The organism is Enterobacter nematophilus (assembly GCF_026344075.1).
GTDB classification, from domain to species: domain Bacteria; phylum Pseudomonadota; class Gammaproteobacteria; order Enterobacterales; family Enterobacteriaceae; genus Enterobacter; species Enterobacter nematophilus.
Genome location: NZ_JAPKNE010000006.1, coordinates 171958 through 228128 on the forward strand (window position 1 = coordinate 171958; position 56171 = coordinate 228128).

General features: G+C 57.1%; 52 protein-coding genes, 1 other RNA gene, 1 pseudogene and 1 other annotated feature (2 of these 55 only partly in view). Of the genes and pseudogenes, 33 read left to right on the forward strand and 21 right to left on the reverse strand.

Annotated features, from left to right (window positions below):
* From ppiD to OSH03_RS16530, 4 genes are all read left to right on the forward strand, one after another.
* Positions 1-1320, forward strand: partial view of a peptidylprolyl isomerase gene (gene ppiD, locus OSH03_RS16515; protein WP_266179601.1) — the 3' portion only. 552 nt of this gene lie to the left of the window's left edge; only the last 1320 of its 1872 coding nucleotides appear in the window; the start codon falls outside the window, past its left edge; it ends in the stop codon at positions 1318-1320.
* A 148-nt stretch (positions 1321-1468) separates the two neighbouring features.
* The gene (locus OSH03_RS16520; protein WP_253540925.1) at positions 1469-1849 is read left to right on the forward strand and encodes a helix-hairpin-helix domain-containing protein; all 381 of its coding nucleotides are present in this window, start codon (positions 1469-1471) and stop codon (positions 1847-1849) included.
* A 97-nt stretch (positions 1850-1946) separates the two neighbouring features.
* Positions 1947-2345 carry a YbgC/FadM family acyl-CoA thioesterase gene (locus OSH03_RS16525; protein ID WP_014830880.1) on the forward strand — a complete coding sequence of 133 codons (399 nt, stop codon included), beginning with the start codon at positions 1947-1949 and terminating at the stop codon, positions 2343-2345.
* Positions 2346-2509: 164 nt separating this feature from the next.
* A complete protein-coding gene (locus tag OSH03_RS16530; protein WP_151413942.1) occupies positions 2510-2839 on the forward strand; it encodes an addiction module antidote protein in 330 nt (109 codons plus the stop codon).
* 2 nt (positions 2840-2841) lie between these two features.
* On the opposite strand, the gene queC is transcribed toward OSH03_RS16530, so the two are convergent.
* Together queC and OSH03_RS16540 are read right to left on the reverse strand one after the other, a co-directional pair.
* Complete coding sequence (gene queC, locus OSH03_RS16535; protein ID WP_151413941.1) at positions 2842-3537, reverse strand: 7-cyano-7-deazaguanine synthase QueC; 696 nt, start codon at positions 3535-3537, stop codon at positions 2842-2844.
* Between the two features lie 66 nt (positions 3538-3603).
* Positions 3604-5304, reverse strand: a complete 1701-nt coding sequence (locus OSH03_RS16540) for an SgrR family transcriptional regulator (protein WP_266179602.1) — start codon at positions 5302-5304, stop codon at positions 3604-3606.
* A gap of 101 nt (positions 5305-5405) precedes the next feature.
* On the opposite strand from OSH03_RS16540, the gene cof reads away from it, so the two are divergent.
* Complete coding sequence (cof, locus tag OSH03_RS16545) at positions 5406-6224, forward strand: HMP-PP phosphatase (protein WP_266179603.1); 819 nt, start codon at positions 5406-5408, stop codon at positions 6222-6224.
* A 41-nt stretch (positions 6225-6265) separates the two neighbouring features.
* Here the strand turns inward: cof and OSH03_RS16550 are convergent, their stop codons facing one another.
* The gene (locus OSH03_RS16550; protein ID WP_061099033.1) at positions 6266-7312 is read right to left on the reverse strand and encodes a PLP-dependent cysteine synthase family protein; all 1047 of its coding nucleotides are present in this window, start codon (positions 7310-7312) and stop codon (positions 6266-6268) included.
* Positions 7313-7427: 115 nt separating this feature from the next.
* Between OSH03_RS16550 and OSH03_RS16555 the strand changes: the two genes are divergently transcribed.
* The 5 genes from OSH03_RS16555 to amtB all read left to right on the forward strand — a co-directional run bounded on the left by OSH03_RS16555 (position 7428) and on the right by amtB (position 13344).
* On the forward strand, positions 7428-7886 hold the full coding sequence (locus OSH03_RS16555; RefSeq protein WP_008503307.1) for an Lrp/AsnC family transcriptional regulator: 459 nt from the start codon (positions 7428-7430) through the stop codon (positions 7884-7886).
* A gap of 30 nt (positions 7887-7916) precedes the next feature.
* Positions 7917-9689 (forward strand): SmdA family multidrug ABC transporter permease/ATP-binding protein, encoded by a 1773-nt coding sequence (locus OSH03_RS16560; RefSeq protein WP_266179604.1) that lies wholly within the window; start codon positions 7917-7919, stop codon positions 9687-9689.
* Positions 9682-11463 (forward strand): SmdB family multidrug efflux ABC transporter permease/ATP-binding protein, encoded by a 1782-nt coding sequence (locus OSH03_RS16565; protein ID WP_266179605.1) that lies wholly within the window; start codon positions 9682-9684, stop codon positions 11461-11463. Before OSH03_RS16560 ends, OSH03_RS16565 begins: the two co-directional genes overlap by 8 nt.
* A gap of 220 nt (positions 11464-11683) precedes the next feature.
* The gene (gene glnK, locus OSH03_RS16570; protein WP_008503304.1) at positions 11684-12022 is read left to right on the forward strand and encodes a P-II family nitrogen regulator; all 339 of its coding nucleotides are present in this window, start codon (positions 11684-11686) and stop codon (positions 12020-12022) included.
* 35 nt (positions 12023-12057) lie between these two features.
* Complete coding sequence (amtB, locus tag OSH03_RS16575) at positions 12058-13344, forward strand: ammonium transporter AmtB (protein WP_221552311.1); 1287 nt, start codon at positions 12058-12060, stop codon at positions 13342-13344.
* 84 nt (positions 13345-13428) lie between these two features.
* Here amtB and tesB read toward each other — a convergent pair whose 3' ends face one another.
* Positions 13429-14289 (reverse strand): acyl-CoA thioesterase II, encoded by an 861-nt coding sequence (gene tesB / locus OSH03_RS16580; protein ID WP_116341587.1) that lies wholly within the window; start codon positions 14287-14289, stop codon positions 13429-13431.
* A gap of 203 nt (positions 14290-14492) precedes the next feature.
* On the opposite strand from tesB, the gene OSH03_RS16585 reads away from it, so the two are divergent.
* Positions 14493-15020, forward strand: coding sequence for a YbaY family lipoprotein (locus tag OSH03_RS16585; RefSeq protein WP_028012173.1), 528 nt, complete (start codon positions 14493-14495; stop codon positions 15018-15020).
* A 33-nt stretch (positions 15021-15053) separates the two neighbouring features.
* On the opposite strand, the pseudogene OSH03_RS16590 reads toward OSH03_RS16585, so the two are convergent.
* A pseudogene (locus OSH03_RS16590) lies at positions 15054-15450 on the reverse strand (MGMT family protein).
* A gap of 84 nt (positions 15451-15534) precedes the next feature.
* On the opposite strand from OSH03_RS16590, the gene ffs reads away from it, so the two are divergent.
* The 3 genes from ffs to OSH03_RS16605 all read left to right on the forward strand — a co-directional run bounded on the left by ffs (position 15535) and on the right by OSH03_RS16605 (position 16353).
* Positions 15535-15631, forward strand: an RNA gene (gene ffs, locus OSH03_RS16595) — signal recognition particle sRNA small type.
* Between the two features lie 258 nt (positions 15632-15889).
* Positions 15890-16141 (forward strand): hypothetical protein, encoded by a 252-nt coding sequence (locus tag OSH03_RS16600; protein ID WP_006176926.1) that lies wholly within the window; start codon positions 15890-15892, stop codon positions 16139-16141.
* The gene (locus tag OSH03_RS16605; protein ID WP_028012176.1) at positions 16138-16353 is read left to right on the forward strand and encodes a hypothetical protein; all 216 of its coding nucleotides are present in this window, start codon (positions 16138-16140) and stop codon (positions 16351-16353) included. The genes OSH03_RS16600 and OSH03_RS16605 overlap by 4 nt, the downstream gene beginning before the upstream one ends.
* Before the next feature lie 80 nt (positions 16354-16433).
* Here OSH03_RS16605 and yczR read toward each other — a convergent pair whose 3' ends face one another.
* The gene (gene yczR / locus OSH03_RS16610; RefSeq protein WP_061099027.1) at positions 16434-17855 is read right to left on the reverse strand and encodes a MocR-like transcription factor YczR; all 1422 of its coding nucleotides are present in this window, start codon (positions 17853-17855) and stop codon (positions 16434-16436) included.
* 86 nt (positions 17856-17941) lie between these two features.
* On the opposite strand from yczR, the gene yczE reads away from it, so the two are divergent.
* From yczE to OSH03_RS16625, 3 genes are all read left to right on the forward strand, one after another.
* Positions 17942-18553: a membrane protein YczE gene (gene yczE / locus OSH03_RS16615; protein ID WP_151413939.1), complete on the forward strand. Its 612-nt coding sequence runs from the start codon at positions 17942-17944 to the stop codon at positions 18551-18553.
* Positions 18554-18629: 76 nt separating this feature from the next.
* On the forward strand, positions 18630-19700 hold the full coding sequence (locus tag OSH03_RS16620) for a LacI family DNA-binding transcriptional regulator (RefSeq protein WP_266179607.1): 1071 nt from the start codon (positions 18630-18632) through the stop codon (positions 19698-19700).
* 102 nt (positions 19701-19802) lie between these two features.
* On the forward strand, positions 19803-22895 hold the full coding sequence (locus OSH03_RS16625; protein ID WP_266179608.1) for a beta-galactosidase: 3093 nt from the start codon (positions 19803-19805) through the stop codon (positions 22893-22895).
* A gap of 33 nt (positions 22896-22928) precedes the next feature.
* Here OSH03_RS16625 and OSH03_RS16630 read toward each other — a convergent pair whose 3' ends face one another.
* Positions 22929-23756, reverse strand: a complete 828-nt coding sequence (locus OSH03_RS16630) for a nickel/cobalt efflux protein RcnA (RefSeq protein WP_061099024.1) — start codon at positions 23754-23756, stop codon at positions 22929-22931.
* A 133-nt stretch (positions 23757-23889) separates the two neighbouring features.
* On the opposite strand from OSH03_RS16630, the gene OSH03_RS16635 reads away from it, so the two are divergent.
* The gene (locus OSH03_RS16635; protein ID WP_116341576.1) at positions 23890-24162 is read left to right on the forward strand and encodes a metal-sensing transcriptional repressor; all 273 of its coding nucleotides are present in this window, start codon (positions 23890-23892) and stop codon (positions 24160-24162) included.
* Here OSH03_RS16635 and OSH03_RS16640 read toward each other — a convergent pair.
* A complete protein-coding gene (locus OSH03_RS16640) occupies positions 24155-25720 on the reverse strand; it encodes an EAL domain-containing protein (protein ID WP_061099022.1) in 1566 nt (521 codons plus the stop codon). The two genes, OSH03_RS16635 and OSH03_RS16640, sit on opposite strands and share 8 nt — an antisense overlap.
* A gap of 224 nt (positions 25721-25944) precedes the next feature.
* Here OSH03_RS16640 and OSH03_RS16645 point away from each other — a divergent pair, with 224 nt between their 5' ends.
* The gene (locus OSH03_RS16645) at positions 25945-26205 is read left to right on the forward strand and encodes a type B 50S ribosomal protein L31 (protein WP_006176933.1); all 261 of its coding nucleotides are present in this window, start codon (positions 25945-25947) and stop codon (positions 26203-26205) included.
* Positions 26206-26207: 2 nt separating this feature from the next.
* Positions 26208-26348, forward strand: a complete 141-nt coding sequence (ykgO, locus tag OSH03_RS16650; RefSeq protein ID WP_003859006.1) for a type B 50S ribosomal protein L36 — start codon at positions 26208-26210, stop codon at positions 26346-26348.
* Here ykgO and OSH03_RS16655 read toward each other — a convergent pair.
* Positions 26345-27055 carry a GNAT family N-acetyltransferase gene (locus tag OSH03_RS16655; protein ID WP_266179609.1) on the reverse strand — a complete coding sequence of 237 codons (711 nt, stop codon included), beginning with the start codon at positions 27053-27055 and terminating at the stop codon, positions 26345-26347. The genes ykgO and OSH03_RS16655 overlap by 4 nt on opposite strands.
* Positions 27056-27156: 101 nt before the next feature.
* Here OSH03_RS16655 and pdxR point away from each other — a divergent pair, with 101 nt between their 5' ends.
* Positions 27157-28617: a MocR-like pyridoxine biosynthesis transcription factor PdxR gene (pdxR, locus tag OSH03_RS16660; RefSeq protein ID WP_266179610.1), complete on the forward strand. Its 1461-nt coding sequence runs from the start codon at positions 27157-27159 to the stop codon at positions 28615-28617.
* Here the strand turns inward: pdxR and OSH03_RS16665 are convergent.
* From OSH03_RS16665 to acrA, 6 genes are all read right to left on the reverse strand, one after another.
* The gene (locus tag OSH03_RS16665) at positions 28589-29056 is read right to left on the reverse strand and encodes a YlaC family protein (RefSeq protein WP_266179611.1); all 468 of its coding nucleotides are present in this window, start codon (positions 29054-29056) and stop codon (positions 28589-28591) included. The two genes, pdxR and OSH03_RS16665, sit on opposite strands and share 29 nt — an antisense overlap.
* Positions 29057-29173: 117 nt before the next feature.
* Complete coding sequence (maa, locus tag OSH03_RS16670; protein ID WP_151413936.1) at positions 29174-29725, reverse strand: maltose O-acetyltransferase; 552 nt, start codon at positions 29723-29725, stop codon at positions 29174-29176.
* Positions 29726-29934: 209 nt separating this feature from the next.
* Positions 29935-30153, reverse strand: coding sequence for an HHA domain-containing protein (locus tag OSH03_RS16675; RefSeq protein ID WP_008499287.1), 219 nt, complete (start codon positions 30151-30153; stop codon positions 29935-29937).
* A gap of 27 nt (positions 30154-30180) precedes the next feature.
* On the reverse strand, positions 30181-30555 hold the full coding sequence (gene tomB, locus OSH03_RS16680; RefSeq protein ID WP_008499288.1) for an Hha toxicity modulator TomB: 375 nt from the start codon (positions 30553-30555) through the stop codon (positions 30181-30183).
* A gap of 511 nt (positions 30556-31066) precedes the next feature.
* A complete protein-coding gene (gene acrB / locus OSH03_RS16685) occupies positions 31067-34213 on the reverse strand; it encodes a multidrug efflux RND transporter permease subunit AcrB (protein ID WP_061099017.1) in 3147 nt (1048 codons plus the stop codon).
* 22 nt (positions 34214-34235) lie between these two features.
* Positions 34236-35429 (reverse strand): multidrug efflux RND transporter periplasmic adaptor subunit AcrA, encoded by a 1194-nt coding sequence (gene acrA / locus OSH03_RS16690; protein ID WP_061099016.1) that lies wholly within the window; start codon positions 35427-35429, stop codon positions 34236-34238.
* A gap of 140 nt (positions 35430-35569) precedes the next feature.
* Here acrA and acrR point away from each other — a divergent pair, with 140 nt between their 5' ends.
* Positions 35570-36223 carry a multidrug efflux transporter transcriptional repressor AcrR gene (gene acrR / locus OSH03_RS16695; RefSeq protein WP_151413935.1) on the forward strand — a complete coding sequence of 218 codons (654 nt, stop codon included), beginning with the start codon at positions 35570-35572 and terminating at the stop codon, positions 36221-36223.
* Positions 36224-36336: 113 nt separating this feature from the next.
* Entirely contained in the window at positions 36337-39714 is a 3378-nt protein-coding gene (gene mscK, locus OSH03_RS16700; protein WP_253540949.1) for a mechanosensitive channel MscK, read from the forward strand.
* Between the two features lie 51 nt (positions 39715-39765).
* On the opposite strand, the gene rsmS is transcribed toward mscK, so the two are convergent.
* Both rsmS and priC read right to left on the reverse strand, forming a co-directional pair.
* Positions 39766-39936, reverse strand: a complete 171-nt coding sequence (gene rsmS, locus OSH03_RS16705) for a pleiotropic regulatory protein RsmS (protein WP_266179612.1) — start codon at positions 39934-39936, stop codon at positions 39766-39768.
* 14 nt (positions 39937-39950) lie between these two features.
* Entirely contained in the window at positions 39951-40478 is a 528-nt protein-coding gene (gene priC, locus OSH03_RS16710; RefSeq protein WP_266179613.1) for a primosomal replication protein N'', read from the reverse strand.
* 50 nt (positions 40479-40528) lie between these two features.
* Here priC and OSH03_RS16715 point away from each other — a divergent pair, with 50 nt between their 5' ends.
* From OSH03_RS16715 to OSH03_RS16755, 9 genes are all read left to right on the forward strand, one after another.
* Positions 40529-40906 (forward strand): DUF454 family protein, encoded by a 378-nt coding sequence (locus tag OSH03_RS16715; RefSeq protein ID WP_061099011.1) that lies wholly within the window; start codon positions 40529-40531, stop codon positions 40904-40906.
* 151 nt (positions 40907-41057) lie between these two features.
* On the forward strand, positions 41058-41609 hold the full coding sequence (gene apt, locus OSH03_RS16720; protein ID WP_000127359.1) for an adenine phosphoribosyltransferase: 552 nt from the start codon (positions 41058-41060) through the stop codon (positions 41607-41609).
* A gap of 88 nt (positions 41610-41697) precedes the next feature.
* Positions 41698-43626, forward strand: a complete 1929-nt coding sequence (gene dnaX / locus OSH03_RS16725) for a DNA polymerase III subunit gamma/tau (protein WP_218728669.1) — start codon at positions 41698-41700, stop codon at positions 43624-43626.
* Positions 42956-43020: a sequence feature (DnaX frameshifting element), on the forward strand. It overlaps the preceding gene by 65 nt.
* 53 nt (positions 43627-43679) lie before the next feature.
* Complete coding sequence (locus tag OSH03_RS16730; RefSeq protein WP_003858972.1) at positions 43680-44012, forward strand: YbaB/EbfC family nucleoid-associated protein; 333 nt, start codon at positions 43680-43682, stop codon at positions 44010-44012.
* A complete protein-coding gene (gene recR, locus OSH03_RS16735) occupies positions 44012-44617 on the forward strand; it encodes a recombination mediator RecR (RefSeq protein WP_221716603.1) in 606 nt (201 codons plus the stop codon). Before OSH03_RS16730 ends, recR begins: the two co-directional genes overlap by 1 nt.
* A gap of 110 nt (positions 44618-44727) precedes the next feature.
* Positions 44728-46602, forward strand: coding sequence for a molecular chaperone HtpG (gene htpG, locus OSH03_RS16740; protein WP_266179614.1), 1875 nt, complete (start codon positions 44728-44730; stop codon positions 46600-46602).
* Positions 46603-46797: 195 nt separating this feature from the next.
* Positions 46798-47442, forward strand: coding sequence for an adenylate kinase (adk, locus tag OSH03_RS16745; protein ID WP_006809841.1), 645 nt, complete (start codon positions 46798-46800; stop codon positions 47440-47442).
* A gap of 124 nt (positions 47443-47566) precedes the next feature.
* Positions 47567-48529: a ferrochelatase gene (gene hemH, locus OSH03_RS16750; protein WP_061099008.1), complete on the forward strand. Its 963-nt coding sequence runs from the start codon at positions 47567-47569 to the stop codon at positions 48527-48529.
* Between the two features lie 62 nt (positions 48530-48591).
* Complete coding sequence (locus OSH03_RS16755; protein WP_061099007.1) at positions 48592-49896, forward strand: inosine/guanosine kinase; 1305 nt, start codon at positions 48592-48594, stop codon at positions 49894-49896.
* A 105-nt stretch (positions 49897-50001) separates the two neighbouring features.
* Here the strand turns inward: OSH03_RS16755 and ybaL are convergent, their stop codons facing one another.
* A complete protein-coding gene (ybaL, locus tag OSH03_RS16760) occupies positions 50002-51678 on the reverse strand; it encodes a YbaL family putative K(+) efflux transporter (protein ID WP_266179616.1) in 1677 nt (558 codons plus the stop codon).
* 232 nt (positions 51679-51910) lie between these two features.
* Positions 51911-53131, reverse strand: coding sequence for an MFS transporter (locus tag OSH03_RS16765; protein ID WP_061099005.1), 1221 nt, complete (start codon positions 53129-53131; stop codon positions 51911-51913).
* A gap of 169 nt (positions 53132-53300) precedes the next feature.
* Between OSH03_RS16765 and ushA the strand changes: the two genes are divergently transcribed.
* Positions 53301-54953 carry a bifunctional UDP-sugar hydrolase/5'-nucleotidase UshA gene (gene ushA / locus OSH03_RS16770; RefSeq protein ID WP_266179618.1) on the forward strand — a complete coding sequence of 551 codons (1653 nt, stop codon included), beginning with the start codon at positions 53301-53303 and terminating at the stop codon, positions 54951-54953.
* A 121-nt stretch (positions 54954-55074) separates the two neighbouring features.
* On the opposite strand, the gene ybaK is transcribed toward ushA, so the two are convergent.
* The gene (gene ybaK, locus OSH03_RS16775) at positions 55075-55554 is read right to left on the reverse strand and encodes a Cys-tRNA(Pro)/Cys-tRNA(Cys) deacylase YbaK (protein WP_021241623.1); all 480 of its coding nucleotides are present in this window, start codon (positions 55552-55554) and stop codon (positions 55075-55077) included.
* Between the two features lie 199 nt (positions 55555-55753).
* Positions 55754-56171: the 3' portion of a TraB/GumN family protein gene (locus tag OSH03_RS16780; RefSeq protein WP_061099003.1), read on the reverse strand. The gene runs 377 nt beyond the window's last position; 418 of the gene's 795 nt are visible here — the last part of the coding sequence; its start codon lies beyond the right edge, outside the window; the stop codon is at positions 55754-55756.

The window sequence follows — 56171 nt, forward strand, 5'->3', positions numbered from 1 at the left end:
GCGCTGGTGGCACAGCAGCGCGTGGTCCGGGAAGCAACCATTGATGTGAACGCCCTGGCGGCGAAACAGCAGGTTAGCGACGCAGACGTTAATGCTTACTACGAGCAGAATAAAAACGCCTTTGTTTCTCCAGAACAGTTCCGCGTGAGCTACATCAAGCTGGATGCAGCTGCGCTGCAGGAAAGCGCGTCTGATGCGGAGATCCAGTCTTACTACGATCAGCATCAGGATCAGTTCACTCAGCCGCAGCGTAACCGCTACAGCGTGATTCAGACCAAAACTGAAGCAGATGCTAAGGCGGTACTGGATGAGCTGAACAAGGGCGCTGATTTCGCCACCGTCGCGAAAGCGAAATCCACCGACATTATCTCTGCGAAAAACGGCGGTGATATGGGCTGGCTGGAAGACGCAACCACGCCGGACGAGCTGAAAAATGCCGGCCTGAAAGAGAAAGGCCAGCTGTCTGGTGTGATTAAATCATCTGTTGGTTTCCTGGTCGTGCGTCTGGACGACATCACCGCGGCGAAAACCAAGCCGCTGGCTGAGGTTCGTGATGATATCGCTGCGAAAGTGAAACAGGAAAAAGCCCTGGATGCCTACTACGCGCTGCAGCAGAAAGTGAGCGATGCTGCCAGCAACGACAACGAATCTCTGGCAGGTGCAGAGCAGGCGGCGGGTGTGAAAGCGGTTGAGACCGGCTGGTTTGGTCGCGACAACCTGCCGGAAGAGCTGAACTTCAAACCGGTTTCCGATGCCATCTTTAACGGTGGTCTGGTGGGCGAGAACGGCACGCCGGGCAGCAACTCTGACATCATTACCGTTGACGGCGATCGCGCCTTTGTTCTGCGCGTCAGCGAGCACAAGCCAGAGGCGGTCAAACCGCTGGCGGAAGTGAAGGATCAGGTCGTCGCTCAGGTTAAGCACAACAAAGCAGAACAGCAGGCTAAACTGGATGCTGAGAAGATTCTGGCCGATCTGAAAGCGGGTAAACAGGACGCGCTGAAAGCGGCTGGCCTGAGCTTCGGTGAGGCGAAAACGCTGAGCCGCACCGGTCAGGACCCAATCAGCCAGGCCGCGTTTGGCCTGACGCTGCCGGCAAAAGATAAGCCAAGCTTCGGCACCACCTCCGATATGCAGGGTAACGTTGTTCTTCTGGCGCTGGACGAAGTGAAAGCCGGCACTCTGCCAGAAGCGCAGAAGAAGGCGATGGTTCAGGGCATTACTCAGAACAATGCTCAGATTGCCTTCGAAGCCATGATGAGCAACCTGCGTAAAGAAGCCAAAATCAAGCTGGGTGATGTGATGACTCAGCAGCAGTAATTACGTGTCTGCTCGCAGATTTTCGTAACGCTCTGCAAAAACTAAAGGCCGCCTTCGCGGCCTTTTCCATTTCTGTAATCTGCTGTTTGTGCCTGTTTTCTCCGGCGGCTATCGTTGCGTGGCTGTCAACAAACAAGGAGATAACAGCATGAAATGTGGAATCAAAGCACTGTTAATTACGCTGGCTGTTGCCACCACCGGGATGAGCACTGGCGCGCTGGCGGCGACGCCCGCCGCTAAAACACAGACTACGCAGAGCAAGTCTGACGCGGCAGCACCGGTGCAGGGGCAAACCAAAGCGGCTGTCGCCGGTAAAAATGCAGATGATGACGGTACGCGGGTCAGCATTAACTCGGCCTCGGCAGAGGATCTCGCCCGCGCAATGAACGGTGTCGGCCTGAAAAAAGCGCAGGCCATCGTCAGCTATCGTGAAGAATACGGCCCTTTCAAAACGGTCGACGATCTCAAGCAGGTTCCGGGCATGGGCAGCGCGCTGGTTGAGCGCAACCTCTCACACCTGACACTGTAATAACGCAATTTCTTGCACTGCGGCAAAAGTTTGCCAGGATAAAGAGGTCATACCAGTTATGACCTCTGATCCTATAACAACGAAAGGCTATTGCGCTATGCAGACAAAAATCAAAGTACGCGGTTTCCATCTTGATGTTTACCAGCACGTTAACAACGCCCGCTATCTCGAATTTCTTGAAGAAGCGCGCTGGGACGGACTGGAAAACAGCGAAAGCTTTCAGTGGCTGACCGCGCACAACATCGCGTTCGTGGTCGTCAATATCAATATCAACTACCGCCGTCCGGCCGTGCTGGGCGATGTGCTCACCGTGACCAGTCAGGTACAACAGCTAAACGGCAAGAGCGGCGTGTTAAGCCAGGTGGTGACGCTCGATCCAGAAGGGCAGGTAGTGGCTGATGCGCTGATCACCTTTGTCTGTATCGATCTGAAAACCCAGAAAGCGCTGCCGCTGGAAGGTGAGCTGCGGGAAAAACTGGAGTTGATGATCGTGTAGAGATTTGACTTCAGTACAAGAAATGATGTTATCACAGAGATAGCATAGCAAAGAGCCAGGGTTCGAAAATGCATGGATCCTGGCGTTAACCAACATCGAAGTGAAATTCGCCGAAATGGCTCGTAACGCATTGGTGAAATTTATCAGTTTCAGGATGAATAACGATGAATATGCTAGAACGAAAATTTTCGAGTAGCGTCAATCACAATGAAGCAGTAGTAAAAATGCTACGCGAGGATCCTTCCTCTGCTCAAATTTATTTGAATGTTGCGTTGGATGAGATCTATGAAGATCAGGGGATCCCTGCCTATCTCATTGCACTCCGTCAGGTCATCGAAGCCCGCGGCGGCATAGGTGAAATCTCTGCCAAAGCCGGGCTTTCCCGTCAGCAGCTATACCGAACCTTATCAGACAACGGCAACCCAACGCTGACTACGCTAATGAAGGTGACCCGTGCTGCCGGGGTAAAACTGTTCGACAGCACGGTCCGGTAGCCTTATTTAAGCCCGGTCTTTTGCTTCATTGCCGCCATCACGCCGACTTTATCAGCCTGGTAGTGGTTCAGTCCGTTAGCGCGCAGATTACAGGCTGCGCACTGGCCGCAACCGTCGCCTTTGAGACCGTTATAGCAGGTGAGGGTTTCGCTGCGAACTAAATCCAGCTTGCCCCAGTAGTCGGCCAGCGCCCAGGTTTCGGCTTTATCCAGCCACATGAGCGGGGTTTCAAAGCGCGTCTCTTTCGCCATCCCCAGATTGACGGCGTGGTTGAGCGCTTTTACAAACTCATCGCGGCAGTCCGGATATCCTGAGAAGTCGGTCTCGCACACGCCCGTAATTACCGCTTCGGCTTTTACCTGGTAGGCGTATATCGCCGTCAGGGTCAGGAACAGAATATTACGGCCCGGCACGAAGGTGTTCGGAATGCCGCTGGCATCGGGTTCGTAGTCCGGTACGGGAATACTGTCCCGGGTGAGGCTGCTGACGGCCAGTTCGTTTAACAGCGTAACGTCCAGCACCTTGTGCGCGCGTGCCCCCAGTTTTAGGGCCAGTTCACGGGCGACGTCGATTTCAGCGCGGTGACGCTGGCCATAATCGAAAGTCACACAGTGAACTTCATCATACTGATGAAGGGCCTGAACCAGGCAGGTTGTAGAGTCTTGTCCTCCGCTGAACACGACGACGGCACGTTTCATAAATCATCTCGACTGTTACGGTAAAAACGTTATGTTACCGTCTGGCTACGGCGGCGACCAGCTTCTTCACGATTTGGGGGCGGGTAGCCAGGCTTCGGTAAAATCAAACCAGCCGCGGGTGTTGAGGCGTATGCCGTTGACCCCTGGCGGGGCGCTGATTTGATATTGATAATTAAAAAGCGGCGTCAGCACCGCATTCTCCATCAGGCGGTTGAAAATGGCTTGCAGACCGGCGTGACGGTCCCGAGCTTCGGCCTGATTCTGCACCGCATCCAGCGTGGCTTGCAAATGGGCGTAGGCCGGTGCGCTTAACACGTGCGGCCACAGTGCATCGCAGCGCAGCCACTGCTCAAGCGTATACGCTGGTGCTTCGCCAATCAGCCTGTCCCCCATCATGATGTCTGCATCGGCAAGCTGCTGGCATCCGTCCCACGTCTTGGCATCGTGGAAGATGACGGTCAGTTCACAACCCTGCCGCGCCAGGTACGCCTTTAACTGGCTGGCCATGGTATGTAGCTCAACGGGGAGATGGTAAACCAGCGTCAGCGCCTCAGGCAGGACAACGTCCGTTAAATCAGGCCATTCGGGGATCGTCCAGCCGGGAAGCAGTTCCTCGGTGGGCGTAATGAGCCCTTCGTTGAGCGGAAGCGTGTGCAGAAGTCTGGAGAGATGGATGATATTGATAAGCCGCTTTGCCTGCATCTCGTTCAGGCGCGCGCTCTGCTTCAGCGTGAGGTAACAGAAGCCCAGGCTGGTGCTGGTGCTGACCAGCCTCAGGGTTTCCAGCTCATCGGCCTCGCCAATCGCGATTTGCACCGGGTGACGACAGCTGGTGCCCAGCCTGTAATCAAACAGCTGGGGGGTGATCCAGTATTCGATGGCCTTGAGCAGCGGATGGCTCAGGTGGTACTGCTCATGGCTTTCCAGACGAACCAGGTCGGGCTCAAAGGCGGCCAGCCGGAAGGGACCGCAGCCAACCGCAGGATTGTCGGGATGCGCCAGACGGCTGCAGTAGGTTGCCAGCCTGTGCGCCAGCCAATAGTCCGGCTGATGCAGCATAAACGTCAGACACTGTGGATGCGTTGTTTCGATACGTAAAACGCTTCTGAACAGGGTGCGCAGGGCGGGAAGCGTCAACAGCGCCGTCAGGCTTCGCTGGAGTTGCGCCGTTTCTATTTTATCGCCGTTATGCCAGTGCAGCGTGGAACGAATGTAGAAGTGCCAGCGCAGCCCGTCAGCAGAGACCTCCCAGTGATGCGCCAGATCGCCCGTGGGTTCACTGCTGTTGCCGTTAAAACGCGTCAAACCAGAGAATACCTGTCCCGCCAGATGCTGCTCCGCCCGGCCAGGCAAAAAGCCCGGCTGAAGCGGCTCCAGCGAGCGATAGTAGGGGATGCGCAGCGTCGGCGTGTCGTTTTGCCACTGCCCGCCCAAAAACGGATGCAGTAATGACCGTAGCGCTTCAGGGGCAAGCTGGGCCAGCTCAAGCGCGTTATGCTGCTGCCCGCTCTTCAGCGCCTCTTCCATCATCGCATTGCGCAGTGACTCCGGGCTGGCATGGAACGTTAGCTCACCGCGCTTGCCGCGACCAGACCGCGCGCGCCAGCTGAGCCAGCCCGCCTCCTGGGCCTGACGCAGCAGGGTGCGGACATGCCGTTCGCTACAAAAGCAGCGGCTGGCAAGCTCGCTCACGGTTACGAGCTGCGGAGCGCCGGCGGAAGGTTGCCACAGGCGCTGATACTGGTTAAGGCGGTTAAGCTGGCGCATAAGAAACCCGGAACAATAATTTTCATCTATTCACTATTACTTCCGTATATCTCACACGATACTGATGCACAAGTTAATCGCATCACATTTCAGGAGTAATCATGGCCCGCCTCGCTGCATTTGATATGGACGGTACGCTGTTAATGCCGGATCACCGTCTGGGGGAGAAAACGCTGAATACCCTGAAGCGCCTGCGCGAGCGTGATGTCACCCTGACGTTTGCCACTGGCCGCCACGTGCTGGAGATGCGCCATTTGCTGGGCGCGTTTTCCCTGGATGCGTTTTTAATCACGGGTAACGGAACGCGCATTCACACCGTTGAAGGAGAGGTGCTGCACCGCCAGGATCTCAATCCGGAAGTGGCGGATATTGTCCTGCACAGCGCATGGGACACGCAGGCCAGTATCCACGTCTTTAACGATCAAGGCTGGTTTACCGGAAGCGAAATCCCCGAATTATTGCACGCGCATGTTTATAGCGGCTTCAAATACCAGCTTATCGATCTGCGTCGGATCCCCGCCCACGCGGTGACCAAGATCTGCTTCTGTGGCGATCACGACGATCTTTGCCGCTTACGGATTCAACTGAATGAGGCGCTGGGCGACCGGGCGCACCTGACCTTCTCGGCGGTGGATTGTCTTGAAGTGCTGCCGGTGGGCTGTAACAAAGGTTCAGCCCTGGCGGTGCTGAGCGACCACCTGGGCTTAACGCTGCAGGAGTGTATGGCGTTTGGCGACGCCATGAATGACCGCGAAATGCTGGGCAGCGTGGGGCGCGGTCTGATTATGGGGAATGCGATGCCGCAGCTGATCGCAGAGCTTCCTCATCTGCCAGTTATCGGGCACTGCGGTAAGGAAGCGGTGTCCCATTTTTTGACGCATTGGCTGGACAACAACAACCTCCCATATTCCCCCGAATAGTGAGACCCTTCCAGCAAGCCAGACTTCGGTCTGGCTTTTTTTTATTTCAGCAGCTGCGCAATCTGCGCTTTCCACGGCGTGATGTCGCCGACGTTGGCCTGTACCCACTCCGCATTGTAGTAGGTCTCAAGGTAGCGCTCTCCGCTGTCGCACAGCAGCGTGACGATGGAGCCGGTACGGCCTTCCTCGCGCATGCGTGCCGCAAGCTGCAGCGCGCCCCACATGTTGGTGCCCGTTGATGCGCCGACCTTGCGGCCGAGCTGCGTCTCCAGCCAGTGCGCGGTGGCGACGCTGGCGGCGTCCGGTACGCGAAGCATTTCGTCGACAACGTCAGGAATGAACGACGGTTCCACGCGCGGGCGGCCAATTCCTTCAATTTTACTGCCCACCGGGCTGCGCAGGCCGGCATCGCGGCTTTGCCAGTAGTCGAGGAACACGGAGTTCTGCGGGTCAACCACCATCAGCTGGGTATCGTAGCCCTGACAGCGGATGTAGCGTCCGATTGTGGCTGACGTGCCGCCGGTACCGGCGCTCATCACAATGTACGACGGAACCGGATGCGGCTCGTGGGTCATCTGGCGGAAAATACTGTCGGCAATGTTGTTATTGCCGCGCCAGTCCGTCGCGCGCTCGGCGAAGGTGAACTGGTCCATATAGTGGCCGTTTAGCTCGCGGGCCAGCATTTCAGAGGCGGCGTAGATTTCGCAGGCGCTTTCCACAAAGTGGCAGCGTCCGCCGTAAAATTCGATCTGCTCGATTTTGCGTTTTGCGGTGCAGGAGGGCATCACCGCGATAAACGGCAGGCCCAGCAGGCGAGCGAAATAGGCTTCAGACACCGCCGTTGAACCGGATGAGGATTCAATGATGGTGGTGCCTTCTTTAATCCAGCCGTTGCACAAACCGTATAAAAACAGAGAGCGCGCCAGGCGGTGCTTCAGGCTACCGGTTGGATGAGTACTTTCATCCTTCAGGTAGAGCTGAATACCGTCAAAACCCGGCAGGGAGAGGCGAATCAGGTGGGTATCCGCCGAGCGCTGGTAGTCGGCATTGATTTCGCTGATGGCATGTTTAACCCAAGTGCTATTCATCGTAGTTATCCGTTTGTCATTTTGTGCCCAGCATAGCGAAAAGCACAGAAAAAATTGTTGCTATCTGGCCTTTAAAATAGAATGAAGGGAGAAAAATTTTCTCTGTGAGGTGGGTATGCTAGATAAAATTGACCGCAAGCTCCTTTCATTGCTGCAAAGTGACTGTACCCTCTCTTTGCAGGCGCTGGCAGATGCCGTTAATCTGACCACCACACCGTGCTGGAAGCGCCTAAAAAAGCTGGAAGATGACGGCATTCTTCTGGGCCGCGTCGCGTTGCTCGATCCCGAAAAACTGGGGCTTGGGCTGACGGCATTTGTGCTGATAAAAACCCAGCATCACAGCAGCGAGTGGTATTGCCGCTTCGTCACTCAGGTGTCTGAGATGCCCGAGGTGCTCGGCTTCTGGCGTATGGCCGGCGAGTACGACTACCTGATGCGCGTCCAGGTGGCTGACATGAAGCGCTATGATGACTTCTACAAGCGGCTGGTGAACAGCGTCCCGGGCTTGTCGGACGTCACCTCAAGCTTCGCCATGGAACAGATTAAGTACACCACAGCATTACCCATTGAATAACTTCGTAAAATACCTTCAGGAACAAACCGCGTGCGATTATTTGCCCAATTAAGCTGGTACTTTCGTCGGGAGTGGCAACGCTACCTCGGTGCAGTCGCCCTGCTTATTATCATTGCCATTTTGCAGCTGATCCCGCCGAAGGTGGTGGGCTACGTCGTGGATGGCGTCACTGAACAGCATTACACCACCGCACGGGTGTTGATGTGGGTCGGCACGCTGGTGCTGACGGCGGTCATTGTTTATCTCCTGCGCTACGTCTGGCGCGTGCTGCTGTTTGGCGCGTCCTATCAGCTGGCCGTTGAGCTGCGTGAAGATTTTTACCGCCAGCTGAGCCGACAGCATCCTGAGTTTTATCTCCGCCACCGCACCGGGGACCTCATCGCCCGCGCGACGAACGACGTCGATCGCGTGGTCTTTGCCGCCGGGGAAGGGGTACTGACGCTGGTGGACTCGCTGGTGATGGGCTGCGCGGTGCTGATCGTCATGTCCACGCAGATCAGCTGGCAGCTGACCCTGCTGGCGCTGCTGCCGATGCCGCTGATGGCGCTGGCGATCAATCGCTACGGTGAACAGCTGCACGAGCGCTTCAAGCTGGCGCAGGCGGCGTTTTCATCTCTGAACGATCGCACCCAGGAGAGCATGACCAGCATCCGCATGATCAAAGCGTTTGGCCTGGAAGATCGGCAGTCCGCGCTGTTTGCCGCCGATGCGGCAGACACGGGGGCGAAAAACATGCGCGTCGCGCGTATTGATGCGCGATTTGATCCAACGATTTATGTCGCAATCGGCATGGCAAACCTGCTTGCCATTGGCGGCGGAAGCTGGATGGTGGTGCAGGGCACGCTGACCCTGGGGCAATTGACCAGCTTTGCGATGTATCTGGGGCTGATGATTTGGCCGATGCTGGCGCTGGCCTGGATGTTTAACATCGTGGAGCGCGGCAGCGCCGCCTACAGCCGCATTCGCGCCATGCTGGCAGAAGCGCCGGTGGTCAATGACGGCAGCGAAGCGGTGCCGGAAGGGCGCGGCGTTATGAACGTCGACGTTCGCAAATTTGTCTATCCGCAAACGGAACATCCGGTGCTGGAGAACGTTAGCTTTACGCTGCAGCCGGGCCAGATGCTGGGCATCTGCGGCCCGACGGGGTCCGGAAAAAGTACCGTGCTTTCTCTGCTTCAGCGCCACTTTGACGTCACCGAGGGCGATATTCGTTTCCATGATATCCCCCTGCCGAACCTGCTGCTGGACGAGTGGCGTGGCCGTCTGGCGGTGGTCAGCCAGACGCCGTTTTTATTTTCAGATACCGTGGCGAATAACATTGCGCTTGGTCACCCGTCGGCGACGCAGGAGGAGATCGAGCACGTGGCGCGCTTAGCCAGCGTGCATGACGATATTTTGCGTCTGCCGCAGGGCTACGAAACGGAAGTCGGTGAACGTGGCGTCATGCTGTCCGGCGGGCAGAAACAGCGTATCTCGATTGCCCGCGCGCTGCTGCTGAATGCTGAAATCCTCATTCTGGATGATGCGCTTTCCGCCGTGGATGGCCGTACCGAGCATCAAATTCTGCATAACCTGCGCCAGTGGGGCGACGGACGCACGGTGATTATCAGCGCCCACCGTTTGTCAGCGCTCACCGAGGCCAGCGAAATTCTGGTCTTACAGCACGGGCACATTGCCCAGCGCGGGCAGCATGAAACGCTTGCCGAGAAGCCGGGCTGGTATCGCGATATGTACCGCTATCAACAGCTTGAGGCGGCGCTGGACGATGCGCCGGAACAGGATCGGGAGGCCGCCAATGCGTAAGCTCGGAACGATGTGGCCGACGCTCAAACGTCTGCTGGCCTACGGCTCGCCGTGGCGCAAGCCGCTCTCCGTGGCCGTGCTTTTACTCTGGATAGCGGCGATTGCTGAAGTGAGCGGGCCGCTGCTCATCAGCTACTTCATCGACAATATGGTTGCCAAAAGCTACCTGCCTCTGGGGCTGGTGGCGGGCTTAGGCGTGGCCTACGTTGGCCTGCAGCTGGCGGCGGCAGGGCTGCACTATGCGCAGTCGCTGCTGTTTAACCGTGCCGCCGTGGGCGTGGTTCAGCAGCTGCGCACGGATGTAATGGACGCGGCGCTTCGCCAGCCGCTCAGCGAGTTTGATATCCAGCCGGTCGGGCAGGTGATTTCGCGGGTGACCAACGATACCGAGGTGATCCGCGATCTGTATGTCACCGTGGTCGCAACGGTGTTACGCAGCGCGGCGCTGATCGGTGCGATGCTGGTGGCGATGTTCAGCCTCGACTGGCGCATGGCGCTGGTGGCGATTACCATCTTCCCGGCGGTGCTGATCGTGATGATCATCTACCAGCGCTACAGCACGCCAATCGTGCGCCGGGTGCGCGCCTATCTGGCCGACATTAACGATGGCTTCAACGAAGTGATCAACGGCATGAGCGTCATCCAGCAGTTCCGCCAGCAGGCGCGCTTTGGCGAGCGGATGGGCGAAGCCAGCCGATCGCACTACATGGCGCGTATGCAGACGCTGCGCCTCGACGGCTTCCTGCTGCGTCCGCTGCTCAGCCTTTTCTCTGCGCTGGTGCTTTGCGGTTTACTGATGCTCTTTGGCCTGAGTTCAAGCGGTACGATTGAAGTCGGCGTGCTGTATGCCTTTATTAGCTATCTGGGGCGCCTTAACGAGCCGCTGATCGAGCTCACCACCCAGCAATCGATGCTGCAGCAGGCGGTCGTCGCCGGCGAGCGCGTGTTTGAGCTGATGGACAGGCCGCGCCAGGCCTACGGCACAGATGAGCGACCTCTGCAAAGCGGCGCAATTGCTTTTGATAACGTCTCGTTTGCCTATCGCGAAGACCGGCTGGTGTTGCAGGACATTACGCTGGACGTTCCGTCGCGCGGTTTCGTGGCGCTGGTAGGGCATACGGGCAGCGGCAAGAGCACGCTCGCCAGCCTGTTGATGGGTTACTACCCGGTCACGCAGGGCGAAATCCGCCTCGACGGGCGCCCGCTCGCGTCTCTCAGCCACAATGTGTTGCGTAAAGGCGTCGCGATGGTGCAGCAGGATCCGGTCGTCCTGGCCGATACCTTCTACGCTAACGTGACCCTGGGCCGGGACTACACCCAGGAGCAGGTCTGGGAGGTGCTGGAAAAAGTGCAGCTGGCGGAACTGGCGCGCGGGTTTAGCGACGGGATCAATACGAAGCTGGGGGAGCAGGGGAACAACCTCTCCGTTGGGCAAAAGCAGCTTCTCGCGCTGGCGCGGGTGCTGATCGAAACCCCGCAGGTGCTGATTCTGGATGAAGCGACGGCCAGCATTGACTCCGGCACCGAGCAGGCCATCCAGCAGGCGCTGGCCGCGGTACGCGACCATACGACGCTGGTGGTGATTGCCCATCGCCTTTCCACCATTGTCGATGCCGATACCATTCTGGTGCTGCATCGGGGACAAGCGGTGGAGCGCGGCACGCACCGCGAACTGCTGGAAGCTCAAGGGCGCTACTGGCAGATGTACCAGCTTCAGCTGGCGGGCGAAGAGCTGGCCGCCAGCGTGCGTGAGGAAGAGTCGCTCAGCGCCTGATGCACCAAAACAAAGCAACGCGCTAACAGCCATTCCTGTTGGTGCAATACTGAAACGCACCGTGCACCGACATGGTGCGTTTTTTTTCGCCGGTTCGTTAATGAAGACGGCGTAACGCTCGTTGCACCGCTTTTCTCCCTCGTTTTCATTTCTGGCACACCCCTTGCAATACCTTCTCCGTGAGCTGCGGCCATTACCGAATTCTGACTGGAGGGGATCTATGAAGCTGGTTACGGTGGTAATCAAACCATTCAAACTCGAAGACGTGCGTGAAGCGTTGTCTTCAATGGGTATTCAGGGACTGACTGTCACCGAAGTGAAAGGCTTTGGTCGTCAGAAGGGTCATGCCGAGCTTTACCGCGGGGCGGAATACAGCGTTAACTTTCTGCCAAAAGTAAAAATTGATGTCGCGATTGCTGACGATCAGCTTGATGAAGTGATTGATGTCATTAGCAAAGCGGCCTACACCGGCAAAATTGGCGACGGCAAAATTTTCGTTGCCGAACTGCAGCGCGTCATTCGCATTCGTACCGGCGAATCTGACGAAGCGGCACTGTAAATAACGCCTGGCACACAGTGATAGGGATCGAGAAAATGAAGATAGCAACACTTAAAACGGGTCTGGGTTCGCTGGCACTGCTGCCGGGCCTGGCGCTGGCTGCCCCTGCCGTGGCAGACAAAGCCGATAACGCCTTTATGATGATCAGCACCGCGCTGGTGCTGTTCATGTCTATCCCGGGCATTGCGCTGTTCTACGGCGGCCTGATCCGCGGTAAAAACGTTCTCTCCATGCTGACGCAGGTTGCCGTGACGTTCGCGCTGGTCTGCGTACTGTGGGTGGTTTACGGCTACTCGCTGGCCTTCGGTACCGGCAACGCCTTCTTTGGCAACTTCGACTGGGTGATGCTGAAAAATATTGAGCTGACCGCGCTGATGGGCAGCTTCTACCAGTACATCCACGTTGCTTTCCAGGGCTCGTTCGCCTGCATCACCGTCGGGCTGATCGTGGGCGCGCTGGCTGAGCGCATTCGCTTCTCTGCCGTTCTGATCTTCGTGGTGGTATGGCTGACGCTCTCCTATGTGCCGATTGCGCACATGGTCTGGGGCGGTGGTCTGCTGGCAAGCCATGGTGCGCTGGATTTCGCGGGCGGTACCGTTGTGCACATCAACGCCGCGGTAGCGGGTCTGGTGGGAGCATACCTGATTGGCAAACGCGTGGGCTTCGGTAAAGAAGCGTTCAAACCGCACAACCTGCCGATGGTGTTTACCGGTACGGCTATCCTCTACTTTGGCTGGTTTGGCTTCAACGCCGGTTCCGCAAGTGCTGCAAACGAAATCGCCGCGCTGGCCTTCGTGAACACCGTTGTGGCGACGGCGGGTGCAATTCTTTCCTGGGTATTCGGCGAGTGGGCGGTTCGCGGTAAACCTTCCCTGCTGGGTGCCTGTTCGGGTGCGATTGCCGGTCTGGTCGGTATCACGCCAGCCTGTGGTTACGTGGGGGTCGGTGGTGCGCTGCTGGTTGGTCTGGTCGCAGGCCTTGCGGGTCTGTGGGGCGTCACCGCCCTGAAGCGCGTGCTGCGCGTTGACGACCCTTGCGATGTGTTCGGCGTCCACGGCGTCTGCGGCATCGTCGGCTGTATCATGACCGGTATCTTCGCCGCGAAATCGCTGGGTGGCGTGGGTTACGCAGAAGGTGTCACCATGGTTCACCAGGTGCTGGTACAGCTGGAAAGTATCGCCATTACCGTTGTGTGGTCTGCCGTTGTCGCCTTCATCGGCTATAAGCTGGCGGATATGACGGTGGGTCTGCGCGTACCGGAAGAGCAGGAGCGCGAAGGTCTCGACGTCAACAGCCACGGCGAGAATGCGTATAACGCATAATAAAAAGCAAAACGGCAATCTCCGATTGCCGTTTTTAGTATTTCTTCCCTCTCCCTGTGGGAGAGGGTCAGGGTGAGGGCAAAATCACCCGCGATTACGCATCACCCCTTCCTGCACCGTAGAAGCGACCAGCACGCCGTCCTGGGTATAAAACTCTCCACGCACAAATCCGCGAGCGCTCGACGCTGAGGTACTCTCCACGCTGTAAAGCAGCCACTCATTCATATTGAACGGACGGTGGAACCACATGGAGTGATCGATGGTTGCGACCTGCATCCCTTTTTCAAGGAAGCCAACGCCGTGCGGCTGTAGCGCAACCGGCAGGAAGTTGAAGTCTGACGCGTAGCCCAGCAGATACTGATGCACGCGGAAATCTTCCGGCACTGTGCCGTTGGCGCGGATCCAGACCTGGCGTTTCGGCTCGGCGGTATGGCCTTTCATCGGGTTGTGGAACTCAACCGGGCGGATCTCCAGCGGTTTATCGCAGAGAAACTTCTCTTTGACCTGCGGCGGAAGCAGATGCGCCAGCGCGCGGGCGATATCGGTCTCTGATTTTAGCTCGTCCGGCGACGGTGCTGGCGGCATCACTTTCTGATGCTCATACCCCGGCTCCGGCGCCTGGAATGAGGCGGTCATATAAAAGATAGGCTTACCGTTCTGAACGGCCGCCACGCGGCGTGCGCTGAAGCTGTTGCCGTCTCGCAGAACTTCAACGTCATATACGATCGGTTTAGCGCTGTCGCCAGGGCGTAAGAAATAGCTGTGGAATGAGTGCACCAGACGGTCTGCAGGGACGGTCTCCTTTGCAGCGTACAGCGCTTGTCCAACGACTTGCCCGCCGAAGACCTGACGTAAGCCCAGGTCTTCGCTCTGTCCGCGAAAGAGTCCTTCCTCAATTTTTTCCAGATTCAGTAATGTCAGCAGATTGTTCAGTGCCTGACTCATAGTTGTCCTCAATATACGCCGTAGCGAAAGATAGGCAGAGTATAACGCAGAAATGAAAGTGGTCCGATGGGTAGAATAATCTGAATGTCGGCACGTTTTTAGGCATTAATCGGTGATCTGTGCCACACTTAAAAACGTTATGTGATTGAAACGACATCGGATGGGATCGATCCCGCTGGTGCATTGATGATAAGGAGACTTCAATGAAACTCGTGCCCATGCTAAGTGGTGTAGCTATTGCGGTGGCGTTGTCCGCCTGTGCCGGTAAAAGCGCCCAGGTGCCGGTACCAGCTGCAGATCCGAACGGGATTAATACCCTTTCACAGCAATCCATTCAGCAGCCTAACGTTTCCGGTACAATCTGGATTAAACAGAGAGTCGCGCTGCCGCCGGATGCGGTATTAACGGTAACGCTGTCTGATGCTTCCCTGGCGGACGCACCGTCGAAGGTGCTGGCCCAGCGCGCGGTCCGTACTGAAGGTAAGCAGGCTCCGTTTAGCTTTGTGTTGCCGTATAACCCGTCAGACGTGCAGCCGAATGCCCGTATCCTGCTGAGCGCAGCGGTAACCATCAACGGCAAGCTGGTCTTTATCACCGATACGGTCCAGGAAGCGATTAACCACGGTGGAACCAAAATCGACCTGAATCTGGTGCCGGTGCAGCAAACCGAAGTCCCGGTTGCTCCACAGACCAATCAGCCGTCCCTGCCAACTCCACCGACTCAGATGTAACTGTTGCTATTACCCTCTCCTTCGGGGGAGGGTTTAGTACACCCAGCGGTATTTCTGCAGATCAATCTGTCCTGCTCCCGACACCTGCACACCCTCTGAAAGCAATGCCTGACGCTGACGCTGGAGATCCGGCCCGGTTAACGAGATGGCGCCATGACGGTTCACCACCCTGTGCCAGGGCAGCGTACTCCCTTCCGGCAGGCGTTTGAGGACGCCTCCAACCTGTCGCGCCGCGCGCGGAGAGCCTGCCAGCCGTGCGACATCACCATAGGTAGTGACGTAGCCTTCCGGAATCGAGGCCACGATTTGCCATACGCGCTGGGGAAAGGAGTCGTGTTCGTCCATACCTTCACCTGTGGGGATGTTTGGACCGTCATGGTAAACGAAGATCGTCCTGATTGCTGCGCCTGTTTGCGCAAGAAACCAGCATCCGGTTCCTGGTCGCTTGCAATTGGCTCTTCGCACAGGGATAATGCGCCAGCGCGTTGGTTATCAACGCTCTCAATGGGGGCTCTGTTGGTTCTCCCGCAACGCTACTCTGTTCACCAGGTCAGGTCCGGAAGGAAGCAGCCAGGGCAGACGACGTGGGTGCCGGGATGTAGCTGGCAGGGCCCCCACCCATTTGTGGCCTCATCCCATCTTTCCTGTTTCCCTCTCTTTTTAGCCTTTATCCACAATAATATAATGCCTATACCGTGTAATATATATTTCATCGCCCTGAAATATTATTGTCATAAACATGTAATAATAGACTGGCATTTTATAATTGGACGTCTATTTTCGTCAAAATTCAAAAAAATATAGATCTGGATAACAGTGATAACTTCGTGTATTAAATAAAGTACTTATTCCGAAGGGAAGTGACAAACATGGCTACTGCAGTTTTAAATGTTAAAATTGACGAAGCGCTAAAAGAAAGACTCCGCCACTATGCGGAAGTAAATAACGAAAATTTAAGCGTGACCACAGAGAAACTGCTGCTGCTGGCGTTTGAAGCAGTAGAAGAGGCGGGAGTATCGGAAGAGGATATTGATAATCAGCATACGGAAGAAGAGAGTGTTTCTCCTTTTACTCCTAAAGAAATCAAGGCTCTACGTAAACTTCTGAAGAAGAGAAAATGAAACAACAACTGTCAACTGCCAGTGACTACAACGAGGCCTGCGCTCTGTTGCGTTCAGGCTACGTGAAGCATGTACGTCTTGGCTGGAATGTTGGAAGCGATGAGTTCTTTCGTATTGCGTCTGACTGGTGTGATACCGGTGCAAAAATAAAGAAAGACGGTGATAACTTCGTTATTTCATTGAAAGGTTTCCCCATTCCTCCTCAGCACTAAATCCTGACCAGTGAAAACTGCTGACTGCATATATTACAGTCAGCAGTTTTTATTTTATGATCCAGTTCAAAATTTTAATATTAAACCAGGCTGCGTTTGACTGCTGGCGTATTTGAATTTAGCGCGAGCCATAACGGTTTAATCCGCAGCAGCGCCGCTTCCAGCTCCGCTGGCTCCAGCGAAAAGGGCATACGTAAAAAGCGGTCAAACGCTCCCGATAAGCCAAACCGCGTCCCGGTTCCCAGGTTAATCCCGATGATTTCTGCCCGTGCGGCAAGCTGTGTCGCAAGCATGCCGGGAAGCTCGATCCAGTAAGAGAGCCCACCCTCCGCCTCATGAAACGTCCACTCCGGGAAATGTTCTCGCAGCAGGTCACTGCATCGATCGCGCCGTTCCGCCAGCATCTTGCGGCGAGCGGGCAGAAAACGCTCGCTATTGTCGATAAGCCACAGCGTTGCCAGCTGCTCCAGCAGCGGCGAGCCTAAATCCAGCGTATCGCGCGTCTGGGCGAGCGTGGCGATAGTACGCGAGGAGGCGCGGATCCAGCCGAGACGCAGCCCGCCCCAGAAGCTTTTTCCGGCAGAGCCTAACGTTATCACGCTGGCCTGCGGGTTAAACGATGCCAGCGGCGGCGGTGGAGGCGAATCAAACCAGAGATCGACCATCGTTTCATCCACGACCAGCGCCGTGCGGGTCTGGGCTGCAATATCAGCGATTGCCTGACGGGTGGCGATATCCATACATCGACCGGTTGGGTTGTGAAAATCTGGCATCAGGTAGGCCAGGCGCGGCGCGGTCTGGGCAAGCGTGGCCGCGAATCCATCCGTATCCCAGCCCGTTTCCGGCAGCGACACTCCTACAGGCCGACACTGCGCCCCCTGAATAGCGGCAATCGCCAGCGGATAGGTGGGGTGATCGACCACCACGCGATCCCCCGGTCCGGCCATCATCCGCAGCACCAGCGCAAACCCGCTGACGGCACCGTTGACCACCATCACCTCGTCTGCCCGGGTGGGAAGACCTCGTGCGGTATAGCGCGCAGCGATGGCCTCCCGCAGCGCCGGCAGCCCAAGCTGATCGTACCCCGTCAGCGAGAGGTGCTGAGTAATAGCCGTAAGCGCATGGGTGTAAGCCTGGTGGATCTCTGGCCCGGCATTGAGGGCGGCAGTGGAGAGATCCAGGGCGACGCTCGCTGCGGAAAGGGTGGGAACGGCGCGTGCATCCGGGAGGATGACGCGCGACCCGCTGCCGTGGCGGCTTTCAAGATATCCCTCTTCACGCAGGTGGGCGAGGGCGCTGCTGACGGTGGTTCGGCTCACGTCCAGCGCCGTCGCCAGCTCACGCTCACCCGGCAGGCGCGTATGCAGCGCCAGCCGGCCATCAAGGATTAACAGGCGCAGCGCGTCGGCCAGCTGGCGCCAGAGCGGAGTGCGGGATGAGGTTTGCTGCCAGTGCCCTAAAAGGCGTACCAAAGACTGGCTTCCGAAGCGGCGTGATGACATATGCAGTCCACTATTTAAAAACTGGACATTAATCTTAGTGCCATTTTAGGTCAGGATGAAAGCCGGGTTCACTGGAGAAAATAAAAATGGTACGTCGTCTGCTGCAACTTTATGTCGGTTTAGGGCTGTATGGGCTTTCCACCGCGATGTTTATTCGCGCGGATCTGGGGGTCGATCCGTGGGATGTGTTTCACCTTGGCGTGGGAATACAGCTGGGGATGAGCATCGGGACGGCGATCATTTTGACCGGTGCCGCGGTACTCTTACTGTGGATCCCACTGCGTCAAATGCCCGGTCTTGGCACGATCAGCAACGTGATTTGTATCGGTCTGGCGGCGGACGCCAGCATGGCGCTTATCCCCGAACTGAGTTCGTTACCCGTACGCATCGCTTTCCTGGCGTCGGGTATCGTGATGAACGCGATCGCCACCAGCATGTACATCGGGGCCGGTTTTGGGCCTGGTCCGCGCGACGGCCTGATGACCGGCATTCACGCCCGGCTGGGGTGGTCCATTCGCAGCGTGCGTACCTCTATTGAAGTGTCCGTTCTGCTGATTGGGTGCGTGCTGGGCGGCTCGTTTGGGGTGGGGACCGTAGTGTACGCTCTGACCATTGGCCCGCTTATTCAGCTCTGTTTGCCCTGGTTCCGCCAGAAGCCGCGCGGTGAGAAAATGCCGCAGCCGGAGCGGGTTGTTTAATTTGCGAAGCGCTCACATGTTTTAACGGCGTCGCTGTGCCAGAATAAACGCTTCGACAATCGCGATGCCAGAACGCATGAAAGCAATCACTCTTTATGATGTCGCCCTCCTTGCGGGGGTTTCTTATCAGACCGTTTCCCGCGTGATCAACGACGCGGAGCACGTCTCTGCCCGCACGCGGGAAAAGGTGCAGCAGGCAATGGCGGAGCTGCATTACGTCCCCAACCTGCGGGCGCAGCAGCTGGCGGGGAAACGCACCCGTACGCTGGGCCTCATCACCACCGATCTGGCGCTGCATGCGCCCTCGCAAATTGCGTCAGCGGTAAAATCCCGGGCTGCAGGGCAGGGGGCGAGCGTCCTGATTTCCATGGTGGAGCAGCCGCAGCAGTGTCAGGCGGCGCTTCAGGCGCTGCTGGCGCAGCGGGTAGACGCGCTGCTGGTAAATGTGCCGCTAGACGATCCGCACGCCGAAGCGCTGAGGGCGCTGGCGACGCCCGTCCCGGTGCTGTTCCTCGACGTATCACCGTCAGCGCGGGTCAATAGCCTCGTGTTTAACGCCGGGGAGGGCGCGCGCCTGGGCGTTGAGCATCTGCTTTCGCTGGGGCATCAGCATATTGCCCTGCTGAGCGGGCCGGAAAGCTCGGTCTCTGCGCGCGCGCGTCTGGCGGGATGGAAAGCGACGCTGGCGCAGGCGGGTCTTGACGCGGCTGCGGTGGCCTACGGCGACTGGAGCGCGGCCAGCGGCTATGAGAAGGGACATGTGCTGCTCTCGGGGGCGGTATTACCGGATGCCATTCTGGTGGCGAACGATCAGATGGCGCTTGGGGTGATGCGCGCCTGTGCGGAAAAAGGGATCGCTGTTCCCGGCCAGATATCGGTGGTCGGATTTGACGATACGGCCGACAGCGCCTGGTTTTCTCCGCCGCTGACGACCATTCGCCAGGCGTTTCGCGAGGCGGGCGAGCGCAGCGTGGAGTGGCTTCTGGCCCCCTCCGGGGAGGAGGAATGCTGGCAGGTTCAGCTGCCGGTGACGCTGGTGACTCGCCACTCCAGCGCGCGCCGCACTCCGCAGCAGGCCGAACGTGAGGATCTGGCGCAGCAGCTCAGAAGCCTGGCCCTCCTTGCCGGGCAGCTTGCCCGCAAATAAAACTTTGTGATCGGACTCGCTACCCTGCGATTGCGTGCTTTACCGTCACCGGGTGCCAGGGCATGTTAACCAAAATTGTGAGCGCTTCGCAAAGAGGTTAATATGCCCAACACTTTATCGCTGACTCTCAGCGCCATTCTGGCCCGACGGGACTGGGAAAACCCGGGCGTCACCCAGTGGAACCGTCTGGAGGCACATGCGCCGTTACACAGCTGGCGTCTTGAACGGCCTGCCCTGGATGATGCTGCATCCGCCAGCAGACGCTCCCTCAATGGGGTGTGGCGATTTAACTACTTCCCTGCGCCCGAGCAAATCCCGGAGGCGTGGGTAACCGAAGACTGTGCGGACGCCGTCGCGATGCCCGTGCCGTCGAACTGGCAGATGCAGGGGTTTGACACGCCCATCTACACCAACGTCACCTATCCTATCCCCGTTAATCCGCCTTTTGTGCCGCAAGAAAACCCAACCGGCTGTTACTCGCTCACATTCGATGTGGATGACGCGTGGCTTCAGAGCGGGCAAACCCGCATCATCTTTGACGGCGTGAACTCTGCGTTTCATCTGTGGTGCAACGGACGGTGGATGGGCTATTCCCAGGACAGCCGGTTGCCTGCCGAATTCGATCTCTCGGCGGTCCTGCGGCCCGGTGAAAACCGCCTGGCGGTCATGGTGTTGCGCTGGTGTGACGGCAGCTATCTGGAAGATCAGGACATGTGGCGCATGAGCGGCATTTTCCGCGACGTGACGCTGCTGCATAAACCCGAAACGCAGATTGCCGATTATCGCGTGGTGACGGACCTGAATGCGGAGCTGGATCGCGCGGTGCTGAAGGCTGATGTCACGCTGGCAGGGGCGGATTTTGCGGACTGCGAGGTGGTCTTTACCCTGTGGCGAAAGGGTGAAAAATGCGCCAGCGTTTCCCGGCGTCCGGGGTCCGCCATTGTGGACGAGCGCGGCCGCTGGGACGAACGCCTGACGGTGGCGATCCCCGTTGACCGCCCCGCGCTCTGGAGTGCTGAAACGCCTGAACTGTATCGCCTGACGATTGCGCTTCTCAGCCCGCAGGGTGAGGTGCTGGAGGTTGAGGCGTGCGATGTGGGCTTCCGCCGCGTTGACATCAGCAACGGCCTGCTGAAGCTTAACGGTAAGCCGCTGCTGATCCGCGGCGTTAACCGTCACGAGCATCACCCGGAAAACGGCCAGGTGATGGACGAGGCGACCATGCGCCGCGATATCGAAATCATGAAGCAGCACAACTTCAACGCCGTGCGCTGCTCGCACTACCCGAACCATCCCCTGTGGTACCGCCTTTGCGATCGCTACGGGCTGTACGTCGTCGACGAAGCCAATATCGAAACCCACGGCATGGTGCCGATGAGCCGCCTCGCAGACGATCCGCGCTGGCTGCCCGCCATGAGCGAGCGCGTGACCCGCATGGTGCAGCGCGATCGCAATCACCCCTCCATTATCATCTGGTCTCTGGGCAACGAGTCCGGCCACGGCGCGAATCACGATGCGCTGTACCGCTGGCTGAAAACCACCGATCCTACGCGCCCGGTGCAGTACGAAGGCGGCGGGGCGAATACGGCGGCGACCGATATTGTCTGCCCAATGTACGCCCGGGTGGATCGGGATCAGCCCTTCCCGGCGGTGCCCAAATGGTCAATCAAAAAATGGATCGGCATGCCGGACGAAACGCGTCCGCTGATCCTCTGTGAATACGCCCACGCGATGGGAAACAGCTTCGGCGGCTTTGCGAAATACTGGCAGGCGTTTCGCAGCCATCCTCGCCTGCAGGGTGGGTTTGTCTGGGACTGGGTCGATCAGGCGTTGACGAAGCAAGACGAAAAGGGCAACGCGTTCTGGGCCTACGGCGGGGATTTTGGCGATAAGCCGAACGATCGGCAGTTCTGCCTTAACGGACTGGTATTCCCCGATCGCACGCCGCATCCGGCGCTGTACGAGGCGCAGCGCGCCCAGCAGTTCTTTACCTTTACGCTGGTCAGCACCTCTCCGCTGGTGATTGAGGTGCAAAGCGGCTACCTGTTCCGTCCTACCGATAACGAAGTGCTGAGCTGGACGGTTGCCCGGGACGGAGACGTGCTGTCCGCAGGCGAGATGACGCTCGCGATAACGCCTGAAGGCACCCAGCGTCTGGAGCTCGACCTGCCGGAGCTGGAGGCCGGGCCGGGTGAAATCTGGCTGAACGTTGAGGTTCGCCAGCCGCTGGCAACGCCGTGGTCACCGGCAGGCCATCGCTGCGCGTGGGAGCAGTGGCCGCTTCCCGCTCCACTCTTTATCGCACCACCAGTCTCTACGGGCGAGCCGCCGGTTTTAACGCAACACGATCGCATCCTTGAGGTCACGCATGGTCAACAGCGCTGGCAGTTCGAGCGCGTATCCGGATACCTGACTCAATGGTGGCGAAATGGCGTTGAAACGCTGCTTTCACCCGTGACGGATAACGTCAGCCGCGCGCCGCTGGACAACGACATCGGCGTGAGCGAAGCGACGCGGATTGATCCAAACGCGTGGGTGGAGCGCTGGAAAGCGGCGGGCATGTACGATCTCACCTCGCGCATGCTGCACTGTGAGGCAGAGCAGCATGCGCGTGAGGTGGTGGTGACCACGCTTAATGTCCTGGAGCATCGCGGCAGGGCGCTGTTCCTGAGCCGTAAAATCTGGCGGGTGGACGAGCAGGGGGTGCTGCATGGCGACATTCAGGTCGACATTGCGTCTGATATCCCGGAGCCCGCGCGCGTTGGCCTGAGCGTTCATCTCGCTGAAACGCCGGAAAAGGCTGACTGGCTGGGGCTGGGGCCGCATGAAAACTACCCGGACAGAAAGCTGGCGGCGCAGCAGGGGCACTGGACGCTGCCCCTGGCAGCCATGCACACGCCGTATATCTTCCCGACGGAAAATGGTTTGCGCTGTGATACCCGGCAGCTTCTGCTGGGGCCGCATCATCTGAACGGCCGGTTCCATTTCTCGGTGAGCCGCTATAGCCAGCAGCAGCTGCGTGAGACAACCCATCATCATCTGCTGCGGGAAGAGCCGGGGTGCTGGCTCAACCTCGATGCGTTTCATATGGGGGTGGGCGGTGATGACTCCTGGAGCCCCAGCGTTTCGCCGGAATTTATCCTGCAGACGCACCGGCTGCGTTATACCTTCAGCTGGCAGCAGAATCTGATCTGACCAGAGGGGCGGTCACCGGGCGTGGCCGCCTGCTTACGCCAGAATGCCGTTCAGGCCATGCAGGCTCATGTAAATCCCTACCACGACGATCAGCGCAGCGGAGATCCACGGCGCTTTGCGGGAAAGTTCGCTAAATCCGGGCCAGCGTTTTGTCGCGTGCTTAAGGCTTAAGGCGGCAATCGCGCCGGAAGCGACCAGCGTTAACGCCAGGCCGATACTGAAGCTGAATACCAGCGTCGCGCCGAGCGCAAAATGCTTCAGCTGCAGGCAGATCAGCAGAACGGTAATGGACGCCGGGCAGGGGATAAGCCCGCCGGTCAGGCCAAACATCGCGATCTGTCCTGTCGTCACGTTTTGTCCGTTAAAGCGCCGGTTAATATCCTGCGCGTGCGCGCGCTGATGGGCGTCCTGCCACTCCTCTTCAACCAGCGGGTGTTCGTGGTGATGGTGATGATCGTGATGGTGGTCATGGTCATGGTCATGGTGGTGATCATGGCCATGATGATAACGATCGTGCGGCCGGCTCTCTTTCCAGGTTCGCCACGCCATCCACAGGGCGATAGCAACGATCAACACTCCGGAGATCAGCTGGAACCAGGGTTCGGACGTATGTGCGTCCCAGCCGCGGCCAAACCATAATCCCGCCATGGCAATGATCCAGACCACCGCCGTATGGGAAAGCGTGGCCGCCAGCCCGAGCAGCACCGCCTGCTTCAGCGTGCCGCGGATCGCCACGATAAAGGCAGCCATCATTGTTTTTGAGTGGCCCGGCTCCAGGCCATGCAGCGCACCGAGCAGGATAGCGCTGGGAACAAACAGCCAGGCATTACCCTGCTGCAGGAGTGAAGCAAAATCGTTCATTGAAATTTCCAGTGTGGAAAGCATGCGCAAATAGTACTCCCCCCCAGTAGGTTAATACTACCCCCCAGTAGAAAAATACTCAGGGGGAGTAGAGCGTGATATGCTTTAAAAGCCAAAACTGAGGGAGGCAGAGATGTCACATACCGTTCGCGATAAGAAGATGTTATTGACTCGCCTGAAGAAAATTCAGGGGCAGAGCACAGCGCTGGAAAAAATGCTCAACAGCGATCACGAATGTGCCGACGTGCTGCAGCAGCTGGCGGCGATCCGTGGCGCGGTCAATGGCATGATGATGCAGGTGATTGAAGGGCATCTTACCGATCATGTCGTGAAAGAGCCTGAAGAGGCGCAGCGTGAAGCCGATCTTGGCGTCGTGCTGCAAGTGATCAAATCCTATCTTAAGTAGAGCGCGTGGCGAGGTTGTTTTCTGCCCAAAGGATAAATTCTGTCTTTGGCAGCGCCCTACTGTAGAACCACCCCTGCCCATACTGCACGCCGTGGCGGTGCAGCCAGGTGAGCTGCCCTTCGGTCTCCACGCCTTCCGCCACCATCGCCAGCTGCAGCGACTTCGCCATTTCGATAATGTGCGGCGTTACGTTTTTGTACTCCAGCGCATCCACGAACGATTTATCAATTTTTAGCGTGTCGACATCCAGATCCTGCAGATAGCTGAGGCTGGAATAGCCCGTGCCAAAATCATCAATGTAGACAGGGTGGCCCGAACGGCGAAACGCGGCGATGGCCGGCGCGCTGATTTTGGGGTCGGCAAAGCCACGCTCGGTTAACTCAAGGGCGATTTGTCTGGGGTGAATCTGCCACTTATTCAGGAGTTGACTCAGTAGAGGCGGCAGATTACCGGAGATCAAATCGGCCGGGGCGAGATTGATGGAGATATGCTGATCGGGGTGAAGCTGCAGCCAGTGGCCCATATCTTCAAACACTTTTTCCATAACTAACTGCGTCAGCTGCGAGATGAGGCCGGTTTGCTCGGCAAGCGGGACAAAAATATCAGGCGAGAGGCTGCTTCCGTCTGGCTGGGGCCAGCGCGCCAGCGCCTCTGCGCCGACAATTCTGCCGCTACACAGCGCCACTATGGGCTGATAGTGAACCACAAAATCGCGGCTGTTAATGGCGTCCAGCAGGCGATTGCGCGGCGACTGGATACGTCGCAGGATCCGCAGGACAAAGAGCGCGGCGAGCAGGCTTATCAACATGCCGAAGGGTAACCAGAAAAGAAGCTGCCGGTGCCAGGTTTCAGCCAGGGGCTTGAGCGTAGCCCACGCGACGACGGTAAACCCCAGCTCAGGTACGGGTTTCATCACATACATTGAACCGTTGTACTGAATGCTGGAGATTCCCCCATCGTTAACCCGATCGCGGATATGCGGGTCAAGCGTGTTGCTGCTGGCGAAAATCAGATGCGTTGCGCTTCCCACCAGGGCGGCATCAATGGCAATCGCCCCGAAGGGGATCACATCCACAAGCGAGGCAGGATCGATCAGAACAAGGTAATGACCTTTTCCCAGGACGGCCATGTAGCGGTGAAAACCAAGATCGTTTTGTGCGGTAAGCCACGCGCTGTAGCCATCTTCGGTGATACGCATGGGGGGAGGGTAAGAGGCCGCTTTGCTGGCCTGCTCAAGCGAAGAGCAGAGGGGGCGGAGATTGTCGATGTAGATCACCTCCTGGATATAACGCCATGAGAACGCGACACGACGTATCTCCCTCAGGTGCAGCGGACTACAGGGGACCCCTTTAAATTCCTGCAGAAGATTTAACGCTTCTTTAGCTTGATCCACGACCCTGTCGGTGCGCATCAGCACGCGAGAAGCATAGCTATCCAGCGCATCGACAAATTTCTCTTCCGCCTGGCGATGGGCAAGCCAGATGCTGAGGCAAATGGGAACCAGCACGGAAAAGATAAGTACGCCAGTCACCAGACTGACCAGATGTCGGGTTTTCATGCTGTCGTTTCCTTTCTCATATGCCCGAATCCGGACGCTGAGTTCCCTGCCTGAAGAGAAAGATTTTACCGCGAAATGAGATAGTTATAGCACGTGGGGGCGGGGTTTTCATGTTATCTAAAGCAAATTAGAAAATATCCTCAGGAGAGAGGGGGTTGTTTTTTCAACCCGGCCTGGATATTATTTTGTTATGTTATAACAAAACACAACACAAAGGATTTATGATGAAACCCAACATCCATCCAGCGTATCGCACCGTGGTATTCCACGACACCAGCGCCAATGAATACTTTAAAGTTGGTTCAACCATTAAAACCGACCGCGAAATAGAGCTCGACGGTGAAACCTATCCGTACATCACTATCGAGGTTTCTTCAAAATCGCACCCGTTTTATACCGGTAAGCAAAAAACGTTCTCTACGGACGGCAGCGCAGCGCGCTTCCGCAAGCGTTTTGGCGGTTTTCTTAATGCGAAGCGGGGCTAACCATGCAGGTTCTTAACTCATTGCGCAGCGCAAAACAGCGTCACCCGGATTGCCAGATAGTCAAACGCAAGGGACGCTTATACGTGATTTGCAAATCCAATCCGCGCTTTAAGGCGGTGCAGGGACGTAAAAAAAGACGCTAGACGCGCGTTTCTCGCCAGCTTTCCAGGGATCTTTTCTGTTTGCCATCGGCAGTAAAATTGTCGGTGGCAAGCCAGCCTTCAAAGGCGCTCGCCAGCGCCGGCCACTCTTTGTCGAGAATCGAAAACCAGTCGGTATCCCGGTTACGGCCTTTTATGACCAGCGCCTGGCGAAAACGCCCTTCAAACTGAAAGCCCAGACGCAGTGCCGCTTTGCGTGAAGGCTCGTTCAGGCTGTTGCACTTCCATTCATACCGCCGGTAGCCCAGGGTATCGAACACGTACCGCATCAGCAGATATTGCGCTTCTGTTGACATGGGCGTGCGGCTTAACAGTGACGAGAAGTGAACGTGTCCCACTTCCACCACGCCGTTTTTAGGGTCGATCCGCATCAGGGCCAGCGTCCCGACCGGGGCCTGGGTCTGATTATCTATAACGGTAAAGTGCATCGGGTCAGATAACTCACACACGCTTGCCACCCATTCGGCAAACTCCGCGGCCGTGGCATCGGGTTCGCGCAGTAGCCACGTCCAGCTGCGGGTGTCTCCGGCCAGAGCATAGGCGGAGAACAGCGCTCCGGCATGCTCCACGCGCAGAGGTTCAAGCCGACAGTAATGCCCCTGCAGTACCACCCGGGACGGATGAGGGCGAGGCTGCCAGTCGGTAAGGGCTTCGCCCACAGGTTGTCCAAACTCATTGAATGTCTTCATCTTTATTTCCGTGACGTTGAGAAGAGTTCCAGATTAGAAAATTACTGGTTCCTTAAAAAGAGCCACTCGGCTATGTTTTGGTGGTACCACAAGGAGATGAGATGAACATACCGGGCGATGAACTTTATACCTTGCTCCATGCTGCGCTTAAAACGCGTGGGGAAGAGACGCTCCAGCGCGCGCTCTATCTCGCTTTGCGGGAGGCCATACTGGGCGGAAGGCTTCGGTCCGGCAGCCATTTGCCCGGCTCGCGAACGCTGGCGCAGCAGCTTTCCGTTTCACGGAACACCGTCAACGCGGCGCTGGACCAGCTCACGCTCGAAGGCTATTTGCTGCGTAACCGTCAGGGAACGCGTGTAGCGCAATTCGCCCATCGTACCAGCCCGCGGGTTCTGCCCGATCCTGACGTCCGGCTTGCAAAACGCGTCGCCCGGCTGCCTGCGCCTGTGCCGCGCGACACACCGGTAATGGCCTTTACGCCGGGAACGCCCGCCATCAACTATTTTCCCTTGCCGCTGTGGCGGCGATTGTACGATCGCGTCCTGCGGGAGGAGGGGAGCGCTCTGCTGGGCTATGGCGACCCGGCCGGGGAGCCGTCGCTGCGGGCAGCCATCGCCCGCCACCTTGCGCTCTCTCGCGGCATTGACTGCGACGCCAGCCAGATTGTGATAACCGAAGGGGCGCTGGAGGGCGTCAATTTGTGCACGATGCTGTTAAGCGAGCCGGGGGATGTCGCCTGGGTGGAAAATCCCGGCTACGGCGGGGCCAAAAGCGCCTTTGTCAAAACCGGCCTGGCGATGACCGGCATACCGGTGGATGACGAGGGAATGTGCTGGGAAGGGCAGCATGCGCCTTCGCCTGCGCTCGTTTTCACCTCGCCATCGCATCAGTTTCCTTACGGGAGCGTGCTCAGCGCGCGGCGGCGTCTGGCGCTGCTGGAACTGGCTCGCCAGCACAAGGCGTGGATCATTGAGGACGATTACGACAGCGAGTTCCGGTATGTCGGCGAGCCCGTACCGGCGATGCTGGGCATGGTCAATAACGCGCCCGTTGTGTATCTGGGGACGTTCAGTAAAACGCTGTTTCCGTCTCTGCGAATGGGATTTATGGTGTTGCCGCCAGCGCTGGCGAAAGCGGCGCGTCCGGCCATCGGCTCGCTGCTGCGCGGCGGGCATCGCGCAGAACAGCGCACCCTGGCGCTGTTTATCGAGGAGGGGCACTATGCCCGTCATCTTGCCGCCATGCGTCGCCTGTATCGTAAGCGTTACCGCCAGCTGCGGGAGGTGCTGAGCTCAGAGCTTCATACTCCGCACCGCGTTCTTGCCGGGGAAGGGGGGATGCACCTGACACTGGCGATTGACGATATCGACGACCAGCGGCTGGTGGAGAAGGCGAGGGCGTTTCAGCTGGCACCCGCTGCGCTGAGCGGCTATTACCTGGAGACGAAGCAGGGGCAAACCGGCCTGGTTTTAGGTTACGGCAACACCTCTGCTTCGCAGTTTGCGCCGGGTATCCGACGCCTGCAGGCGTTAATTACGCAGCAGCAGAGCGGGAAAGGGTAAAAACATCATAAAAAGAGAGCTGGCCTTTCGTCGCGACCATTTTCTGCAGCTTCTCTTTTTGCACGGTTTCGACAGCCGGAGAGTGCAGGATGCTGTCGATAAGCTCGTTCGGCACGAAACGCGTGTTGTACCATTCGCCGTTGTAGCAGACCCGGAAATCGAGGACGTCGATATCTTCGTAACGGTAGCGGGGATTCACGTCAAAAAAGAAAAAGGCGTTAAACACGATAAACAGCACAACCAGCAGCCAGACGGAGTCCACCAGCGTTTCGGACTTCAGCATGACAACCAGCGTCGCCAGCCAGGCGGCATACATGGCAACAAACAGCCCGGGATGTTTGCGGATAAAGCTAATGCTAAAGCGCGGGCGATTGTCGCGCTTTTCGCGGTGGTTAAGATCGTCGATGGTGGCGGTAAGCAGGCGCTGTATCTCGGTCATTTTTTGCCTTTATGAGAGTTGACAATACAGGGTGTCTGCCAATTTTAGGGGAGCCATCAGGCTGAAAAAAGTAACAGTCGGGCGCTAAAAGACCATAACAGTTGGCTCCCCGGAACATTACAGCGTTTTGATGATTTTCGCCGGGTTGCCGCCTACGACCACGTTAGCCGGCACGTCTTTCGTCACGACGGCACCGGAAGCCACAACCACATTATCCCCGATGGTGACGCCAGGGTTAATCACCGCACGTCCACCAATCCAGACATTATTGCCAATGGTGACGGGCTTACCAAACTCCACGCCGCTGTTACGTTCTTGCGCATCCAGCGGATGGGTTGCCGTATAAATATGAACGCCCGGCGCGAGCATGCAGTTGTCGCCAATATGAACGGGACAGACATCCAGCATGACGCAATCGAAGTTGGCGTAAAAGTCTTTGCCCAGATAAATGTTATATCCATAGTCACAGCGGAAGCTCGGCTCAATATACGCCCCTTCGCTTTGCCCCAGCAGTTCCGCCAGAATGTTCTGGCGTTCTGTTTTATCGTCAGGCGCGGAGTGGTTATAGCGGTGAAGCAGATGGCGCGCCCGCAGCCGGTCGGCGCGTAACGTCTCATCACCAGGGCGGTAATGTTCACCTGAAATCATCTTCTGTTTTTCTATGCTCATCGGAAACCTCTCTGGATATTGTTCCTGAAGGGTAATCGCAACAGGCATTAAGGGGAACGTTCCCGGAAGGCCGATGTGACAAGAGTCACAACATTGTTGCTGATGAGCGCGTTTAACACGGAGACCTGGCTTTCGCACAGGGAGCATAACGGGACAGGTGAATACAGCTTATTACGTGGCGTAGAACCTCTACAGACACACTTCGAAGATTAACGGACAAATTTCCATACAGAAGTAGGGATTTTGTCATACAGCTTATTCATCGTTAGCTCTGCAAGGCGATGGTCAGCGGCTGAATAAAATACCGCCAGTTCATTATCAGAAAGCTCGTATTTATTCTTTTCAATGACGCGTTCAAGAGTGTCAATTGACTGACAACGTCGTAAGCGCATCAAATAATCGATCTTTGTGAGTGGTTTATCAGACATAATTTCACCTTAGTAATTGTAATAATTTTAACAGGAAAGACTAACCGGGTTAGCTCTGCTCACGTTGACGAAACAGCGGAATAGCCGGTTTCCCGATTTACGCCATTTTTGCAAATCCTGAGCGTTAATGCCGTAACTGCTGAACAACATAAAGGTGTCGTCCAGGTATTCATCAATTTGCTCAATGAGCTTATTATCTTCATTGTACTTAATTTTATAATTAAGTGCGAAGGTAGCGATATGCTCTATCAGCTCGTTCAACTGTAAATTGATGGCAGACGTTGGGTCGTTTACCCAGCCATGGTTGCTTTCATCAAGATTGGCAAGGCAGTCATGGTACAAGGATTCGCAGAGAAATTTCAACTGCGCGATATCATGCCTTTTTGGCGAGTACTCGTCCATAGCGCATCCCCTTCTGAGTGATTTCTTACTCACCGAACATCATTGTCGGGATGGATACATCTGACTTAGCTACATGAGTGCTGTGTTCCTGATAACCTAACTATAAGCCACTCCTTCCTGGATTTCACCGCGCTATTACGAAAAATTACAAATAAAACCGCAGGCTGCGAGCGTCTACGCAAATGTTCATCCGAAACTGAACTTTTTTATCAGGATTAACGATTGTTTTTTTTCGCTTCCTTACGTTTCATCGGCTTAGCTTACAGCCATAAGAAAAGTTCACATCCGGAGTTCTGTTTGTCTTAACTTTTAATTAGGAATATTCCTAACAACTTAAGCAGGGAAATAGATTTAAAAAAATCCTGAATTCACCGATTAAGTTATCAGTTAATTATGATATGTCTGTTTAAGATGGCAGAAAATAAATAGGAGCTCAATAAGCTTATTTTATGATTTTTTCTGAAAATGAAAAAGGCCGCAAATGCGGCCTTTTTATTATGTGAAACCGGTATCAGTGAGGTTCTACCGAATGACTGTGCTCCACATCTTCATTCTTACGGCTGAAGCGGCGGCGCACCACCACGAAGAACACCGGGACGAAGAAGATAGCCAGTACGGTTGCGGTGATCATACCGCCCATTACGCCTGTACCTACCGCGTTCTGCGCACCGGAGCCCGCACCGGAGCTGATAACCAGCGGCATTACGCCGAGGATGAACGCCAGAGAGGTCATCAGGATTGGACGCAGACGCATACGCACCGCTTCCAGCGTCGCCTCAATAAGGCCTTTACCCTCTTTCTCCATCAGATCTTTGGCGAATTCAACGATAAGTATCGCGTTCTTCGCCGACAAGCCAATGGTTGTCAGCAGGCCTACCTGGAAGTATACGTCGTTGGTCAATCCACGGAACGTTGCCGCAAGCAGCGCACCGATAACCCCGAGTGGAACCACCAGCATAACGGAGAACGGAATTGACCAGCTCTCGTACAGCGCCGCCAGACACAGGAAGACCACAATCAGTGAAATGGCGTACAGGGCAGGGGCCTGGTTACCGGACAGACGTTCCTGATAGGACATACCGGTCCAGTCATAGCCGATACCCGCAGGCAGTTTGCTAGCCAGTTCTTCCATCAGGTTCATGGCTTCACCGGTGCTTCGGCCCGGCGCGGCCTGACCCAGAATTTCCATCGACGGCAGACCGTTGTAACGTTCCAGACGCGGTGAACCGTATTCCCAGCGCGACGTCGAGAAGGCTGAGAACGGCACCATCTGACCATTGCTGCCGCGAACGTACCAGTTGTTAATATCGTTCGGCAACATACGGTACTGCGCTTCTGACATCACGTACACTTTCTTCACGCGACCGCGGTCGATGAAGTCGTTGACGTAGCTACCGCCCCAGGCCGCGCCCAGCGTGGTATTGATGTCGCTGATGGACACGCCCAGCGCCTGCGCTTTCTCCTGATCGATGTCGATCTTGTACTGCGGCGTATCTTCCAGGCCGTTTGGACGTACGCCAACCAGCAGGTCAGGGTGTTTAGCCACTTCGCCGAACAGCTGGTTACGCGCCTGCGTCAGCTTCTCGTGACCCAGACCGCCCTGGTCGATCAGCTGGAAGTCGAAGCCGGTCGCCGTACCCAGTTCGACAATCGCTGGCAGGTTAAAGGCGAAGACCATCGCATCTTTAATCTGCGAGAAGGTGCCCATGGCACGGCCCGTGATCGCTTCAACTTTATTCTCATCGCCCGGACGATCCGCCCAGTCTTTCAGAGAAACGAAGGCGATACCGGTGTTCTGGCCACGACCCGCAAAGCCAAAGCCGTTAACCGCAAACACGGATTCAACGTTCGCTTTCTCTTTGGTGAGATAGTAGTCCGTCACTTCATCCAGCACTTTCTGGGTACGCTCTTGCGAAGCACCCGCCGGAAGCTGCGCCATCGTCAGGAACACGCCCTGGTCTTCATCTGGCAGGAACGAGCTTGGCAGACGCACGAACAGGAACGCCATCCCCACTACGATGATGATATAGAGCAGCAGGTAACGACCGGTGCTGCGCAGGATGTTGCCCACGCTGTCGGTGTAGTGGTGCGTGCTCTTATCGAACATACGGTTAAACCAGCCGAAGAACCCTTTATGCTCGCCGTGGCCGCCTTTCTGAACCGGCTTCAGCATGGTGGCACACAGCGCTGGCGTCAGGATCAACGCCACCAGTACCGACAGCGCCATCGCGGAGACGATGGTAATGGAGAACTGGCGGTAAATCGCACCCGTAGAGCCCCCGAAGAAGGCCATCGGGATAAATACCGCAGACAGCACCATCGCGATACCCACCAGCGCGCCCTGGATCTGGCCCATGGATTTACGGGTGGCTTCCTTCGGCGGCAAACCTTCTTCCGCCATCACGCGCTCGACGTTCTCTACCACCACGATGGCGTCATCCACCAGCAGGCCGATGGCGAGCACCATCCCGAACATCGTCAGGGTGTTTATCGAGAACCCAAAGGCTGCAAGGATGGCAAAGGTCCCCAGCAGAACGACCGGCACGGCGATGGTTGGGATCAGCGTCGCGCGGAAGTTTTGCAGGAACAGATACATCACCAGGAACACCAGGATGATCGCTTCTACCAGCGTTTTAACCACTTCGTGAATCGAAATTTTTACGAACGGCGTAGTGTCGTACGGATAAACGATTTTCAGGCCTGACGGGAAGAACGGTTCCATCTTCTTCAGTTCCGCACGGATCGCCGTCGCGGTGTCCAGGGCGTTCGCGCCCGTCGCCAGTTTGATACCCAGACCGGACGCCGGTTTACCGTTAAACTTCGCGATGATGTCGTAGTTCTCACCACCCAGCTCTACCTTGGCCACGTCGCGCAGACGAACCTGCGAACCGTCCTGGTTCACCTTCAGCAGAATTTTGCTGAACTCATCGGCGGAGGTCAGACGGGTTTGCGCGATAATCGACGCGTTAAGCTGCTGGCCTTTCACCGGCGGCGTACCGCCTAACTGACCGGCTGCCACCTGGGCGTTCTGCGCTTTAATCGCGTTAATCACGTCAACCGGCGTCAGCTGGAAATTGTTCAGTTTGTTCGGATCCATCCAGATACGCATCGCGTACTGGGAACCGAACAGCTGAACGTCACCCACGCCGGACGTACGGCTGATGGCGTCCTTCATGTTGGCGCCCACGTAGTCGGAAATATCCTCCTGCGTCATGGTGCCGTTGGTGTTGATAACGCCGACAACCATCAGGAAGCTGCTGGACGATTTCTCGACGCTCACACCCTGCTGTTGCACTTCCTGCGGCAGAAGAGGCATCGCCAGCTGCAGTTTGTTCTGCACCTGAACCTGCGCGATGTCCGCATCCGTACCGGATTCAAAGGTCAGGGTGATCTGAACCGTACCGGTGGAGTCACTGTTTGAGGACATGTACATCAGGTTATCGATACCGTTCATGTTCTGTTCGATAACCTGAGTTACGGTGTCCTGCACCGTTTTCGCATCAGCCCCCGGGTAGGTTGCGGAGATCGTCACCGCCGGTGGCGCAATCGTTGGATATTGCGCGACAGGCAGCTTCAGGATCGCAAGTCCCCCGGCCAGCATGATGATAATGGCGATCACCCACGCAAATATGGGGCGATCGATAAAGAAATTAGGCATGTCTTAACGGCTCCTGTTTAAGTTAAGACTTGGTTTGTTCTGACTGGCCAGCGGCCGACGCTTGTTGTTTATCGTCAGATGTCACTTCCTGTGCTTTTACCTGCGCGCCAGGACGTACTTTTTGCAAACCAGTAACAATCACGCGATCGCCATCTTTCAGACCTTCCGTCACCAGCCATTTATCGCCAATCGCCTGCGTGGCGGTGATATTGCGCGTTTCGACTTTGTTATCTGCCCCGACAACCAGTGCGCTCGCATCGCCGCGCGGCGTGCGGGTCACACCCTGCTGTGGAACCAGAAGTGCGGTTGGATTCGTTCCTTCTTCCAGACGCGCGCGAACGAACATACCTGGCAGAAGATTTTTGTCAGGGTTCGGGAAAATCGCACGTAAGGTGATGGAACCGGTGGTCTGGTCGACCGTCACATCAGAGAATTCCAGAGTACCTTCCTGCGGGAACTTGATACCGTCGTTGGTAACCAGCTCCACTTTGGCTTTGCCGTTTTCCTGTTTCAGGGTGCCGTTAGCCAGCTCCTGTTTCAGGCGCAGGAAATCGTTGCTGGACTGCGTCACGTCAACGTAGATCGGATCAAGCTGCTGCACGGTGGCCAGCGCAGTGGTCTGCCCGTTCTGCACCAGCGCCCCTTCCGTCACGGAAGATTTACCAATACGACCGCTGATAGGGGAGGTCACTTTGGTGTAGGCCAGGTTAATACGTGCAGTTTCGACAGCCGCTTTGGCTGCGACCACGGCCGCGTTAGCCTGCTGGGCATCTGCCAGAGCGGTATCGTAATCCTGTTGGCTGATGTACTTCGTGCCGAGCAGTTTCTGATAGCGGTTCAGCGTCAGCTGGGCAATTTTTGCCGCGGCTTGTGCTTTAGCCAGGTCACCTTTCGCGCTTTCATAAGAAGCCTGATAGGTCGCGGGATCAATCTGATACAGAGACTCACCGGCCTGCACGTCGCCGCCTTCGGTAAAGTTACGTTTCAGGATAATGCCGCTAACCTGAGGACGAACTTCCGCAATGCGGTAAGCGCTAGTACGGCCTGGTAATTCGGTGGTGATCTGCAGAGGTTCAGATTTGAGTGTCACAACGCCGACTTCTGGCGCCTGCTGAGCTCCTTGTTGAGCCGGTTTGTCGTCACATCCTGTAAGCGCTAAGCTGCCTGAGAGCATCAGAACGACCGCCAGAGGCGTTAACCCTCTGTTTTTGTTCATATATAAACCTCGAGTGTCCGATTTCAAATTGATCAAGGGTCCTGAGTCTAAAACCCATTGCTGCGTTTATATTATCGTCATGCTATGGTACATACATTCACAAATGTATGTAAATCTAACTCCTGTAAATTCACTCACCTATGGCACGAAAAACTAAACAACAAGCGCTGGAAACCCGACAACACATTCTTGATGTGGCGATACGTTTGTTCTCTCAGCAGGGTGTTTCTTCAACCTCGCTGGCGCAAATTGCTCAGGCCGCCGGTGTGACGCGGGGAGCGATTTACTGGCATTTTAAAGACAAGTCAGATCTGTTCAGTGAAATCTGGGAGCTTTCAGAGTCCAGCATTAGCGATCTTGAGAGTGAGTATCGGGCAAAATTCCCTGACGATCCACTCTCAGTATTGAGAGAAATATTAGTATATATCCTTGAAGCAACGGTAGTTGAAGAGCGTCGCAGATTAATGATGGAAATTATTTTTCATAAATGCGAGTTCGTGGGTGAAATGGCGGTGGTGCAACAGGCGCAGCGCAGCCTCAGCCTGGAGAGCTATGACCGGATTGAACAGAACCTGAACCTGTGTATGCAGGCAAAACTGTTACCCGCCAATCTGTTGACCCGCCGGGCGGCTATCCTGATGCGCAGCTACATTTCAGGGCTAATGGAAAACTGGCTGTTTGCGCCGCAGTCCTTTGACCTCAAAGGGGAAGCCCGCAGCTACGTGGCGATTTTACTGGAAATGCTACAGCTCTGCCCGACGCTGCGCAGCGACGCGCCTTCGCTCACGGCCTGAGCCCTTCCCAGGATTTATCTCAGAGGATAACGTTCTCGCTATTCTGCTTCCGGCGAGCGTGATATTCTTCACGCCGGACTATTTTCGGTCATCTGCTGACATCATTCACAACTATGCTGCCCATCAATCGCTCGCAACATCCTGTATTTGCATTGCTCCTTGCTATGCTGTTTTTCTTCTTCACCGCACCGCTGACCTGGGCTCGTGCAGACAACAGCACTGATATCCCTTCGCGCAGTGAAATTCAGTCGCAGCTCGACACCCTGAACAAACAAAAAGAGCTCTCTCCTGTAGAGAAGCTCACCCAGCAGGATCTGACTGAAACGCTGGAAAACATTGATAAAATTGAGCGCGTTAAAGCTGAAACTACCCAGCTTCGTCAGAAGGTAGCGCAGGCGCCTGAGAACATGCGTAAGGCCACGGAAGCGCTGAGCGCGCTGAGCGACGTCGACAACGACGACGAAACGCGCAAGACGCTCGCCACGCTCTCCTTACGTCAGCTGGAATCGCGCGTCGCCCAGTTGCTCGACGATCTGCAAACCGCACAGTCCGACCTCGCGACCTACAACAGCCAGCTTGTCTCCCTGCAAACCCAGCCCGAGCGCGTGCAAAATGCGATGTACACCGCGTCTCAGCAGCTGCAGCAGATCCGCAACCGCCTGAACGGCACGACGGTAGGGGAAGGCACGCTGCGCCCGACGCAGCAAACCCTGCTGCTGGTTCAGCAGTCGTTGCTCAATGCGCAAATTGAACAGCAGCGTAAAAGCCTGGAAGGGAACACGGTGCTGCAGGACACGCTCCAGAAACAGCGTGATTACGTGACGGCGAATATTAATCGCCTGGAACACCAGCTTCAGCTGTTGCAGGAGGCGGTAAACAGCAAACGCCTGACCCTGACGGAAAAAACCGCCCAGGAAGCCGTCTCGCCGGACGAAACCGCCCGTATTCAGGCCAACCCGCTGGTGAAACAGGAGCTTGAGGCTAACCATCAGCTCAGCCAGCGCCTGATACTGGCGACGGAAAACGGCAACTCGCTGGTTCAACAAAATATTAAAGTGAAAAACTGGCTGGATCGCGCGCTGCAGGCGGAACGCAACATCAAAGAGCAGATCGCGGTTCTGAAGGGCAGCCTCCTGCTGTCGCGTATTCTCTACCAGCAGCAGCAGACGCTGCCGTCCGCCGACGAGCTGGAGGACATGACCAACCGCATTGCGGATTTACGTCTGGAACAGTTTGACGTCAACCAGCAGCGCGATGCCCTTTTCCAGAGCGATGCCTTTGTTGCCAAAATTGAAGAGGGCCATTCCAGCGACGTGAACCCTGAGGTGCATGACGCGCTGCTCCAGGTGGTGGATATGCGCCGTGAACTGCTGGACCAGTTGAATAAACAGCTGGGCAACCAGCTGATGATGGCGATTAACCTGCAGATCAACCAGCAGCAGCTGGTCAGCGTATCAAAAAGCCTGCAGGAGATTTTGACGCAGCAGATTTTCTGGGTGAACAGCAACAAGCCGATGGACTGGGACTGGATTAAATCCTTCCCGGAGACGCTGAAAACGCAGATTAAGAGCATGAAAATCACCGTAAACTGGGAGAAAGCCTGGCCTGCGGTAATGATTGCTTTCCTGGCCGGTTTACCGCTGCTGCTGATTGCCGGTCTGATCCGCTGGCGTTTGAAATGGCTGAAACAGTACCAGGCGAAGCTGGCGTCGGAAGTGGGGCAACTGCGTAACGACAGCCAGCTCCATACGCCAAAAGCGATTCTGATCGATCTCATTCGCGCGCTGCCGGTGTGCCTGATTATTCTGGCCGTGGGCCTGATCCTGCTCACGATGCAGCTTAACGTCAGCGATCTGCTGTGGGCGTTCAGTAAAAAACTGGCGCTGTTCTGGCTGGTATTCGGCGTGTGCTGGAAGGTGCTGGAAAAAGACGGCGTGGCGGTGCGTCACTTCAACATGCCTGCTCAGCTGACCAGCCACTGGCGTCGTCAAATTGTGCGCGTCAGCCTGGCGCTCCTGCCGCTGCACTTCTGGTCGGTGGTGTCTGAGCTTTCCCCGCTGCATCTGATGGATGATGTGCTGGGTCAGTTGGTCATTCTGCTCAACCTGCTGCTGATTGCTATCCTGATGTGGCCGATGTGCCGCGACAGCTGGCGCGATAAAGAGTCCCACAATCTTCGTCTGGCCACCGTGACGGTGCTGGCGATCATTCCGCTGGCGCTGATGGTGCTTACGGCAACGGGCTACTTCTACACCACGCTGCGCCTGTCCGGGCGCTGGATCGAGACGGTCTATCTGGTGATCGTCTGGAACCTGCTCTATCAGACCGTGCTGCGCGGCTTAAGCGTCGCGGCCCGCCGCATCGCTTACCGCCGTGCCATTGCGCGTCGCCAGCATCAGGTAAAAGAGGGCGCCGAAGGCGCGGAGCCGCAGGAAGAGCCGACCATCGCGCTGGAGCAGGTTAACCAGCAGACGCTGCGTATCACCATGCTGGTGATGATCGCCCTGTTTGCGGTCATGTTCTGGGCGATCTGGTCTGATTTAATTACCGTCTTCGCCTATCTCGACAGTATTACCCTCTGGCAGTACAACGGTACCGAAGCCGGCGCGGCGGTGATGAAAAGCGTCACCATGGGCAGCCTGCTGTTTGCGCTGGTGTCGTCGGTGGTGGCCTGGGCGCTGATTCGCAACCTGCCGGGTCTGCTGGAGGTGCTGGTGCTCTCAAGGCTGAACCTGCGCCAGGGGGCGTCATACGCCATCACCACTATCCTGAATTACGTCATCATTATCGTCGGGGCGATGACGGTATTCGGCTCGCTGGGCGTATCGTGGGATAAACTGCAGTGGCTGGCGGCGGCCCTCTCGGTCGGTCTTGGTTTTGGCCTGCAGGAGATCTTCGGTAACTTTGTCTCCGGCCTGATCATTCTGTTCGAACGTCCGGTGCGTATCGGCGATACCGTCACTATCGGTACGTTCTCCGGTACGGTCAGTAAGATCCGAATACGTGCCACCACCATCACCGATTTCGATCGTAAAGAGGTGATCATCCCGAACAAAGCGTTCGTGACCGAGCGTCTGATCAACTGGTCGCTCTCGGATACCACCACGCGCGTGGTGATTCGCCTCGGCGTGGCCTACGGTTCCGATCTGGATAAAGTGAAAGAGGTATTGCTTAAAGCTGCTAAATCGCATCCAAAAGTCATGCACGATCCTGCGCCAGACGTGTTCTTCACCACCTTCGGGCCAAGCACGCTGGATCACGAGCTGCGTTTATACGTGCGTGAACTGCGCGATCGCAGCTACACCGTTGATGAACTCAACCGCGCGATCGACCGCCTGTGCCGCGAAAACAACATTAATATCGCCTTCAACCAGCTTGAGGTTCACCTGCATAATGAGAAAGGTGACGAGCACACGGAAGTGAAGCGCGAGATTAAGGGTGAGGAAAACCCTGCCCCTCACCCTGCCCTCTCCCCAGAGGGGAGAGGGTAAAAAGCGAATCAGTGCAGAGCTTTCAAACCGCACCTAACGGTCCCCTCTCCCTCAAGGGAGAGGGTTAGGGTGAGGGCAACCGGCCTTCACCTTTTCCTCAAAATCCCGCCGCACAATCTCCAGTGCCTTCAGCACCGTCTCCGCCGGGATCTCATGATTCTCCAGCAGCATAATCAAATCGACGGCCAGCTTGACCTCATCGGGTGCATTTTCCAGTGACATAGATGTGGCTCCTGTTAACGGGTCAGGCGTTCAATCACGCGCTCAATCTCATCCAGCGCCTGACGGCAGCGGACGATGCGGCCTTCCAGGGCGCTAATCTCGCGCATCAATAGCTGCTGCTCTTCCAGCGTTTCACTGTTGTTCAGGCGCGTCTCGCGCTCGCGCTTCATCTCAAACAGACGGCGCTCGAACTCCTGGTTCTCCAGCCGCTTGCGCTGCCATTTTCCAGGCCCCGGAGAAGCGCTGTCCCAGGCGCGCAGCGGCCAGGCGGCGATTTCGCGGTGCAGGGCGGTGATCTGCTCGGTGAGATGCTCCGCAAGCCACGCTACCTGCTCCTGCTGCCTGCTTTCAACCGCGTGGCGCAATTCGTCGAGATTGGTCTGCGCCTCTGCAAGATAATCCTGAATGACGGTGCTGCGGGTGCGGAACAGCTGACGATCAAAGCGCGGCTTCACCGTGGCGTGGCCCATTAGCGGCGTGGCCTGCGTCCGCAGTGTTGTCAGATGATTTTGCAGCGTCTCAAGAAGCAAGGCTGTTTTCAAGGCGCTCTCCAGTGGTAAAGTAGCCGTTCAGTTTGATAACGATTCGCATTATGCAGCGTACTATTTTAATCATCATTGGCTGGCTCGCGGTAGTGCTGGGCACGCTGGGCGTGGTTTTGCCCTTGCTGCCGACCACCCCGTTCATCCTGCTGGCGGCCTGGTGCTTCGCCCGATCGTCGCCGCGCTTTCACCACTGGCTGCTCTACCGCTCGTGGTTCGGCGGCTACCTGCGCCACTGGCAAAAATATCGGGCCATGCCGCCCGGGGCCAAGCCGCGCGCGATTGCGGTGATCCTCATCACCTTCGCGATTTCATTATGGCTGGTGAAAATGATGTGGGTACGGATCCTGCTGCTTTTCATCCTCTCCTGCCTGCTTATCTTCATGTGGCGGATCCCCGTGGTTGATGAAAAGCAACAAAAGCACTGAAGCCTTATCATGACGGTTGCAATTATTGCGTACAGCCAGTAAATTCGACCGTTTTCGAGCACAGGCGCGCCTGGTTAAAGGTTAAACAATTGTTACCTTTACCGACTCGTTGCGCGCCGTGAGTAACACTGTTTCATTTAGGCACAAACCGATGACCGCAACTGCACAGCAGCTTGAATATCTGAAAAACAGCATCAAAAGCATCCAGGACTATCCAAAGCCTGGCATTCTTTTCCGTGATGTCACCAGCTTGCTGGAAGACCCGAAAGCGTACGCGCTCAGCATTGAACTGCTGGTGGAGCGTTATAAAAACGCCGGGATCACCAAAGTAGTAGGTACCGAAGCCCGTGGCTTCCTGTTCGGCGCACCGGTTGCGCTGGCGATGGGCGTGGGTTTTGTGCCGGTGCGTAAGCCGCGCAAGCTGCCGCGTGAAACCATCGCGGAGAGCTACGAGCTGGAGTACGGCACCGATCAGCTGGAAATCCACGTTGATGCCATCAAGCCTGGCGACAAAGTGCTGGTGGTGGACGATCTGCTGGCAACCGGCGGCACCATTGAAGCGACCGTGAAGCTGATCCGTCGTCTGGGTGGGGAAGTGACCGACGCGGCCTTCATCATCAACCTGTTCGATCTCGGCGGTGAACAGCGCCTGGAAAAACAGGGCATTACCAGCTACAGCCTGGTGCCTTTCCCGGGTCATTAATCCCGGTTTTCACAACCTCGCTCAATGGGTGAGGTTGTGATAGCATTCCCCTCCATAAATTCACCTTCCAGCGTTGCAGAGCCTGCCCATGAGTTATCAGGTGTTAGCCCGTAAATGGCGACCACAAACCTTTGCTGACGTTGTCGGTCAGGAACATGTGCTGACGGCCCTGGCGAACGGCTTGTCGCTAGGTCGCATCCATCATGCCTATCTTTTTTCCGGCACCCGCGGCGTCGGTAAGACCTCTATTGCCCGTCTGCTGGCGAAAGGTCTCAACTGCGAAACCGGGATCACCGCCACCCCGTGCGGCGTGTGCGATAACTGCCGGGAGATCGAGCAGGGGCGTTTTGTCGATCTGATCGAGATCGACGCCGCCTCGCGTACCAAAGTGGAAGACACCCGCGATCTGCTCGATAACGTGCAGTACGCCCCGGCGCGCGGACGCTTCAAGGTCTACCTGATCGATGAAGTGCACATGCTGTCGCGCCACAGCTTTAACGCCCTGCTGAAAACGCTGGAGGAGCCGCCCGCGCACGTTAAATTCCTGCTGGCGACCACCGATCCGCAAAAGCTGCCGGTCACCATCCTGTCGCGCTGCCTGCAGTTCCACCTGAAGGCGCTGGACGTTGAGCAGATCCGCGCTCAGCTTGAGCACATCCTTGATGAAGAGAAGATCGTTCACGAGCCGCGCGCCCTGCAGCTACTGGCCCGCGCGGCGGACGGCAGCCTGCGTGATGCGCTGAGCCTGACCGACCAGGCGATCGCCAGCGGTGACGGCAAGCTCTCCACCGAGGCGGTCAGCACCATGCTCGGCACGCTGGATGACGATCAGGCGCTGTCGCTCATCGAAGCGATGATTGCCGCCAACGGCGAGCGCGTGATGTCGCTGGTCAACGCCGCCGCGGGTAGGGGCATTGAATGGGAAGCGCTGCTGGTCGAGATGCTCAGCCTGCTGCACCGCGTGGCGATGCTGCAGCTGTCTCCGTCGGCCATCGGTGCGGACATGGCCGCCATTGAACAGCGGATGCGTGAACTTGCCCGCACCGTGCCGCCTGCCGACGTGCAGCTGTATTACCAGACCCTGCTGATTGGCCGCAAAGAGCTGCCGTACGCACCGGATCCGCGTATGGGCGTTGAAATGACGCTGCTGCGCGCGCTGGCGTTCCACCCGCGCATGCCGTTGCCGGAGCCGGAAGTGCCGCGGCAGTCTTTCGCCCCGGTAGCCCCTACGGCGGTGATGTCGCCGCAGCAGGTGCCGCCGCAGCCGACACCGCCGCCACAGCAAAACGTGCCGCTGTCGGATGCCACCAGTTCGGTGCTTGCCGCACGCAGCCAGCTGCAGCGTGCGCAGGGAGTAACCAAACCAAAAAAGAGTGAACCGGCAGCGCCAGGAAGAGCGCGGCCGGTGAACAACGCCGCGCTTGAACGACTGGCCTCGGTAACGGAGCGCGTACAGTCGCGTCCGGCACCGTCCGCGCTCGAGCAGAAAGCCCCGGTGAAAGAAGAGGCTTACCGCTGGAAGGCAACCACCATCACCGAAACGGTGAAGGAAGAGGTCGCCACGCCAAAAGCGCTGAAAAAGGCGCTGGAGCATGAGAAGACGCCGGAGCTTTCCGCGAAGCTTGCCGAAGAATCTATTGCGCGCGACGCCTGGGCCGCTGAGGTCAGCAAACTCCAGCTGCCGAAGCTGGTGGAGCAGGTCGCGCTGAACGCCTGGAAAGAGCAGGACGGCAATCAGGTGCGTCTGCACCTGCGTCCGGGCCAGCGGCACCTCAATTCCCCTGGCGCGCAAAAGGCGCTGGCCGAGGCGCTTGCTGCTTTACAGGGTTCACCGGTTGAATTGACTATCATTGAAGATGATAATCCGGCAGTGAAAACGCCGCTCGAGTGGCGCCAGGCCATTTATGAAGAGAAGCTCGCGCAGGCGCGCGAGGCGATAATTGCGGATAACAACATTCAGACCCTGCGCCGGTTCTTCGACGCCGATCTGGATGAAGAGAGTATTCGCCCCATTTGATCGTGAGTCTGACTTACGGTTGTAATCCTTAACGTGAAAGAAGAGAGAAGCCTATGTTTGGTGGAAAAGGCGGTCTGGGTGGCCTGATGAAGCAGGCTCAGCAGATGCAGGAAAAAATGCAGAAGATGCAGGAAGAGATCGCTCAGCTGGAAGTCACGGGTGAATCCGGTGCCGGTCTGGTCAAGGTGACCATCAACGGTGCGCACAACTGCCGTCGCGTGGAAATCGACCCGAGCCTGCTCGAAGACGACAAAGAGATGCTGGAAGATCTGGTTGCAGCCGCGTTTAACGATGCCGCTCGCCGTATCGACGAAACCCAGAAAGAGAAAATGGCCTCTGTTTCCAGCGGTATGCAGCTGCCGCCGGGCTTTAAGATGCCGTTCTGATGCAAACCAGTCCGCTGCTCACGCAGTTAATGGAAGCGCTGCGCTGCCTGCCGGGCGTTGGCCCGAAGTCAGCGCAGCGCATGGCGTTTACGCTATTGCAGCGCGACCGCAGCGGCGGGATGCGCCTGGCGCAGGCTTTGACCCGCGCCATGTCAGAAATTGGTCACTGTGCGGATTGCCGCACCTTTACCGAGCAGGACGTATGTAACATCTGTACGAACCCGCGTCGCCAGGAAAATGGTCAGATTTGCGTGGTGGAGAGTCCGGCGGACATCTACGCCATCGAACAAACCGGGCAGTTTTCCGGCCGCTACTTCGTGCTGATGGGGCATCTCTCCCCGCTGGACGGCATTGGCCCGGACGATATCGGTCTCGACCGCCTTGAACAGCGCCTGGAGTCCGAAACGATCAAAGAGGTGATCCTCGCCACCAACCCCACGGTGGAAGGGGAGGCAACCGCCAACTACATCGCCGAGCTGTGCGCGGAGTACGGCGTTGACGCCAGCCGCATCGCCCACGGCGTGCCGGTGGGCGGCGAGCTGGAGATGGTCGATGGCACCACGCTGTCGCACTCGCTGGCCGGACGCCACAAGATTATTTTCTGACCAAACGGAGGCTGCGCGCGCGGCCTCCGCTTGAAAATTTCCCCCCTTATCCCCATCTCTCCCTCAACGTTTTACAACCCCATTAATTGGCATTGTTGAGGTCGACTTAGATGAAAGGACAAGAAACCCGTGGTTTCCAGTCAGAAGTAAAACAGCTTCTGCACCTGATGATCCATTCCCTGTATTCCAACAAAGAAATTTTCCTGCGTGAGCTGATTTCCAACGCCTCCGATGCGGCGGACAAGCTGCGCTTCCGCGCGCTGTCCAACCCGGATCTGTACGAAGGCGACGGCGAGCTGCGCGTGCGCGTCTCTTTCAATAAAGAGAACCGCACCCTGACCATCGCCGATAACGGTATCGGGATGAACCGCGACGAGGTGATCGACCACCTCGGGACCATCGCCAAATCCGGCACCAAAGCGTTCCTCGAGTCCATGGGCTCTGACCAGGCGAAAGACAGCCAGCTGATCGGCCAGTTCGGCGTGGGCTTCTACTCGGCGTTCATCGTGGCGGACAAAGTTACCGTCCGTACCCGTGCAGCGGGCGACAGTGCCGAGAACGGCGTGCTGTGGGAGTCCAAAGGCGAAGGCGAATACACCGTTGATGACATCACCAAAGCGGATCGCGGGACCGAAATCACCCTGCACCTGCGCGAAGGCGAAGACGATTTCCTGAACGACTGGCGCGTGCGCTCCATCATCAGCAAGTATTCCGACCACATCGCCCTGCCGGTAGAGATTGAAAAACAGGAAGAGAAAGACGGTGAAACCGTGGTTTCCTGGGAAAAGATCAACAAGGCGCAGGCGCTGTGGACGCGCAACAAGTCTGAAATTAAAGACGACGAGTACAACGAGTTCTACAAGCACATCGCCCACGACTTTACCGACCCGCTGACCTGGAGCCACAACCGTGTGGAAGGTAAGCAGGAGTACACCAGCCTGCTGTATATCCCGGCGCAGGCGCCGTGGGACATGTGGAACCGCGATCACAAGCACGGCCTGAAGCTGTACGTGCAGCGCGTGTTCATCATGGACGACGCCGAGCAGTTCATGCCGAACTACCTGCGCTTCGTCCGCGGCCTGATCGATTCCAACGATCTGCCGCTGAACGTCTCCCGCGAAATTCTGCAGGACAGCACCGTCACCCGCAACCTGCGTAACGCGCTGACCAAACGCGCGCTGCAGATGCTGGAAAAACTGGCGAAAGACGATGCTGAAAAATACCAGACCTTCTGGAAACAGTTCGGCCTGGTGCTGAAAGAAGGCCCGGCGGAAGACACTGCGAACGTCGAAACGATCGCCAAACTGCTGCGCTTCGCCTCCACGCACACCGACTCCTCCGCGCAGACCGTGTCGCTGGAAGACTACGTCTCCCGCATGAAAGAGGGGCAGGAGAAGATCTACTACATCACCGCCGACAGCTACGCGGCGGCGAAGAGCAGCCCGCACCTGGAGCTGCTGCGTAAGAAAGGCATCGAAGTGCTGCTGCTTTCTGACCGCATCGACGAGTGGATGATGAACTACCTGACCGAGTTCGACGGTAAGGCGTTCCAGTCCGTTGCCAAAGCCGACGAGTCCATCGACAAGCTGGCGGATGAAGTGGACGAAAGCGCGAAAGAGGCCGAGAAGGCGCTGGAGCCGTTCGTTGAGCGCGTGAAAACCCTGCTGGGCGACCGCGTGAAAGAGGTGCGCTTCACGCACCGTCTGACCGACACCCCGGCGATTGTCACCACTGATGCTGACGAAATGAGCACCCAGATGGCGAAGCTGTTCGCCGCGGCGGGCCAGGCGGTGCCGGAAGTGAAATATATCTTTGAGCTTAATCCGGATCATCCGCTGGTGAAACGCGCGGCGGATACCCAGGATGAAGCTCGCTTTGCCGAGTGGGTTGAACTGCTGCTGGATCAGTCCCTGCTGGCCGAGCGCGGCACGCTGGAAGATCCTAACCTGTTCATTAAACGTGTGAATGCGCTGCTGCTGGCGTAACTGACCACGTCTCCCCTGGTCTTCTCCCTCTCCCCGTGGGAGAGGGCCGGGGTGAGGGCACCAGACCGCACAACGCCAAATTATCTCCCCCCATTAACCGTTTCAGCCTTCCCGCCTTCCTTGAGCCACGCCCGTTCTGGTGGTATTGTTTAGCGCTTTTGAAAAATTGAAACGACATTTGAGGGGATTTTCGCAATGCGTATTATTCTGCTTGGCGCTCCGGGCGCGGGTAAAGGAACTCAGGCTCAGTTCATCATGGAGAAATACGGTATTCCGCAAATCTCCACCGGTGACATGCTGCGCGCCGCTGTAAAATCTGGCTCCGAGCTGGGTAAACAAGCGAAAGACATCATGGACGCAGGCAAGCTGGTAACCGACGAGCTGGTTATCGCGCTGGTTAAAGAGCGCATTGCGCAGGAAGACTGCCGTAACGGTTTCCTGCTGGACGGCTTCCCGCGCACCATTCCTCAGGCTGACGCCATGAAAGAAGCGGGCATCAACGTGGACTACGTCCTGGAGTTCGACGTACCGGACGAGCTGATCGTTGACCGTATCGTTGGCCGTCGCGTGCACGCTGCCTCTGGCCGCGTTTACCACATCAAATTCAACCCGCCTAAGGTTGAAGGCAAAGACGACGTGACCGGCGAAGAGCTGACCACCCGTAAAGACGATCAGGAAGAGACCGTGCGTAAACGCCTGGTGGAATACCATCAGATGACCGCGCCGCTGATCGGCTACTACACCAAAGAAGCGCAGGCGGGTAACACCAAATACGCCAAAGTTGACGGTACCAAAGCCGTGGCTGACGTACGTGCAGAGCTGGAAAAAATCCTCGGCTAATCGCACGCCTCTCACCCGGGTTCCCGGGTGAGAAATATTCTCATCTTACCTATTACAGCAATGGGTTTCGTTTAAACGCATTTCCGCTACAATTGACAACCTATCAAATGGTTAAGAGGCGTGAATGAGTCAGGCGAAAACCGGCATCCTGCTTGCCAATCTGGGCACTCCAGAAGCACCCACTCCAGACGCGGTAAAACGCTACCTGCGACAATTTTTAAGCGACACGCGCGTCGTGGATTTTCCGAGACTGCTGTGGTGGCCGCTGCTGCGTGGCGTCATTCTGCCGATTCGCTCTCCGCGCGTCGCCAAACTCTATCAGTCCGTCTGGATGGAAGAGGGCTCGCCGCTGATGGTTTACAGCCGTCGTCAGGAAAAAGCGCTGGCCGCCCGCCTGCCGGATATGCCCGTCGCGCTCGGCATGAGCTACGGCAAACCGTCCCTGAAAAGCGCGGTGGACTCCCTGCTGGCGCAGGGCGTGGATCATATCGTTGTGCTGGCCCTGTATCCGCAGTACTCCTGCTCGACGGTGGCCGCCGTCTGGGACGAGCTGGCCCGCATTCTGGCAACCCGCCGCCGCATTCCGGGCGTGACCTTTATCCGCGATTACGCCGATAACGATCTCTACATCAAGGCGCTTGCCAACAGCGCGCGCGCGTCGTTTGAAAAGCACGGCGAGCCGGATCTGCTGCTGCTCTCCTATCACGGCATCCCGCAGCGTTTCGCCAACGAAGGGGATGATTACCCGCAGCGCTGCCGCGATACTACCCGCGAGCTGGTCTCCGCCCTCGGCCTGCCGCCGGAGAAGGTGATGATGACCTTCCAGTCGCGCTTCGGTCGCGAGCCGTGGCTGACGCCGTACACCGATGAAACCCTTAAAATGCTCGGCGAGAAGGGCGTGAAGCACATTCAGGTGATGTCGCCGGGCTTCTCGGCGGACTGTCTGGAAACGCTGGAGGAGATCGCGGTGCAAAACCGGGAATTTTTCCTTGAGGCCGGCGGTGAAAAGTATGAGTACATTCCGGCGCTTAACGACTCGCCTGAGCATATCGACATGATGGTCTCGCTGGTAACGAACAGCCGCTGATCGCACTCCGGGCCGGGTTTGTGCTACCATTCCCGGCCCATATTCTTCGTACAGTTCAGACCATGAAATTTCCCGGTAAACGTAAATCCAAACACTACTTTCCCGTCGATGCCCGCGATCCGCTCCTGCAGCAAATCCAGCCTGAAAATGAAACCAGCGCGGCATGGGTCGTCGGTATCGACCAGACGCTGGTGGACATTGAAGCGAAAGTGGATGATGAGTTTGTCGCCCGTTACGGTCTGAGCGCCGGTCACTCCCTGGTGATTGAGGACGACGTTGCCGAAGCGCTTTACCAGGAGCTGGTGCGCGAAAACCTGATTACCCATCAGTTCGCCGGGGGCACCATCGGCAACACCATGCACAACTACTCCGTTCTGGCAGACGACCGTTCGGTCCTGCTCGGCGTGATGTGCAGCAATATCGAAATCGGTGGCTACGCCTACCGCTACCTGTGCAACACCTCCAGCCGTACCGATCTGAACTATCTCCAGGGCGTAGACGGGCCGATTGGCCGCTGCTTTACGCTGATCGGCGAATCCGGCGAGCGTACCTTTGCCATCAGCCCGGGTCACATGAACAAGCTGCGCGCGGAAAGTATTCCCGAAGAGGTGATCGCGGGCGCCTCTGCGCTGGTGCTGACCTCCTACCTGGTGCGCTGTAAGCCGGGCGAGCCGATGCCGGAGGCGACCATGAAGGCGATTGAGTACGCCAAAAAGTACGATGTGCCGGTGGTGTTAACCCTGGGCACTAAATTCGTGATTGCCGATAACCCGGAGTGGTGGCAGGCGTTCCTGAAGGAGCACGTCTCGATTCTGGCGATGAACGAAGAAGAGGCCGAAGCGCTGACCGGCGAGAGCGATCCGCTGCTGGCCTCTGATAAAGCGCTGGACTGGGTGGACCTGGTGCTCTGCACCGCTGGCCCGGTTGGGCTGTATATGGCAGGCTTCACGGAAGAAGAGAGCAAACGCAAAACCCAGCACCCGCTGCTGCCGGGCGCGATTGCCGAGTTCAACCAGTACGAGTTCAGCCGCGGCATGCGCCACAAAGATTGCGTGAATCCGCTGCGTATTTACTCCCACATTGCGCCTTATATGGGCGGGCCGGAGAAGATCATGAATACTAACGGCGCGGGCGACGGCGCGCTGGCCGCGCTGCTGCACGACATTACCGCTAACGCCTACCACAAAACCAACGTGCCGAACTCCAGCAAGCACAAGTTCAGCTGGCTGACCTATTCCTCGCTGGCGCAGGTGTGTAAGTACGCGAACCGCGTGAGCTATCAGGTGCTGAATCAGCATTCTCCGCGCTTAACGCGCGGTCTGCCGGAACGAGAAGACAGCCTCGAAGAGGCTTATTGGGATAGGTAAAAGAAGCCCCTCACCCTGACCCTCTCCCCAAAGGGGAGAGGGAACTTGAACACCCTCGCCCCTTTGGGGAGAGGGCCGGGGTGAGGGGGGACCAGACCGCACAAGCTAGCCCGTCACTCCTTCTTCAACCGGCGGTTTCGCCAGCAGCGTCAGCATCGTATTCGCAATCTCGCGCTCGCCCATCACTACCTGATCCGCGCCGCGCTCGGTAATGTACTCCACCTCGTCGTCATAGTGCGCCCGGGCGATAATCTCGATATTCGGGCACTTCTCACGCGCGGAGGCCACAATCTCTCCCGCTTCATAGCCGTTCGGAATCGTCAGCAACAGCCAGCGGGCACAGTCCAGATGCGCCAGCTCCATGATCTCTTCGTTCGCCGCATTGCCCAGCACCGCACGAATGCCGCGCTCGCGCAGCTCGTCGACGCGGGTACGTGAGGTTTCTATCACTACCAGCGGGATCCCCTGCGCCATCAGCTTCTCACCGAGCAGGCTGCCGACGCGGCCAAAGCCTACCAGGAGGGCGTGATTACAAATATCTACCGGGATCTGCTTTTCTTCTTCCGTTGCCTCTTCCAGCGTCTGCTCTTCGAGGGTTTCGGTCTTCTCGAGGTATTTTTCCAGCAGGGCAAACAGCACCGGGTTCAGCATAATCGACAGAATCGCGCCCGCCAGCACCAGATTTTGCCCCGCCTGCGGCAGCAGGTTCAATGCCATGCCCAGACCGGCCAGAATAAAGGCGAACTCACCGATCTGCGCCAGGCTGGCGGCAATCGTCAGCGCCGTACGCGGGGAGTGGCCGAACATCCGCACCAGGAAAAAGGCGGCGACCGACTTACCAAAGATGATAATCGCCAGCGTGCCCAGCACGGCCAGCGGCTGCTGAACCAGAATCATCGGGTCAAAGAGCATGCCGACGGAGACAAAGAACAGCACGGCGAACGCGTCGCGCAGCGGCAGGGTATCGTGCGCCGCGCGGTGGCTCAGCTCGGACTCGTTCAGCACCATCCCGGCGAAGAACGCGCCCAGCGCGAAGGAGACGTCGAACAGCTCGACGGCGCCAAAGGCAATGCCCAGCGCCAGCGCAAGCACGGAGAGCGTAAACAGCTCGCGGGAGCCGGTCGCCGCGCTGCGGGACATGATCCACGGTACCAGACGGCGGCCCACCAGCATCATGATGGCGATAAAGGCCACCACCTTACCGATGGTGATGCTCATATCCAGCGCCAGCGAGGCGAAGCCGATGTTGTCTTTTTCCATCATCCCGGCGACGGCGGGCAGCAGCACCAGCGTCAGCACCATCACCAGATCTTCCACAATCAGCCAGCCTATTGCGATCTGCCCGCGCTGGCTGTCTATCAGCTGCCTCTCTTCAAGCGCGCGCAGCAGCACCACGGTACTGGCGGTTGAGAGGCACAGCCCAAATACGATGCCGGTCATCAGCGACCAGCCCAGCACTGCCGAAAGCGCCATCCCCAGCAGCGTCGCCACCCCTATCTGGGCGATCGCTCCCGGTATGGCGATCGACTTTACCGCCATCAGATCCTTCAGAGAAAAATGCAGACCCACGCCAAACATCAGCAGGATCACGCCCAGCTCCGCCAGCTCTGGCGCCAGTTTGGTATCCGCCACGAAGCCTGGCGTGAAAGGCCCCGCCAGTACACCCGCTAACAAATAGCCGACAAGAGGAGAAATACGCAGCTTATTGGCAATCATGCCAAGGATAAAAGCGAGCACAAGTCCACCAACAATGGTGGTAATAAGCGGTGTGGCGTGGTGCATTCCGTCTCCTTTCGCGGTGAGTGTTCCATTTTTGGCGTGAATACCAAAAAGCCAGGTAATAGTTTATGACAATTTTTGCCCTTATGTTTATGAATAATTGTTGAAGTTTGAATAAAACGGCAATATGCGCTTAAAAAGGCGCATATTGATAAATTCAGAGCGTGGATGAAGAGGAAACCCTTATGGCATAAGGGGGAAGGGTAGCCAAAGCATAACTTTAGCTACCCGTAAATCACGCTTTATGACGATTATCAGGCAGGAATATGGTCAACATCCCAAGAAGCGGCAGGAAAGCGCAGATTTTGTAAACCAGGAAGATGCTGGTGTGATCCGCAACCATCCCTAATACCGCCGCGCCAAGGCCACCCATGCCGAAGGCGAAACCGAAAAAGAGCCCAGAAACCATACCGATACGGCCCGGCAGCAGCTCCTGGGCATAGACCAGAATGGCGGAAAACGCGGAGGCGAGGATAAAACCAATTATCACGGTTAAAATTCCGGTCCATTCCAGGCTTGCGTACGGCAAAATAAGGGTAAACGGCGCCACGCCGAGGATTGAGCCCCAAATGACATATTTACGGCCAATCTTATCCCCCACCGGCCCGCCAATGACCGTTCCGGCAGCGACCGCGAACAGGAAGGCAAACAGGTGGAACTGCGCGTTTTGTACCGATAATCCGAATTTTTGCATCAGATAAAAGGTGTAATAGCTGCTGATGCTCGCCATGTAGAAGTATTTCGAGAAAATCAGCACCAGCAGCACGGAGACCGCAAGAATGACCTTATTACGGGGCAGGGGATTGATAACCTTCGCTTTAGGTTTTCCTTTGTTCACGCGATGCTGGGCGGCGTACCAGCGGCTGATCTGTGCCAGCACGACAATGGCGAGCAGGGCGGCCAGCACAAACCAGGCCACGTTGCCTTTGCCGTACGGAGCGATGATCACCGCCGCCAGCAGCGGGCCGAGGGAGCTACCGAAGTTGCCCCCTACCTGGAAGAGCGACTGCGCCAGCCCGTGACGGCCGCCGGAGGCCATACGCGCCACGCGTGAGGACTCCGGATGGAAGACGGACGAGCCGGTTCCCACCAGCGCGGCGGCGAGCAGAACCGCTTCAAAACTGCCTGCCATGGCCAGCAGCACCAGCCCGCTTAAGGTAAAGCACATGCCTATCGGCAGCGACCACGGCATCGGGTATTTATCCGTCCAGTAGCCCACCACCGGTTGCAGCAGCGACGAGGCCAGCTGGAAGGTCAGGGTGATCATCCCGATCTGTACGAAGGTTAAGGAAAACTCGGACTGCAGCAGCGGGTAGATTGCCAGAATCAACGACTGGATCATGTCGTTGAGCAGGTGCGAGAGGCTGATTGCGCCTAAAACTTTAAAAGAGGTGCGCGATGCCGGCGACGACGCCGGCGCGCCCGGAGCGGGCTGGGTTGATTCACTGATTGCCATAGAGAGAATTACCACGTCTTTAGTTATTAGAGATGCAGGGTGTAATTATTATCCGACTAACATACCCGCCTGCGACATTTGAAGAAAGTCGCAATTCTGAAAACTTATTTGTCTATTCTTGTTAGTCACTGTAATTTTTGCCTTTGTCTATTGGTCAGGGAGAGAGAAGATGAAGTTAATGAAGCGGGGCGTCGCGCTGGCGCTTATTGCCGCATGGGGCCTGGCAAGCCTGCCCGCGCAGGCGTATGAAAAAGATAAAACCTATAAAATCACCATCCTGCATACCAACGATCACCACGGTCATTTCTGGCGCAGCGAATACGGCGAGTATGGCCTGTCGGCGCAAAAAACGCTGGTGGACGGCATTCGCAAAGAGGTGGCGGCCCAGGGCGGCAGCGTGCTGCTGCTGTCCGGCGGAGATATTAATACCGGCGTGCCGGAATCCGATCTACAGGACGCTGAACCCGATTTCCGCGGCATGAATTTAATCGGTTACGACGCGATGGCCGTCGGAAACCACGAGTTTGATAACCCGCTGAGCGTGCTGCGCCAGCAGGAGAAATGGTCCAAATTCCCGTTCCTCTCCGCCAATATTTACCAGAAAAGCACCGGCGAACGTCTGTTTAAACCGTGGGCGCTGTTTAAGCGTCAGGATCTCAAAATCGCGGTCATTGGTTTAACCACCGACGATACGGCAAAAATCGGTAACCCTGAGTTCTTCACCGATATCGAATTCCGCAAACCGGCAGACGAAGCGAAGCTGGTGATTCAGGAGCTGCAGCAGAACGAAAAGCCGGACGTGATTATCGCCACTACCCATATGGGACACTACGATAACGGCGAGCACGGCTCCAATGCGCCCGGCGACGTGGAGATGGCGCGTAGCCTGCCGACAGGCTCGCTGGCAATGATTGTGGGCGGTCACTCACAGGATCCGGTCTGCATGGCGTCGGAGAACAAAAAGCAGGTGGACTACGTGCCGGGCACGCCTTGCGCGCCAGACCGTCAGAACGGGATCTGGATTGTGCAGGCCCACGAGTGGGGTAAATACGTGGGCCGCGCGGATTTCGAGTTCCGCAACGGCGAGATGAAGCTGGTGCACTATCAGCTCATTCCGGTCAACCTGAAGAAGAAAGTCACCTACCCGGACGGGAAAAGCGAGCGCGTACTTTACACGCCAGAGATCGCAGAAAACCAGCAGATGCTCTCCCTGCTGACGCCGTTCCAGAATAAAGGCAAGGCGCAGCTGGACGTGAAGATCGGCACGCTGAACGGTCGTCTGGAAGGGGACCGCAGCAAAGTCCGCTTCGTGCAGACCAACATGGGACATTTGGTGCTGGCGGCGCAGATGGCGCGCACGAATGCGGACTTCGGCGTGATGAGCGGCGGCGGCATTCGTGACTCCATCGAAGGCGGAAACATCACCTATAAAGACGTGCTGAAGGTGCAGCCGTTCGGCAACGTGGTGGTGTATGCGGACATGAGCGGGAAAGAGGTGATTGACTACCTGACGGCCGTGGCGCAGATGAAGCCGGACTCGGGTGCCTATCCGCAGTTCGCGAATGTCAGCTTTGTGGCGAAGGACGGCAAGCTCAACGATCTGAAAATCAAAGGCGAGCCGGTAGACCCTGCGAAAACCTACCGTCTGGCGACGTTGAGCTTTAACGCCACCGGCGGCGACGGCTATCCGCACATCGATAATAAACCGGGCTACGTAAACACCGGCTTTATCGATGCGGAAGTGCTGAAGCAGTACATCGAGCAGAACTCGCCGATTGACGTGAATGCGTATGAGCCGAAGGGCGAGGTGAGCTGGCAGTAGTATTGTGCGGCCTGATGCCCTCACCCCAACCCTCTCCCACCGGGAGAGGGCGCGAACACAAAAAACGGTAACGCCTGTTACCGTTTTGCTTTTACCTCGCAGCCGCCACCCGGCTTTTTATTCAATCCCGGCGCGCAATATCCGCGAATTTCGCGTCCAGCATCTTCGCCAGATCGCCCGCGGCCAGTTCAATATCCAGCCCGCGTTTACCGCCCGAAATATAGATCGTCTCAAACTCCTGTGAAGGCGCATCGATCAGCGTCGGCAGGCGTTTTTTCTGTCCGAGCGGGCTGATTCCGCCCACCAGATAGCCCGTGGTTCGTTGCGCAACCATCGGGTCCGCCATATCCACCTTTTTTGCCCCCAGCGCTTTCGCGACTTTTTTGAGATCGAGCTGCCCGGCAACGGGCGTTACCGCCACGGCGAGATGCTTCATATCGCCATTCACCGCGACCAGCAGCGTTTTATAGACCTGGTCAGCGTTCAGCCCCAGCTTGCGCACCACTTCATCACCAAAGTTGGTTTCGTTCGGATCGTGATCGTAGGTATGGATCCGGAAAGAAATATTGTTTTTTTCGAGTAATTTAACGGCGGGAGTCATAGCTATCCTTCTTACGACAGACAATTCATGCAGCCAGCATACGCCTGACGTTTGTCTAAAAAATAGCACCATCTTGCGCAATAGTGTTGGCAGTGATGGTCACTTTGAGCGACAATCGGCTCAGCCGAAGGTCACTTCGGTATAATAAAAACGATGAAATTCCTCTTTGACGGGCCAATAGAGATATTGGCCATTTTTTTTATTTCAACAGCGACGGCAAATTCCCTTCGCCGTACAAATGCAGCGCCCCGACCGCGACCACATACTCCCCCGCAGGTAAAGCATGCAGCGTCTCTCGCCAGGCTTTGTTGCGCGCATTCATCAGCACATCATAAAGCGATTCACTGAACGTGGACGGTAGCGCCAGCTTACCGTCCGCGGGCGGCGCATCCAGCCACCAGCCAATCATGGTTTGCAGCAGACGCGCGTTGGTGTGCCAGTGGGTCAGGGTATCATCCAGCAGCATCAGACCGTCGTCAGGAAGCTGGCGCAGGAGCGCAATCTGGCTGTCCGTCCCTTCCAGCTCGATGATGGGCATACGGCGCGCCCGCGCCACGTTCAGCAGCTGGTAATCAATGCCGTAGTCACCGCGCAGGCCCAGACGCTGCGCCTGCGTG

What these genes read in the sequence shown, in the direction of transcription:
- OSH03_RS16625 (WP_266179608.1), top strand. Translation starts at nt 19,803, where the DNA reads ATGCCCAACACTTTATCGCTGACTCTCAGCGCCATTCTGGCCCGACGG.
- OSH03_RS16620 (WP_266179607.1), top strand. Translation starts at nt 18,630, where the DNA reads ATGAAAGCAATCACTCTTTATGATGTCGCCCTCCTTGCGGGGGTTTCT.
- ushA (WP_266179618.1), top strand. Translation starts at nt 53,301, where the DNA reads ATGAAGTTAATGAAGCGGGGCGTCGCGCTGGCGCTTATTGCCGCATGG.
- OSH03_RS16605 (WP_028012176.1), top strand. Translation starts at nt 16,138, where the DNA reads ATGAAACAACAACTGTCAACTGCCAGTGACTACAACGAGGCCTGCGCT.
- acrR (WP_151413935.1), top strand. Translation starts at nt 35,570, where the DNA reads ATGGCACGAAAAACTAAACAACAAGCGCTGGAAACCCGACAACACATT.
- yczR (WP_061099027.1), bottom strand. Translation starts at nt 17,855, where the DNA reads ATGTCATCACGCCGCTTCGGAAGCCAGTCTTTGGTACGCCTTTTAGGG.
- OSH03_RS16655 (WP_266179609.1), bottom strand. Translation starts at nt 27,055, where the DNA reads ATGAAGACATTCAATGAGTTTGGACAACCTGTGGGCGAAGCCCTTACC.
- cof (WP_266179603.1), top strand. Translation starts at nt 5,406, where the DNA reads ATGGCCCGCCTCGCTGCATTTGATATGGACGGTACGCTGTTAATGCCG.
- mscK (WP_253540949.1), top strand. Translation starts at nt 36,337, where the DNA reads ATGCTGCCCATCAATCGCTCGCAACATCCTGTATTTGCATTGCTCCTT.
- OSH03_RS16715 (WP_061099011.1), top strand. Translation starts at nt 40,529, where the DNA reads ATGCAGCGTACTATTTTAATCATCATTGGCTGGCTCGCGGTAGTGCTG.
- OSH03_RS16520 (WP_253540925.1), top strand. Translation starts at nt 1,469, where the DNA reads ATGAAATGTGGAATCAAAGCACTGTTAATTACGCTGGCTGTTGCCACC.
- tomB (WP_008499288.1), bottom strand. Translation starts at nt 30,555, where the DNA reads ATGGACGAGTACTCGCCAAAAAGGCATGATATCGCGCAGTTGAAATTT.
- rsmS (WP_266179612.1), bottom strand. Translation starts at nt 39,936, where the DNA reads ATGTCACTGGAAAATGCACCCGATGAGGTCAAGCTGGCCGTCGATTTG.
- ybaL (WP_266179616.1), bottom strand. Translation starts at nt 51,678, where the DNA reads ATGCACCACGCCACACCGCTTATTACCACCATTGTTGGTGGACTTGTG.
- OSH03_RS16525 (WP_014830880.1), top strand. Translation starts at nt 1,947, where the DNA reads ATGCAGACAAAAATCAAAGTACGCGGTTTCCATCTTGATGTTTACCAG.
- acrA (WP_061099016.1), bottom strand. Translation starts at nt 35,429, where the DNA reads ATGAACAAAAACAGAGGGTTAACGCCTCTGGCGGTCGTTCTGATGCTC.
- apt (WP_000127359.1), top strand. Translation starts at nt 41,058, where the DNA reads ATGACCGCAACTGCACAGCAGCTTGAATATCTGAAAAACAGCATCAAA.
- ybaK (WP_021241623.1), bottom strand. Translation starts at nt 55,554, where the DNA reads ATGACTCCCGCCGTTAAATTACTCGAAAAAAACAATATTTCTTTCCGG.
- tesB (WP_116341587.1), bottom strand. Translation starts at nt 14,289, where the DNA reads ATGAGTCAGGCACTGAACAATCTGCTGACATTACTGAATCTGGAAAAA.
- OSH03_RS16645 (WP_006176933.1), top strand. Translation starts at nt 25,945, where the DNA reads ATGAAACCCAACATCCATCCAGCGTATCGCACCGTGGTATTCCACGAC.
- OSH03_RS16665 (WP_266179611.1), bottom strand. Translation starts at nt 29,056, where the DNA reads ATGACCGAGATACAGCGCCTGCTTACCGCCACCATCGACGATCTTAAC.
- OSH03_RS16555 (WP_008503307.1), top strand. Translation starts at nt 7,428, where the DNA reads ATGCTAGATAAAATTGACCGCAAGCTCCTTTCATTGCTGCAAAGTGAC.
- OSH03_RS16530 (WP_151413942.1), top strand. Translation starts at nt 2,510, where the DNA reads ATGAATATGCTAGAACGAAAATTTTCGAGTAGCGTCAATCACAATGAA.
- OSH03_RS16675 (WP_008499287.1), bottom strand. Translation starts at nt 30,153, where the DNA reads ATGTCTGATAAACCACTCACAAAGATCGATTATTTGATGCGCTTACGA.
- acrB (WP_061099017.1), bottom strand. Translation starts at nt 34,213, where the DNA reads ATGCCTAATTTCTTTATCGATCGCCCCATATTTGCGTGGGTGATCGCC.
- OSH03_RS16635 (WP_116341576.1), top strand. Translation starts at nt 23,890, where the DNA reads ATGTCACATACCGTTCGCGATAAGAAGATGTTATTGACTCGCCTGAAG.
- amtB (WP_221552311.1), top strand. Translation starts at nt 12,058, where the DNA reads ATGAAGATAGCAACACTTAAAACGGGTCTGGGTTCGCTGGCACTGCTG.
- pdxR (WP_266179610.1), top strand. Translation starts at nt 27,157, where the DNA reads ATGAACATACCGGGCGATGAACTTTATACCTTGCTCCATGCTGCGCTT.
- ykgO (WP_003859006.1), top strand. Translation starts at nt 26,208, where the DNA reads ATGCAGGTTCTTAACTCATTGCGCAGCGCAAAACAGCGTCACCCGGAT.
- OSH03_RS16640 (WP_061099022.1), bottom strand. Translation starts at nt 25,720, where the DNA reads ATGAAAACCCGACATCTGGTCAGTCTGGTGACTGGCGTACTTATCTTT.
- OSH03_RS16600 (WP_006176926.1), top strand. Translation starts at nt 15,890, where the DNA reads ATGGCTACTGCAGTTTTAAATGTTAAAATTGACGAAGCGCTAAAAGAA.
- adk (WP_006809841.1), top strand. Translation starts at nt 46,798, where the DNA reads ATGCGTATTATTCTGCTTGGCGCTCCGGGCGCGGGTAAAGGAACTCAG.
- OSH03_RS16630 (WP_061099024.1), bottom strand. Translation starts at nt 23,756, where the DNA reads ATGAACGATTTTGCTTCACTCCTGCAGCAGGGTAATGCCTGGCTGTTT.
- OSH03_RS16755 (WP_061099007.1), top strand. Translation starts at nt 48,592, where the DNA reads ATGAAATTTCCCGGTAAACGTAAATCCAAACACTACTTTCCCGTCGAT.
- maa (WP_151413936.1), bottom strand. Translation starts at nt 29,725, where the DNA reads ATGAGCATAGAAAAACAGAAGATGATTTCAGGTGAACATTACCGCCCT.
- OSH03_RS16565 (WP_266179605.1), top strand. Translation starts at nt 9,682, where the DNA reads ATGCGTAAGCTCGGAACGATGTGGCCGACGCTCAAACGTCTGCTGGCC.
- OSH03_RS16585 (WP_028012173.1), top strand. Translation starts at nt 14,493, where the DNA reads ATGAAACTCGTGCCCATGCTAAGTGGTGTAGCTATTGCGGTGGCGTTG.
- OSH03_RS16765 (WP_061099005.1), bottom strand. Translation starts at nt 53,131, where the DNA reads ATGGCAATCAGTGAATCAACCCAGCCCGCTCCGGGCGCGCCGGCGTCG.
- recR (WP_221716603.1), top strand. Translation starts at nt 44,012, where the DNA reads ATGCAAACCAGTCCGCTGCTCACGCAGTTAATGGAAGCGCTGCGCTGC.
- yczE (WP_151413939.1), top strand. Translation starts at nt 17,942, where the DNA reads ATGGTACGTCGTCTGCTGCAACTTTATGTCGGTTTAGGGCTGTATGGG.
- glnK (WP_008503304.1), top strand. Translation starts at nt 11,684, where the DNA reads ATGAAGCTGGTTACGGTGGTAATCAAACCATTCAAACTCGAAGACGTG.
- OSH03_RS16540 (WP_266179602.1), bottom strand. Translation starts at nt 5,304, where the DNA reads ATGCGCCAGCTTAACCGCCTTAACCAGTATCAGCGCCTGTGGCAACCT.
- hemH (WP_061099008.1), top strand. Translation starts at nt 47,567, where the DNA reads ATGAGTCAGGCGAAAACCGGCATCCTGCTTGCCAATCTGGGCACTCCA.
- htpG (WP_266179614.1), top strand. Translation starts at nt 44,728, where the DNA reads ATGAAAGGACAAGAAACCCGTGGTTTCCAGTCAGAAGTAAAACAGCTT.
- OSH03_RS16730 (WP_003858972.1), top strand. Translation starts at nt 43,680, where the DNA reads ATGTTTGGTGGAAAAGGCGGTCTGGGTGGCCTGATGAAGCAGGCTCAG.
- OSH03_RS16550 (WP_061099033.1), bottom strand. Translation starts at nt 7,312, where the DNA reads ATGAATAGCACTTGGGTTAAACATGCCATCAGCGAAATCAATGCCGAC.
- queC (WP_151413941.1), bottom strand. Translation starts at nt 3,537, where the DNA reads ATGAAACGTGCCGTCGTCGTGTTCAGCGGAGGACAAGACTCTACAACC.
- dnaX (WP_218728669.1), top strand. Translation starts at nt 41,698, where the DNA reads ATGAGTTATCAGGTGTTAGCCCGTAAATGGCGACCACAAACCTTTGCT.